This is a genomic window from Photorhabdus sp. RM96S, from assembly GCF_042879335.1.
Taxonomy (GTDB): domain Bacteria; phylum Pseudomonadota; class Gammaproteobacteria; order Enterobacterales; family Enterobacteriaceae; genus Photorhabdus; species Photorhabdus kayaii.
This window is the reverse complement of the sequence record NZ_JBHFKT010000014.1, coordinates 57,672-115,342: the sequence shown is the minus strand read 5'-3', so window position 1 is coordinate 115,342 and position 57,671 is coordinate 57,672. Positions and strand designations below refer to the sequence as shown.

The following is a 57,671-nucleotide window of genomic DNA, read 5'->3' as shown; positions in this document are numbered from 1 at the left end:
GGGTTATTTTTCAACCAAGCCTCTGTCTTACGGCTTTTATGGATAATGTAGTTATCCCATATCAACGTGATACTTTTGGCTCTTCGATAATGCTGTTTCAGCTTTTCCAGCATCGCAATAAACAACTCAGTGTTCTTCTTACTGCCTGAAACATAAAGCACTTTATCTATTCCGGCATGAAGCGCTCCCGTCAGATAATGCTTACAGTTGTTTCCGGGCGTGACCACTTTTTTCTGCTGCCCTTTAAGTGTCCAATCTGCGCCAATTTTCGGCTTGAGATCGATATCGCCTTCGGTAAACCAATTCACCCCTCGCCCAATAGAAGAACGCTCCGCCCCGGTAATATCACGGGTTTCTATAACCATTTTTCCTTTATGAAGCAGTAAGATAGCAATAAGTCTCCGTGCGTAACCTTTATCTGATATGCGTTGGATTTCTTTTTGCATTCTGCGTCTTTCGTCGCGGGGTATCGGAGCTATGATAGACATGACTCAGTCCTGTTAGTGATTTGTGATGTTTAGCCATCGATCAGATCACTAAATTTGGACTGAGTTCATTGATCTACTATTCAGAACAGTTAATTAGGTGTTTAGTTCTAGCTTCCAATAAGAGAGTTTATGCCCGCAAATTACGCTTGGATGGTAGGCCACTTGTTTTGGTGGTATACTCAAATAGGCATTACGGTCATTCGCTGGCTGTATAGTGTAAAGGCCATTATGATGTTCGCTAACTGTAAATTTCAGGGTATTACCATCAGGACTATCCACAGTCAAGGCATCATAAATACGGCCATCTACTACTATCTTTTCATAACCGTTTGCCAACCTAAAAAATTGCCCACGGATTAACGCGTCTAGTGCCCCTATCTGAGCTCCGTCAAACCGGTGTGATATAGCCCATACCACATGAATATTATTTCTCTCCTGAGATACTTCATCAAGACTAAACCCTCTAACTATACGATTTGAACTAGACTCTCGAACTCCGAGATATAAACCTGTTTCTTCGTTAATTAACCTGTAATACATAACATACTCCTTTTTAGATATTTATAAGATAAAATTCACATATCGTTATATATAGTGTGTTTAAGAAAAATCAAGAAACCATCGAATTTTTTACTTGTCATACACAATATAAGATTTATTTTATTTTTATACAAAATATAAACTTCATCAGAGCCATGTCAACAAATTACTAATTATTTCATTAGAGCTTATGTTCGGAGAACATAAATAAAGTGTGGAGTAAATCATCCAAATGATTCCTATTAAAGTTTGTACATAGTGTATGCATTTAAAGTTAATACAAAGCAATTTACATTTAAATATGTCTCTTCACAACCCCATATTTATACAAAACAAATAACTATTAATCCGAGAGCCAAATTAACTATGCTACCACAATATGTTAATATAGCGTCTTTTTTTATATGTGATTTTTATAATTTACGAACATAAAATCCAATATGATTCGTAATCTAAAATTCTAAAACTGGAGTCGCATTTTCAACAAGTGAGGACAACATGATTGATATTCAAAATGGCATTCTACCGAGATGCCTCTCTTTAAAGAAAGTGGCGCTTTCTGCCTCCAAACGTAGCATAGAAGCCGACAAACAACCCTATGTCACGGATTTCTGGCGTAAAGGGTACGCGCAAAGGCAGGAGCAAACGTTTTGGTGCTGGATCGCTGTGGCTGCAAGTATAGGCAGTTATTATGCGCGGAAACCGTATCGTTACCTACAAGAGCCGATTTATTCTGGTGCCCGACAGCTTAACCCTGGATCTTGTGTAGCTCCCTACAACCATTTTCCAGGTGGTGATAATTGCAATAAGGAGGGAATGCCAAACACGTCCTTGGAGGTGATAGGGGCGCTTAAGGAAGAAATAAAAGGAAGAGCTGATTTTAACCGTTGTGCACAAGAACTAGCTAATAATAGTCCATTTGTCGTTGCCGTTATTTTCTCAAAGAAAATTCCCGCCTTGGGTGATACTGGGGGTCATGCAGTAGTGATATCAGGCGGATTCGATCTGGTGCCACAATCATCGACAAATCCATATCCAGTTTGGGAGGTTTGCAATCCGTGGGACAATACGAAAACGCTCGAGAATGCCCATATATTCCCGTTATATTACTATGGAGATTCAGAAGCTGACTGGAGGCAAACCTGCTTTACTAAACAACCAACAAAACAACCAACAATACATGAGGCACGTAAATGACTATTTCCTTTGTGAACGATCCAAGCGGAGCGGACAGTGTTATCGTTTCTTTTTTGCAAGGTATTATAGATGGAGGCTCGCTTAGCGAAGCTGACAAAAACAATAAAATAAATACCAACGACGTCTCATCGTCGAACCCGATTAAAATGTACTATGTCGATCACAATGAATTTGAAAAAACGAAATCTTTGACCAAAGCTGCCCACGCTACAGGTTGGAGGTATCTATTGTTGTCAGGCAGCTCTGCCGTGTCCGACCTCCATTTGAACATGCACGATGCAAATCTCATCGTCTCTTCGATGACCCTTGATGGCCCGATACCCATCTCGACAGTTGAGGCACTCCTTGCAGCGGAAATGGATAGTAGGGTTCAACAGCAAGGCTATGAAGTGCGGCAACTTAATTTACCTTGGTGTCATTTCGTGGCTCTATGGTTGCACAACCCAATTCACGACATTATCATCCCGCTTAAGCCAACATTAATCCGGGATATCGCGATCCACAAATTGTATGAGGTGGAAGAGATCTCAAACAAAATTATAGCGCAAATAGGTTGACTCTAAGATGCTAAACTATAATGCCCAGTTAAAAAAATGGGCATCTTTTAGTTTTTGGTCGGCGGAAAATAGGTGCAACCTTGATGTTGAACTCATTAGCTAATGGTTTCTGCATAAAATCACCCAAAGAATGTACTTCATGAGTTTAAAGTAGCTCACTCTGCAAAAAACGTGATTTGACATCAATACAGTAGTAATTCTGCCAGGTGTACACAGCTTTAATTCTGCGCGTAAACAGCTCCATGAAAGACTCCTTTCTTTACATTTTTACATAGTATTCACCCTGATAAAATTAGCCAAGATATTTTTTACACACGCAAAAAAAGTAAAACCCCCGCAGGCACTGTCTCTTGATCATATTTCATAGATCAAGAGACAGGCTCATCGGAGGGTGTCGCAAAAGGCCAGCATTAAAAATAAACCCACAGAGATTTATTGCCTGTTATTGGGACTGACAACCCATGGCAGGCTAAAAATAAGCCATAATATCAGAGCAACTGCCCTTGATAAGTTATACGCTATGGCGTACAAGGTAAATTCCACTTTGACTCCGGTTTGTCCATCCGTAAACACAGTTTATCTCGCGCGTCATCTTCCGGGTAACGTTTAATTTTTCTGCCCTTTTTCGCCTGAGTACACTTTTCTTTTTCCCGGCAATCGGCACAATTTGCTCCGGTATGGACCCGATGCTCACGGCTTTTTTCGGACGGTCTTACTGTACTGACATGAAGATGGCGTCAGGGAATGTCTCGGCCTATGTTAAGGCCAGCGATATTGCCATGCTTTATACGGTAACCGATCTCAACGGACTCAACCGTATTTCTCGTGCAGTATTGTCTAATGCTGCAAATATGATGGCGGGCTCTGTCAATTATTTTATGCCATTGGCTGATATTCATAAACCCGCTTTAGGGTTGACGATGTTTGGTATGACGACTCCGTGCATTAATCAGCTCACTGCCGCGTTAAATACTCAATACGATTGCCTGGCTTTTCATGCTACCGGCAATGGTGGAACAAGCATGGAGAAATTGGCTAAAGACGGCGAATTGGTTTGTGTTTTGGATATTACATTAACAGAAATTGCTGATCTATTATTTGGGGGTGTTTTGGGTTGCCCTGACACACGCTTAGACGTCATTGCAAAAAAAAGCATTCCGTGGATTGGCAGTGCTGGCGCTTTGGACATGGTTAACTTTGGTGCAAAGGACACGGTTCCAGAACGCTACAGCAATAGGCTATTTGTCGAGCATAATTCTCAGGTGACATTAATGCGAACCACACCCGAAGAAAACTATCAGCTTGGTATCTGGATAGGGAACAAACTTAATAAGTGTAATGGACCTATTCGATTTATTATTCCGGAAGGCGGATTCTCTACTCTAGATTGCCCTGAACAACCTTTTTATTTACCTGCATCAACACAGGCTTTCTGTCATGGACTAAAAAAAACAATAAAACAAACAGAATTGCGAAAAGTTATAAAAACACCTTTTCACATCAATTCACCACAATTTTGTGCTCTGGTAATACAGCAATTCAAGGAAATTACAGAACACCAAGGAATTTCTCATGAAGAAAAAATATAATCAGATTATTGAAGCTATAAAACAAAAAGTCGAACGTAACGAAACTATTATTGGAGCGGGTGCAGGCACGGGGCTTTCAGCGCGTTGCGAGGAAGCAGGCGGGGCAGACCTCATTATCGTATATAATTCTGGACGCTTCAGAATGGCTGGCAGAGGATCATTGGCCGGATTAATGCCATACGGTAATGCAAATGAAATTGTCAGAGAAATGGGTAATGAAATATTGCCGATAGTTAAGGAAACACCTGTATTAGCGGGTGTCTGCGGTACTGATCCATTCTGTAATTTATCTCTTTTCCTGGATGAATTGAAGGCACAAGGTTTTGCTGGTATTCAAAACTTCCCAACAGTAGGGCTTATTGATGGAAAGTTCAGAAAAAATCTGGAAGAAACAGGCATGGGTTATGCATTGGAGGTAGAGCTAATCCGCCTGGCGCATGAAAAAGGAATGATTACCACTCCTTATGTTTTCAATGCAAAAGAGGCTGAAGCTATGGCACAAGCAGGTGCTGATATCATCGTCGTACATCTGGGGCTAACCACTGGAGGTGATATTAGTGCTAATACATCATATGATCTGGAATCTTGTATACCAATCATTAATGCTTGTGCTTCGGCAGCTAAAACTATTCGAAATGACATTATTACTTTGTGTCACGGTGGCCCAATTTCGGAACCGGAAGATGTCGCCTATATTTTGGCTCATTGTCCCAATTGTCATGGGTTCTATGGTGCTAGTTCAATGGAGCGTTTGCCAACAGAACAAGCCATCAAACACACTATCCAGAAATTTAAAGAAATTAATCGGGGTTAGCGAGAATTATACTTAATCTATATGGAAATTTAGTACTATTTTTTTGCGGGTCTCCCTCATTGCGAGTACGAGTGTCTCTGGCGATGTGATCTTCATAATTATCCCTATAACGGATATACCCTATGGATTTCAAGATGCATCGCGACGGCAAGGGAGTGAATCCCCGGGAGCATAGATAACGATGTGACCGGGGTGAGCGAGTGCAGCCAACAAAGAGGCAACTTGAAAGATGACGGGTATAAATACAAAATATCCCCTGAAAGGGATGGCAAACCTGACCCACGTTACTGCAGGTCAGGCACATCACTGTGATTTTCCTTTATAGAAAGGAGAACCATCACAACTCACGCTTTGGACAATCAATCACGTCGAAATTTTTGCTGTAACAAACGTAAAATTCATCACGATTGATCTGAATGGTTTTTCCCTTCAATGATGGGTTATTTTTCTGGAGGAACTTAATTAACTGTTTATTAGATGGACGATCATTAGGCAATACCAATCCATCAAACAGTTCTTGCTGTTTACTGAAAAATTGATCTGGCGTTGTAAACGCACAAACACCATGTTTTTCCCACTCAGCTTGTAACAAATCTGCCCCCGGAGAAGCGCATAGATAAGGTTTAATCACCTGATAATCCAGTGGTGACAAATCCCCTTTGCAAAGACGTGGATGTTTTCTGACATCAGACCAATCACGGCACTGTGCCATTGATTTACTATCACAGGTTTGCGCCCACAAGCCGTGAATTACCCAACTAAATTTGTTTTCGGAGAAACATTGCAATTCAAACTTTTCATATTCACGCTGCGCTTCAGCAAGTTTGTTACTATTTTTCAGGCGCTCAATATTCTTTGCTTTGCTCTTACAAAATGCTGGAGAATAACTAATAGCCAGTTTGAAGTAATCTGTCGATGCGGTTGCGTTCTGACCATAACGGTCACCTTTAGCAACATAATCATAATCTTTCGGCGGAGTAGCAGGTAAGATACAAGACACCCCCTCTTCCAATGTTGATAGAGACTCCAACGAGTCAGTCACTTCTGGTTGCTTCACACAGCCCACAATCAGTAAAACGAATATTGCTGATAATAAATTAAAAAAACGCATCTTAATTCCTTTATGGGAAATTATTTCCCTATTGATGGTAAACAAACAAAAACCTGCCAAAATTAAGGCAGGCGACTATTAAAATTATTTTTTTCAGTCAGATCAATTTGATACACAGCAAAACCGATCTCATCATTTTCCAAATATTTCACAGGATATTGAGAAAATGTTTTGATGAATCTCGCCGCTTTCTCACTTGGAGACGTTTCGAAACGAATATCCAATTTCTTGTCAGTTTTGATTGGCATAATCGACCAATTATTCTCTGCTTTGGTCGCTACTATCCCTTTCTGTTTAGACATTTTGGCAATGTAAGCAGCCAAAATAGCGCGGTTCTCATCCGGTGAAGCGAATGCAATGTAATCTTCGCCTGTGCCGGCAAATTTACCACCATAGGCGCGGTAGTTATTGGTAGCAATGAGAAATTTAGCGTGAGGATCGATCGGTTTACCTTGGTAAGTCAGCTCTTTGATACGATTCGCCCCTTGATTGATGAGCTGGCAATCAACGTCGTATTTAGCGGGCTGAGTCAGATCAATCTTATAATTTACGCCACTTATCATGTCGAAGTTATAAGTACGGAAGCCGCTCCAATTCAACAGATACTGCGGCTGAATTGAATTTGGATCAATCTGGTTATACATGCCGGCCGAACACTCCAACCATTCAATCACATCAGCACCAGTGACCTTCACAACAGCCAATGTATTGGAATAGAGATACAAATCTGCTACGTTACGAAAGGTTAAATCACCTTTTTCAACTTCAACAAACTCTGAGGGTGCATTTTTACGCCCGCCAACTTTGAATGGTGCCGCAGCGGCCAGAACAGGAATATCTGCTAAATCGGGATCACCTTGAATAAAACGCCGCGTGTAATCAGTTTGTGCATCATTCACAATCTGCACTGTCGGGTCACTTTGAATCAAAGCCAAATAGCTATACATATTGGCAGACGCTTTGCCAATCAATTTACCGACAAAACCCCGCGTTCCCTGATGAGCTTGCCCGATAATTTTTGCCAACTCACTATCACGCTCAACCAGTGCCTTTTTATTCACTTTGTCATAAATCGGGCGCGCTTCCGCTTTTGCTTCCGTCACTTTCCATGCCCCGCCCCCGTTGTCGATAACCATATCAACAACACCTAAATGATCACCCCATTGGCCGGGCATAACAGCCGGAATACCGTTAACCGTACCTTTAGCAACATCAACGCCTTTAATGTTTGCAAATTCTTTACTTGGAAACACACCGTGTGAGTGACCAAACATAATCGCATCAATACCTTTAACTTCACTCAAGTAATAAACCGAGTTCTCAGCCATTGCCTTATAAGGCTCCTTGGAAAAGCCGGAGTGAGGAATAGCAATAATCAAATCTGCCCCCGCTTTTTTCATTTGAGGAACAAATTTTTTCGCGGTTTCAGTGACATCGTTAACGACAACTTTCCCATCCAGATTGACCTTATCCCAGATAGCAATCTGGGGCGGTACAAAACCGATATAGCCAATCTTGATGGTATGATTTTTACCCTCCCGGTCTTTTACCGGCGTATCAACAATAATATAGGGAGTGAAATAGTTCTTACCGGTTTTCGCATCCATGATGTTGGCATTGATATAAGGGAACTTCGCACCGGCAATGGCTTTTTTCAGATAATCCAAACCAAAGTTAAACTCGTGGTTACCAAAGTTACCCACGGTATAACCCATGGTATTCATTAACTGATGTGCTGGATGAGATTCCCCTTTTTTAAGACCTTTTGCAGCCACGTAATCAGCCAGTGGGCTACCTTGAATCAAATCACCGTTATCGACCAGAATGGAGTTAGAGGCTTCTGCTTTGGCTGCTTTAATTAAACTCGCTGTGCGTATCAAACCAAATTGTTCTGTAGGTTTATCCTTAAAGTAATCAAAATCAATCAGGTTACTGTGAACATCAGATGTTTCCATTACCCGCAAATCAACTGTTTCAGCATGGACATTACATGCGACCAATAAGGTTAATGTGGAGACTTTCAACACATTGTTAACCATTTCACACCTCTTTTTTAGGTAGTTCAGGAGGACTCAAAATCAGCTCTCCTTTAACTGTCAACTTACAAGTACAGATGAGCGTCGATTTCCACAATCATCTGTTTTTTATTTTCATAAGCTGGGTTGTCGCTGTGCGCATCATCATATGCCGTTTCAACGAACAAACTCAGGCTATTGTACTTAGAAATTGCAAAACGTTTATCTCAACCAACAAGATAAATCTGTTTTTTTATAGCTAGGGTACCTGCATTTTTATCACGCAAAGAGTCACTCGCAGACATACCACTTTGCCAAGATCTCACTCCTCCTATAACACTAACACCGTAAAATCTGTCTTCTAGACACCTTTAACACGGTTTAATTTAAGTTAAGTAAGAATAAAATATCTACAATGCTTGTATTTAATTATTAGCTTTATTTCTGGACAAAAATCTCTCTATTCCATTGAGCCGGTAAAATATTCAGGCTAATAAATACCGCTCATAATATTACCGTATAAAACAAACTTGTTAACAAATTGTAAATATTTTCAAGCAATCAATTATCATCCATATTATGGTTTCCTTATATAAACTTTTATGGTTTTTAATGACAAAATAATCGTTAATTTAGGTTATAATGATGAACACTTTTAATTAAAAATGAGTGATTCTATTAAAATTTCAATTTTTTGATATAACCCTCAACCAAACAATCTATTGTAACCATATAATAAATAAACACAAAAATCATTTTCGTGATAAAATGCACAATTACATCGTTAAAACAAAAAAATAATTAAAATTATTTGTGATAATAATCACATCATCAGGTAACTTTATCTTGTTAATTTTATTAATTACATTATTTATAAAAAAATAATTTAAACATTAAAAATTTAATAATTAATTCAAATATAAATTAATTTTAATTATGAAATAAGAAAACATCAAAAGTCATAAAAAACAACGTTATTAATTTTATATAAAACCAATCTATAAAATTAATTAAAATTATTTCTTACAAAATATATAGATATATTTAACATATTATAAAAAATAAAAAACATTTATTTTTAAAATAAAGAAAAAATAATAAATTAATTTAAAAACAAAATATAAAAATTAATTATCATATTGATTTAAAAGAAAAATAACCTAATGACTATTTTTAAAGTTATTATTTATCAATAACTTTGACACTGCTAGAATTACTATAAACGACTTTTCTGATCAGCATGACACATTCACCCATCGCCCCCACTATCTCACTCAATTCAGCAATGAAGAGAAAATAAAAAAATTTATGCTCCCCTCTTGACCAGAAACAATAATTACATTAATTTTATTTAACATTATAAAGAATATCATTGAACCTTATCATTTCAGCACTCACTTAGAGCCGAAAGAATTTAGAATAAGTTTATAGCAATAATTGATTATAGTAATAGTTAATTAGCTAGAACTCGCGTTAACTATTCATTAATTTTAAAGAGATTTTAAGGTTAATCGCTGACATCAAAACAAAAAACATAAAATAATATAACATTTTAAAGCATTTTTTCTCATCAGGATTACTGAGGATTTCCTGACAAGTTAATAACACCTCTACTGTCTTTATTCATCACCATTAACCCTAAGATAATCAAAACATTATGATGGAGGTAACTACAAATGAAATGGTATGTCAAGGAAGCCCTCGAAATTAATCAGGCTATACCATACGAGGAATCAATCAATATCGAAGCGGGTTTTGGACCAACAGGGCTTCCACACATAGGAACCCTTTGTGAAATCCTCCGAGCCAATCTCATCAAAACCGAATTGGAGAAAGCAGGCAGAACAGTTAATTTTTATCTCATTTCAGATGATTTGGACCCTTTCAGAAAAGTGCCTTTGAATATTCCAAATGCTGAACAATTAACGCCTTATCTAGGCCAACCGATAAGCAAGGTGCCGGACCCTTTCGGAAATTTCCCGTCATTCTCTGAAATGGCGGAATATCAACTCATGAAGCTCGCCACAGAATACGAAATAGAGTGTCAGCTAGTCAGAAACTCTTTAGCCTATCAAAATGGCGATTACAATGACGAAATCAAACTATTCCTACAAAATTTTTTGGTGCTAAACCAAATATGCAAGGAATCTACCGGATCTTTAAGACAAAGAACCTACAGCATGATCATGCCCATTTCTGAAAGAACTGGCGCCGTACTGGAACATATTATAGTAACCGACGTGAACCCTGCATCAGGAGAAATAACCTATTACATACCTGGCGATGAAGTCATTAATAAACCCGGTTATGAATATGGCGTAGAAATTCGAGAATTCTATAAAAATGAAATATTGGATCAAGAGCAAACTATTTCAGTACTAAACGGTAAATCTAAACTTCAGTGGAAAGCAGACTGGGGTATGCGCCTCCTTGCCAGAAACATTCATTTTGAAATGCATGGTGAAGATTTGCTGGCTTCTGCCGATGTTGCTCGCCAGATCGCGGGAGCATTAGACAAGCCAATTCCACGTTTTTACAAATATGGGCTTTTCCTTGATGATTCAGGTAAAAAAATATCGAAATCGAAAGGAAATAGTTTCTCTTTAGATGATATTCGCCATCTGCTTACACGAGACGCAATTCGCACTTACCTCTCAAAAGAGCCACAGAGATCGTCTAAATTTTATGTCGCGCTGGCACCACATCTAAATGATCAAGCTAATATTTCGCAAAAAGATGGAAAAAGACTATCTTTTTCAAAGATAGCAAGAATATTACACGCGTCAAAACCAGCAAATAAACTCGCGGCTGAAAACTTTCTGAATCGCTATAAAAGACCGGGAGAATCCATTTCAGATCAGGAATTTGAAATAAGTTATCATTATTATATCAGGACATGTAAAAATGAAAATCAAGGGTTACAAAACATTAAAGAAGAAAAGTATTTCTCAGCCATTGCCAATTCAATAAGTTCAGGAGAAATATCCACTAAAGATCAACTTTTCCAGCATATAATCAGTACATATAAAGACCATTTTTCAGATGATAAATCATCCCAAATATGGCCTATGCTCTACCGAGGGTTATTTGGTGATACCAAAGGCCCACGAATTAAAACATGGTTAGATTTAAATTGCATGCAGCATGTTTTAACCCATTTTAGCAGCCCATATAAAAACTCATACCAAAAAAATGAGGAAAATATCGTTAACAACGAAATTAACAAATCTCAAAAAGAGAGATTAATAAACAATAGCATCGAGGAGAACAAAACATATATGACTAAGTTATACAGTAAAATTAATTTCAGCGAAATCAGGAAAAAATGTGATGAACTTTCCTCCGCTTTACAGAAGAATAGTGAGGCGTTAGTTAAAGCACTCTCTGGCTATCAATGTAAAAACGTCACCGAAGATGAAATTCTCCGTTCAATAGATGTCTTGAATAATATTGAGAACAACAGAGAATATTTCAAAAAGAAAATTTATGGTGTGACATCATTCCTCCCGCTTAACCAACCCATTTACGCTTCTGTATGTTTTGGTTTTATCCCTTCACTTATGGCAGAAAATGTGTGCATACGCCCCCCGACAGCAATGCATACACATTACAAAAAATTTGAGGCGGTTATTAATTTATCCGAATTTTCTCCAACATTATCTATTTCTTATGAAGATAAAGAGTTATTTTTAAGTCAACGCGTAAAAATAACGGATGCAGTAATCTTTACGGGAACACCAGAGAATGCGCTCAAAGTACGTAAACATTTCAGAAAAAACACCTTATTTATTCTTAATGGTGCCGGTCATAACCCACTTATTATCTCAAAAGATGCAGACATTAATCTGGCTGTTGAAAGTGCAAAACGAGTTGTTCTTTACAATCAAGGGCAGGATTGTGCTGGTCCAAACGCCATATTAGTACACAATGATATATACGATTTATTCAAGCAACGATTAATCTCTGATTTGAAGAATATTGAAGATAGAGTTGGCCCTTATAGTGACTATAAAAATATTGTCGGTCCCAATAGCGATATTGATCACAGTATAAAAATTGCTTCAGTATTTAAAGTAAATAGACTCTATTGCACCTATGGAGGAGAGGTTAATCCCATCAATGGCATGATAAAACCAACGGTTTTCGAGAAAGAATTATCATTAGGTGGCAATTATAAAGAATTTTTTGCCCCTGTGTTCTTCTTACAAAGATATTATCAGGATCAAGATTTAATCCATTATTTTTCTGATCCTTTGTATTCTGCTAATGCTATGTATATATCTCTGTTTGGTACCAGTGACTATATCTATCATCAACTCAGCGAACACCTTCACTTACCAGATAGTATTCTGAATAATACTGACTTACATCTGGAAGAACACGGTTATCTTCCCTATGGTGGTCAAGGGCCGGCTGCTTCATGCCTTTGGTATGAAGGTAATAGGATTAACGGCAGTACGTTGCCACAACGTGATATATACCATTATTTAATTGAACCCTTTGATACCCTTCCCATGCCAAAGAGTGAAAAGCACCACTGCGTTCAAGCGGGAATTTAAGCTACTCCGGTAAGTCCTGACTTCAACGGATGACCTGACAGCGCCGTACTTTCATAAGTAAGTAAGCACGGCGTGTCTCCGCGTTTAAATATACCCGTTATCTTTCAAGTTGCCTCTTTGTTGGCCGCACTCGCTCACCCCAGTCACATAGTTACCTATGCTCCCGGGGATTCACTCCCTTGCCGTCGCGATGCATCTTGAAATCCATAGGGTATATAATAAAGTCATCAATCAGGATAATTGATACAAGATACTAGGGCTTATCCCTGTGATTCGCTATCATGCAACCTTATGTTGGTCATGCTCACCGATTCATTGAGCAAAAATATGGGGTAATTTTATGTTGTGGTTCAAAAATTTAATGATTTACCGTTTAAACCGGGAAATTTCACTTTCTGCGGATGAACTGGAAAAACAATTGAGTCCGTTAGCATTCACCCCATGTGGCAGTCAAGATATGGCGAAAACAGGTTGGGTGCCACCAATGGGTTCACACAGTGACGCCTTTACCCATGTCGCGAATAACCAAATTCTGATTTGCGCCCGTAAAGAAGAAAAGATGTTGCCTTCACCGGTTATCAAGCAGGCACTACAAGCAAAAATTGAAAAACTGGAAGGAGAACAGCATCGCAAACTTAAAAAAACAGAGAAAGACTCTCTGAAAGATGAAATATTACATACCTTGCTACCACGGGCATTTAGCCGATTCAGCCAAACTTATATTTGGATCGATATCGCCAATAATCTAATTATTGTTGACGCGGCCAGTGCTAAACGGGCCGAAGATAATTTGGCATTATTGAGAAAAAGCTTGGGTTCTTTACCTGTTGTTCCTCTGACATTTAAAGACCCGATAGAATTAACCCTGACAGAATGGGTACGTTCCGGTGATTTACCGACAGGTTTTGCTTTAATGGATGAAGCTGAATTAAAAGCTATTCTGGAAGAGGGTGGCGTGATCCGTTGTAAAAAACAAGATTTAGTTTCTGACGAAATCGCCACCCATATAGAAGCAGGCAAATGTGTCACCAAATTGGCGCTCGATTGGGAAGAGCGTATTCAGTTTATGCTGTCAGATGATGGTACTTTCAAGCGCATAAAATTCAGTGATACTCTGCGTGAACAAAATGATGACATTGATCGGGAAGATGTTGCCCAACGGTTTGATGCTGACTTTATTCTGATGACCGGTGAATTAAGTGCATTGATTAACAGCACCATTGAAGCACTAGGCGGCGAAGCAGAAAAATAACCTCAACCTTTAATGCTATTTGCCGCTTTGAACTATTTTTCAGAGCGGCATTCTTATGTCTTTCTCAACCTTATACTTTAATCAACAACAGTGGAGTGCAGATATGATATTTGATATCCCATTAGCCGAAAACTGGCAGATAATAGAGCCTGAAAATCGCGGCTGGTCTAAAGATCAGAAATACCATGTTGTTGATAAACAAGGTAAGCATTTGTTATTACGCTTGGCAGATATCAGCCAAGAAGATAAGAAAAAACAAGAATTCTTCTGGACACAACAACTATTTAGACAAAATATTCCCATGTCTGAACCCATTAATTTTGGCATTTGCAACAACGACCAGAGTGTTTATTCTTTGCTAAATTGGATCGAAGGACAGGATACTACTCATTGGCTGGAACAACATAATGAACAATTACAATATGAAGCAGGTTTACAAGCAGGAAAACATTTAAAAAAAATACATCAATTAACAATCCCATCTCAAACCATTTCTCCCCGCCAGGAAGCAGAAAACATTTATCAGGAAAAACTGGCCCGGTATGAACAATGTGGGATCAAGATCCCTCATGAAGCAGACTTTACTGATTTCATAAAGGATAATTTCTCTCTGCTTAATAATATATCCCCTGTGTTCCTACATGGTGATTATCATGTCGGGAATATGATAATCGATAATAAACATAAACTGTGGGTTATTGATTTCAATCGTTATCGTTTTGGCGATCCGGCCAAAGACTTTAGTCAGATGATGATATTTAGCCGATTACATAGCACGGCATTTGTTCATGGACAAATGGATAGTTATTTTGCAGGCCAACCAAGCCAAGAGTTTTTAAAAAGAATCGCTTTTCATACCGCCTATAACGCTTTCTTTAGTTTACTTTGGGCACAATCATTTGGAGAAAAAACAATTCAAAATTGCCTTAACCGTATTAATATGATCTGGCACGATTATCAAGGATTTAAACGCAGTATGCCAAGCTGGTATAAGCCTTAAAACTAAATTGATGACTGAATCGGAACAACATCTGCATTCATTAATTATAAATCATTAGATTCGGTCATCATCAAACTATTCCAATTATATACCCTATGGATTTCAAGATGCATTGCGACGGCAAGGGAGCGAATCCCCGAGAGCATAGCAAAAAACTATGTGACCGGGGTGAACGAGTGCAGCCAACAAAAAGGTAACCGGGTATAATAACGTTAAAGCTAGTCACGGTAATCCAATTAGGTATTCAATGAATTCAGCTAAAAAAGGCTATCAGCCGCCTTTCTCGATTACAGCTAAAATGATCCAATTAGTTGCTGAAATCAGTGAAAATATCGGGCGGTTAAGCACAGAACAGGAACAAATAACCGCTTTGCGATTGAGACGTATCAATCGGATACGCACAATTCACGGTTCACTGGCAATTGAAGGTAACTTACTTGATGCAAGCCAAATCACAGCCATTATTGAAGGAAAGCGAGTTATTGCACCGATCAGTGAAATACAAGAAGCGCGTAACGCTATCTTGGCTTATGAAAAGCTTAACCATTGGCATTTCACATCAGAGCAAAACTTACTGGAAGCCCATTATGTTCTGATGAAGGGATTGCTAGATAATGCCGGCAGTTATCGACACAGCGGCGTCGGTGTAATGGATGGAGAAAAAGTCATTCACATGGCTCCACAGGCAAACCGGATTCCAAAGCTGATGGGTGATCTTTTTCACTGGTTAGGCTCTACTGATATTCATCCACTTATTGCCAGTTGCATTTTCCATTATGAATTTGAATTCATTCATCCATTTGCCGATGGAAACGGCAGAATAGGCCGGTTATGGCAGACATTGATTTTAAGCCACTGGAATCCATTATTTGAATTTATTCCCGTTGAAAGTCTGGTTTATGAACATCAAGCTCATTACTATCAGGCAATTAATCTCAGTAGCCAACTTGTTGATTGTGCACCGTTTATTGAGTTTATGCTGCACATGATCCGTGATGCAATTCTGACATCTACCCATCAGGCTACCCATCAGGCTACCCATCAGGCTACCCAACAAGTTAAACAACTAATTATGGTATTGAAAGGGGAAATGAACCGTGGGCAACTGCAATCAGCACTTGGATTAAAAGATCGTAATTCATTCCGTCTGCGCTATTTGCAACCCGCTTTGGCAGCAGGATTAATTGAAATGAGCCATCCAGAAAAACCGAGCAGTCCATTACAGCGCTATCGTTTGACAGAAAAAGGGGTAAATTTAAAAGCTCACCACAAATAGTGAAAAGTAACCAATTCCTACCTTATCGGTGGCTTCGATGTGAAAACCTGCATAAATAAAATTGAGCTATAATATCTACTAAAATATCAATGTATTAACAAAATAATTCAACCACACCAGCGAAACACTAACTCCCTTCACTATTTTGGCAAACTCATTAAGTGGACATGAACACCATAACTATAGTGCTTTAATGTCCACTTGAAATCCATAGGGTATAAATTAATGATGAATTAGCTCTAACGAATACAACGTTACCGTTGAAGGTTTAGCGCCTTTATCTACCAACGTCAATTTATTATTATCTATAGACACATTAATCTGGTTAGTCACCTCTGGTGGCGTTATTTTTTCCAGCGATCCACCTTGCTGAATACGATACGCTTTAACTTTAAATTTCTTGCAACCTATATGATCAATCACCACTGTAACGCCTTGGTCACTATGAGTATAATCGCGAGTTTTAGGTCTTAAAAGAGAATCTAGTGGAAGTTGTTGTACCGGATCTTTTTGCACTACCGCATTATTAGATTGGATGGTTGTCGGATCAACACCGCCAAACCATCTATTCTTACTACAGGTATCCGTTAATTGATCTAATGTTCGGCTAGCATCCAAATAGTATTGTCGATATAAATCCGCAGGAACGGGGGCTACACTACCATCAGAAAAACTCTTATCTACTTTATAATTTGCTGCAAGAATATTAATTTTATTACCTGATTTATTTTCAGCCGCTAAAACCGTTAAGCCGGTTGAAAAATCCTTTTGACCACTTAATATATAAGGTGTTTTTAATATTTTAGCAAAAAGACCAAAAGATTGAGCTGAATAGGTACAGAAATTTCTGACGCTTGGGTTTTTAGGACTAGGTTGATCATTAAACAAACCAAAAGATAAACCATCCCCACGATAATAATGAGCCAGGTCAACTTTGGTATATTGCATATAAATCAATGAGGAGGCGATATATGCTGCGTTTTTAGGACTCTGCACTTTGGTAAATGTATTTCTCGACCCAAAAGGACTAGAGTTCCACTCAGTACAAATACTCTCTGTCTTAGTAAAGCCATAAGTATGCAAACTTTTCTGAATCGTATTACCCATATCAATAATGTTTTGTGGGTCTCCAGTATCAACGTATCCATGCCAGGAAAAGAAATCTAACGGTACATTATTATCCCGACAATATCGGAAAAATCCATCAATATAATATCCTCCTGCATGATTACTAAACGAAATACCTGCACCACCAACTTTAGCATCAGGATCAACCGCCTTAATTACTCTCACTATTTTTTCATATAATTGATAATACTTTTGTGGATCATCCGTATTCCAGAAAAACAGCAAATCAGGCTCATTCCAAATCTCCCAATAGCTTATTTTTCTCGGCAACCCAATGCCGGCATAGTTTACACCATAACGATTCACCAAAGCTTTAACTAATGCTGCATAAATATCAAAATCCTCTGGTATTTCATAACCGCCATCAAGTGAACGACCAATACGAAACAGAAGTTGTCGCTGAATATTATCTGGGTTCAGATCTGCTTGATTATTCAGAACATCACGCAGATAAGCATCCGTCATTTCATAATTGGCATCTTTTAATGCAAGATTCACATCATGATTTCTCATTCCGATAGCCGCATTAGGAAAAATACTTCTGACATTTGCAATATCAGCAACAAGCTTTTTAGCCGCGGGTTTCTTCTCCTCCGGCACATTGATAATCATTTGATCTTGATTATTTTTCCTATCCACCTGGAAATAATTATCCATATCCCCAATACCAAAGCCGTCATGCAGCCGGACATGTGTCACTCCCATCTGATTAAATTGATTATCTAAATCAGGGAAACCTGGCGCTATCGATTTAGGAAGACCATTGACGCCATTAACCGCTTTAAGACGTGAGTTATACCCTGCTGATAAATCTCGATGATTTTTATTAAATGAAAAAACTTTAGTCATAATACCCTCTATATTAATTAAGATATTGTGTCCCTATAAACAAAAATAATATCAAAGAATAAATACATTTATCTGATAACTCAATAACAATAAATGAATGGAAGACCTAAATAATAGTTAAATATCACTTTCAACTACACCTTAAAACTCTCAGCTATTACTTTGAATTTATTGAATTAAACAAACAATGACATTAACACAATTATTTACAAAAATAAAATTGACTCTGTGACTTATTTAACCGAAAAATCATTAAAAGAGAAAAAGATATATTAATCAACCAAGAGTGATGATAATAACAATGATAAAATAGCACACAATAAAACCATACAGAAAGTAGATTATATTTAAAAATATCGTACAAAAGATCATTGACCCATATTAAAAACATATTTCCAACTTTAACAAGTCACCATAAAATATAAAAACAATATAATTCAATTAATTACTATCAAAATGGCTCTTTTCAGAGCCTATCAGATTAAAATAATTCTATTTTTCATTGATTAATTGATCGGGGGAGATAATTTACTATAATATTTCTATTGCATATAAAGTCAATTATCATCTAGCTCTAATGAATATAATGTTACCGTTGCAGGCTTCGCTCCCTTATCCACTAGCGTTAATTTATTATTAGCTATAGACACATTAATCTGGTTAGTCACTTCCGGTGGTGTCATTTTTGCTAGCGATCCACCTTCTTGAATACGGAATGCTTTGACTTTAAATTTTTTATAACCTATATGATTAATTACCACGGTAACACCTTGGTCGCTATCAGCATAATCACGATTTTTAGCTCTCAACATATTATTATCCGGAAATGGCTTAACAGGTTCATGTTGTACTACCGCGTTATCAACGTGAACGGTTGTCGGATCAACGCCACCAAACCATTTATTCTTACTCCAAGTATCCGTTAATTGATTCAGTGTTCGGCTGGTATCCAAATAGTATTGTTGATATAAATAATCAGGGGCTGCATTACCATCGGCAAGACTCTTATCGACTTTATAATTTGCGGCAAGGATATTTATTTTATTTCCTTCGGTATTCTCGGCTGCCAAAACAGTTAAGCCTGTAGAAAAATCCTTATTACCACGTAAAATACAAGGTGTTTCGAACATTTTGCCAAACAGGTAAAAAGATTGAGCTGAATAGGTACAGAAGTTTTTAACACTTGGATTTTTAGGATTGGGCTGGTTGTTAAACAAACCAAAAGATGAGCCATCTCCTCGATAATAATAAGCTCTATCGACTTTTATATATTGCATATAAATAAACGTGGAAGCGATATATGCCGCATTTTTAATACCTTGCACTTTTGTATATGTATTTTTTGTCCCAATAGGACAAGAATTCCATTCAGTACAAAAACTTTCTGTACCGGTAAAACCATAAGTATGCAAACCTTTTTGAACCTTATTCCCCACATCAATAATGTTTTGTGGGTCTCCAGTTTCAACGTACCCATGCCAGGAAAAGAAATCTAATGGTACGTTATTATCTCTGCAATACCGTAAAAAACCATCAAGATAATCTTCTTGTGCTCTATCAACAAACCCAATACCAGCACCACCGACTTTAGCATCAGGGTCAACAGCTTTAATTATTCTTGCAATTTTGGCATATAATTCATAATATTTTTCAGGATCATTACTATTCCAGAAAAAAATTAAATCAGGTTCATTCCAAACCTGCCAATAGGTTATTTTCCTTGGCAAACCGATTCTGGCATAGTTTAATGCGTAGCGATTCACCAACGTGCTGACTAATATTGCATAAATATCAAAATCTTCTGGCATTTCATAACCACCGTCACCGGTACGTCCAATACGAAACATGATTTGTCGATGAATATTATCCGGGTTTAGCTCAGCTTGATTGTTCATAATATCGCGCAGATAAGCATCAGTCATTTTATAATTAGCCTCCTTTAATGCAAGACTAATATCATTATTTCTCATCCCGGCAGCCGCATTGGGAAAAAGGCTTCTGATATTTGCAATATCAGTAAGCAATTTTTTAGCCGCAGGTTTATTTTCTTCTGGGACATTGACAATAATTTGATTGCGATCATTGACTCTATCCACTTGGAAATAATTATCCATATCCCCAATACCAAAACCATCATGAAGCCGAATATGGGTAATTCCCATCTGATTAAATTGATCATCTAAATCAGGGAAGCCAGGGACCAAAGATTTAGGAACACCATTGACACCATTAACCTCTTTAAGCAATGAGTGGTGCCCTGCCAATAAATCTCGACGATTTTTATTGAATGAAAAAATTTTAGTCATAATAAACCTCTATATTCATTAATAATGATATTGCTATAAACAAAGTGATATAAAAGAATAAGTATATCTTTCTGACAACTCAACAATAATAAATGAATCGAATACTTAAATAACAATTAAATATCAATTTTAATCATATCTTAAAATTAATTTACATTAGTTTTAATTTATTTTAGTAATCAATAATCACATAGATATAATTATTTTTACAATAATCGATCCTATGATTTATTTAACAAAATCAGCACAAAATAACATATACTTCAATAAGGAATTGATATTAATAACGAAGGTAAAAAAACATAAAATAAAATCATATAGTAAGTAAATCATATTAAATAATATCGCATAAAATCATTAATATATATCAGGCTAATTCGCTTAAATAATCTCGGCAAGCCTCTTTTGCAATAACGACATAAATACGGTTAATTTTGCTGGCGGGTGAGCAAGCGCCCGCAGTAAATAAATATCTTCTTTACGTCCATCTGGATCATCAAATAGAGGAATAAGTTTTTCAGAACGAATATCTGCTGATACCGCCCAATTAGGCAGAAGCGCTATTCCAAATCCACTCACTGCGGCCATTCTCAATGTTTCAAAGTCATCACTGCGAAAGATCCTGTTATCATCGTTGAAGTTAATAACACTGCGATAGCGTGACCAGCAAATACCTGCGGGGTCATGATGTTTATCAAGCAAATAGTGCTCACCCAGTTCAGTAAGTATTGTCGGTGTTCCATGCCTTTGAATATAGCCTGGGCTGGCACAAATAATCCAAGTTTGTGTGGCGATACGTTTGGAATAAAGTGTGCTGTCCTTTAACTCACCAATACGAATAACTATATCGAGACGATCCCTGACCGGATCAGTCAAACGTTCTGTTTGATCAAGTTCAACCCGAATTTTAGGATATCGAGTGAATAGTTCTGCTAGCATCGGAATAATATGTTGACGCCCAAACGTTGGCAGGCAAGCTACACGTAATGCCCCTTGCGGTTCGCCATTCAACGCCGCTAACTCAGCCTGAACATCAACAAGATCATTGATAATACCTTGCGCCCTTGAAAACAAAATCTCCCCTGCGTCAGTCAGCGATAAACCGCGGGTAGAGCGAAAGAATAGTTTTGTCTCTAACACCTGTTCAAGGTTGTCTATCTGACGTGTGATAGAGGATGCAGCCATACCTTGCAAACGAGCAACGGCAGAAAAACTCTGTGAGCGGACAACATGAATGAATGTTGTTAGCATATCGGTACGTAATAAATCTTTCATCGCAATTTTTACCTATACATTTCATATATTATAAATAATACGCAACATCTGGTAGCGCTATCATTTTTGCATTCTATGCAAAACAATTTCGTTCGCTCTCTTTATTCCCACGCTCTCAAGATAATGCCAAAATCATTTCATCATAATTCCGGCCAAATGCTGAGAGTTCCCATGTCAAATACAGCAATAAAACCAAATCCTATTTCTTCCGTTTCTCTTATCTTATTATCCGCTGCTTGTGGTTTTGCTGTAGCGAATATTTATTATAATCAACCATTACTGCCAATAATTGGGACAAGTTTTAACGTTAATGGTTCAATATCCGGCTGGATCGCGACACTAACGCAGATTGGCTATGCGGCGGGGCTTCTCTTTTTTGGGCCACTTGGAGATACGCTAAGCCGTCGCAAACTGATTTTCTGCCTCTTAATCGGCAATATAATCAGCCTTATCTTATGTGCCACAGCACCAAATTTTACATATCTTCTGGCAAGTAGCCTGATTGTGGGGCTAACTTCTATTTCAGCACAAATCATTATTCCCGCCGTATCCGGCTGGGTAATACCAGAAAAGCGTGGCCGAGCGGTAGGAAGTCTGATGAGTGGCCTTTTTGCCGGAGCACTGCTTGCCAGGGCATTGAGTGGTGCAGTCGGAGAGCATTTCGGCTGGCGTGAAATGTTTATATTGGCCGCTTTAATCGATATATGCCTATTTTTTCTGGTCTGGTTTGTGTTGCCAGAAATAGAAACACCACACACGATGACTTACGGCCAACTTCTTATTTCACTCGGTAAATTAGTAAAACAACAACCCCTTTTGCGTGAGGCCGCATTATCCGGTTTTCTCCTGTTCGCCGCTTTTAATACGCTATGGGGCTCGCTGGCCTTATTACTTTCCCAACCACCTTACGGATGGGGGAGTGATATTACAGGTCTTTTTGGTTTGACGGGCATTGTAGGAATGCTAGCTTCACCCATAATAGGTTCGTTGACAGATCGCTTCGGTGGAAAGGCCATTGTTGCCGCAGGCGCTTTATTAGTAACACTAGCCTTGTGCCTAATTAGCGGCACGAGCCACAGTATTCTATTTTTATTCGTTGGTATTATTCTGTTAGATCTTGGCAGCAGAGCGGGTTTAGTGGCAAATCAAATACGGTTATATACATTATTACCTGATGCCCGTAGTCGGCTTAATACCATATTTATGACCTGCTATTTCGCCGGTGGCGCAATAGGTTCCTCTTTGGGAGCTGTCGCAGCATGGCATTTTTCTTGGTATGGCGTCGCTTTCAGCGGCGGAGGATGCGCATTATTAGCCGCGCTGTGGGTTCTGTTTAATCCAAAGAGCCACAAGCAAATATGATTTTACACACTGTGCCCAAGCTATCTTTTGCGATAGATTGCCACCAGCCAGAAGATAACTGGTATCACGGTATTAACCAGTAGAAACACCCCCTACCGAAATAGCCATAGCCTTAAAGAGGCTTGAGGAGTTGAATGATGAGCATTAAAGGTGTCCCATATTCCGACGTTAAAGCTGAACTGCTTGCTGATCCAGAAGTTCACACCCTTTATATGGCTGAGAAAAAAGAAGAGGAGTTGAAGGAGCTTCTTCTTAACATGCGTAATCAGGCAGGATTAAACAGCACCCAGGTTGCCGAACGAATGGGGATCACTCAACCGCGCTTTCCAGCGCGGTTCTTCAATGGAAGAATCAGTGACAATTAATCTGATGAAACCGCTTCCATCCCTACCAAGCCCACTTTCAGATAGCCCGATTTACGCAAAGAATCCATCACACTCATTAGTGTTTCATAATCCACGGTTTTATCAGCCTGAAAGAAAATGGTTGTCTCTTTATTGGATTGGGTCGTCTGATCCAATACCGTCGCCAAAGTATCATAATCGACCTGTTGATCTCCGACATAAAGCTGGCGATCAGCTTTAACCGTCAAGAATACCGGTTTTTCTGGACGCGGCTGCGGTTTTGCCGATGAAGCAGGTAAATCCACTTTAATATCAACGGTTGCCAGTGGTGCTGCTACCATGAAGATAATCAACAACACCAACATCACGTCAATAAATGGTGTGACGTTGATTTCATGCAATTCGCCACTATCATCCAGATCTTCATTAAGACGTATTGCCATAAATCACCTTGTCTTGCTATTTGCTAAATCCAGATCACGGCCAAGCAGTAATATTGACTGTGCCGCCATGTCACCAACCCGACCCCGGTAAGCAACGATCACACGGGCGAAGATGTTATAAATCACAACGGCAGGGATCGCTGCGACCAAACCAAGTGCTGTCGCTAACAAGGCCTCCGCAATACCCGGCGCCACAACCGCGAGGTTAGTTGTCTGTGAGTGGGCAATACCAATAAAGCTATTCATGATGCCCCACACCGTACCAAACAGACCAACGAAAGGAGAAATCGCCCCAATGGTTGCCAGATAGCCATTACCACGCCCCATATGACGGCTGATAGCCGCAACGGAACGTTCCAAACGGAAAGCGGCACGCTCTTTCGTGCTATTCAAATCAGTGCTCTCAGAAGATAATTGACGTTCTGCCTGTACTTCACTCAGCAACAAGCGGCTGATACTGTGTTTGCTGAAACCTTCGGCAATTTCCGTAGCCTGATCAAGGCTATTCACGTCCGTTAAAGCGAATTGCTCTTTACGTAAACGACGGCCAGCCGCTATCAGTTCAGTACCTTTTGAGAAGAACAGAGCCCAAGTAATAACAGAAGCAATCACCAAGCCAATCATCACAGTCTTAACCACAACATCAGCGTTCTGATACATCCCCCAAATAGACAGATCAGTAGCAAAGCCACTGGAAAGGCTGGCTTCATCAGCAGGAACTTTAGGTGCAATCTCATCCGTTGCAACCGGCGTCACTTGGGTGCCTTCCGTCGCAGATGCCGTTTGCAGCGCAATCTGATTTGCAGGTGGTGCAGTTGCATCCGTCACCGCCGGGGGGGATGCCGGAATAGCCCCTGCAATCTGTACGGTTTTCGCCGTGTTATTGGTCTCTGTTGCAGATGCTGGTGCTGTATCAGCCAATGCCGAACCTGCCAGCCCGAGCGCTAATATTATTGAAGCAGTCAAATTTCGCATCAGTTGGCCTTTACTCCCTTTGCTATAAACCTTGTTATTTAGCAGTGAATTACTTTTCGTCATCTCACTAACCTTATTTATACTGAGTCTTTGCTCATCTTCACCAGATTGAATGAACATGCAGGCTGATAATATCAAACCTTAAGTGATTTGATAGTAATTATCATTATTGTTTAATAAAAAAGTATTACCCCTTCACAAAATAAAGTTAAACACCCCCTACTCACAGGTAATGAGATGAATTTTCGTCAAGTTGTTCTAATCCCTTTGTACAAAAAGGTCTAAATCTTTTAACGTGTTAACTCTATTTTTTTACACCATTTCAAAAATTGAAGTGTTCTAAGGTAGCAACGGATCATGGCAGAAAAAAAACTGGAAACTTCACTGGTCAATGCTGGTAGAAGCCAAAAATTTACTCAAGGCGCAGTCAATCCCATCATTCAACGAACATCATCGGTGATCTTCGATTCTGTCGCCGCCAAAAGACATGCGACGCAAAACCGGGACAAGAGCGAACTGTTTTATGGCCGCCGTGGGACACAGACTCATTTCTCTTTTCAAACAGCAATGGCTGAACTGGAAGGTGGCGCCGGCTGTATGCTTTACCCTTCTGGTGCTGCCGCGATTAGTCATACCATTCTCGCTTTTGCCGCCGCCGGTGATCATATTCTATTAACCGGTTCAGCTTATGACCCGACGCAAAGTTTCTGTGACAAAATATTGTCACGGATGAATATTACCACCGATTATTTCGATCCCATGATTGGCGAAGAAATTGCTGATCTGATTAAGCCCAATACCAAAGTGGTGTTTCTTGAATCTCCAGGCTCCATCACGATGGAAGTACAGGATATTCCCGCTATTATCCGTGCGGTACGGCGCGTCAATCCAGATATTGTCATCATGCTCGATAATACTTGGGCAGCAGGTGTGCTGTTTAAAGCGCTAGAATTCGGCATCGATATTTCGATTCAATCAGGCACCAAATATATTATTGGTCATTCAGACGCAATGTTAGGTATTGCTGTGGCTAATGAACGCTGTTGTGTACAACTGCGAGAGAGTTCCTATTTGATGGGACAAATGGCAGATGCCGATACAGTTTATATGGCCAGTCGTGGATTACGGACTTTAGCTATTCGCCTGAAACAGCATGAAAAAAGCAGTATTGAAATCGCACGCTGGCTGCAACAGCGAACCGAAGTCGCCGCAGTCTATCATCCGGCTCTGCCTTCCTGCCCCGGCCACAAGAATTTCATCCGTGATTTCAGTGGCAGTAATGGCTTGTTCTCTTTTCAATTGAAAGAGAAATTAACCCCGCAGCAATTTACCGATTATCTGGATAATTTTCACCATTTTAAAATGGCATTCTCATGGGGCGGTTTTGAATCCCTGATCCTAGGTTATCAACCAGAAGAGATAAAAATGATGCGCCAGTACGGTGCGCCACAAAGAACGGGCACCCTGTTCCGCCTGCATGTCGGGCTGGAAAATGTTCAAGATTTGATTGATGATCTCACAGAGGGATTTAGTCGAATTTCGGTTGATTAATTTTATTGTTATTCAATGTAATAAACTGAAAAACTTAACGCTTGGAAGTCAACATGAAACAATAATATAGATATTGCCAGTACAATGCATTTGCATTACACTTCGTTGAACAGATTCTCAAATCAGCATAACGAGGTAGAAATATGCACGCATTACCAAGTGTTGAGTTCGAGGTTGGTGCAGAATCCAAACTTACCCGTCGCAGCCAGACAACCATCCCAACATCTGTTCGTAAAGCGCTTAAGCTAAAACCAGGTCATGACAGTATCGCATATAAGATTTTATCTTCCGGTGATGTACTTATCAGTCGTAAAAATAGTGAAGAAGAAAAAGATCTTGTCATGGAATCATTTCTGAACTTTCTGGCAAAAGACATTCAGAAATATCCTGAACAAGTACAACAATTAGATGAACAACTCATTAACCGGGCGAAGTCACTTATCGCTGGAATAGACATAGATCTGAACAACCCATTATCTGCTGACGATGAGTAAAGAACTATGTATGATCGAGTGTGTGTAATAAACGGATGGGCTCTTTTTGCTCATCCATGCTTTATAGAACAATTAAAACAAGCAATAGATAAGGTAGTACAACTTCAGCAAAAATATCCAAATGACTACTTGAAAAAAAATGATACAAAACGCCTGGCTGCAATCATAAAACTCGTTACTGAAATTATTCCCAATGACCCAGCTAATATAGCCTTTCGTTTAGGTGACACATTGGGTGGAAAAAGAAAACACTGGTTCAGAGCAAAATTTTTCCAACAATATCGCCTTTTTTTCCGTTTCCACGCCGAAAGTAAAATTATTATCTTTGGCTGGGTAAATGACGAGAGAACAAAAAGAGCATATGGTGATAAGCATGACGCTTACAAAGTATTTGGTGAAATGCTTAACGTTGGACATCCACCGGACGATTGGAATTCTCTTTTAAAAGAGTCTATTGATTCACCACATTTAACTGAATTTATTAATGATGAGGATATTCTGGATGTGGTTCGTGAGCGTACCAAAAATCCAGCAAAGCAGATCAGAATTAATCTAGATGAAATTTAACATCGATTTTGATGAGCGAGCCTTAAAATGTACTTTGAAAAGGTTGCGATGAATCGCTCCTTTTCTATTTTTTTAACTTTTATTTGATGGTTATGTGCCCCAATTGATTCATTAGTATCAGCCATTAATTTTCCCTTATAAGGGATAAAGCCAAGCCATGCCAAAGCTTTTACTGTAAACTGACTTTATATATACAGATGAAATAAATTTATTTTATATACCCTATGGATTTCAAGATGCATCGCGACGGCAAGGGAGCGAATCCCTGGGAGCATAGATCACGATGTGACCAGAGTGAGTGAGTGCAGCCAACAAAGAGGCAACTTGAAAGATAACGGGTATAACAGTTACAGGATAAGCAATGGAAGTACTAAACGAAATCATGCAGGCATTATGGCAGCATGACTTTTCTAAACTTGCCAACCCCGATGTTCTCTGGATTATTTATGGCATTCTATTCGTGACACTGGTTCTGGAAAATGGCTTATTACCTGCCGCTTTTCTGCCTGGTGATACTCTGTTAATCCTTACCGGTGCATTAGTTGCCAAGGGAGTCATGAGTTTTATCCCAACCGTTTTTATATTAACAGCGGCGGCAAGTATCGGTTGCTGGCTCGGCTATCTTCAAGGGTTATGGCTTGGTGATACCAAACGGGTTAAAGATTGGCTGGCACAACTTCCTATTCAGTATCGCCAACGAGCTAACGAGCTGTTTTTCAAACATGGTTTGGCCGCGTTACTGATTGGCCGTTTTTTGGCTTTTGTCCGCACTCTGTTACCAACATTGGCTGGTATATCCGGTCTTAACAGTAAACGCTTTCAAGTTTTTAACTGGTTGAGTGGCTTGCTATGGGTTGTCATCGTGGTCGGTTTTGGTTATCTCCTCAATCAGATCCCGTTTATTAAAAATCACCAAGATTTGGTGATGAATATTTTGATAATTTTACCCATAGTGCTGTTGTTAAGTGGTTTAAGCGCCTCTCTGTTAATGTACTGGCGCCACAAGAAAATATCGGCGATAAAACGTAAATAAAAGTCATCATGGTTTACAAACAGCAGCAGGGTTTTTATCCTTAACTTAATGTACCAATATTATATATACCCTATGGATTTCAAGATGCATCGCGACGGCAAGGGAGCGAATCCCCGGGAGCATAGGTAACTATGTGACCGGGGTGAGGGAGCGCAGCCAACAAAGAGGCAACTTGAAAGATAACGGGTATAGGCTAAGGGCTCAGCACTAAGTGATATTGTTGGTATCGATGCGCCACCAAACCGGTTAATTCATGTGTTTGGCCATGGACTGATCACAATACATGGCTTAGATCACGCCAATTGTATTACTTCCTTCAATTACGCTTAATATCAACTTAATATCAATCGCCATAATTTTAACTGATATTTTAAGTCTATCTTTTTATAGGAGTTAGTAATGGATAATCAACCTATTATCAGACTTGCTGATGGGAATCACATGCCACAATTGGGGCTTGGATCATGGGCCGCCGATGACCAGCAGATAGCAGAAACAATCCATGCTGCACTGGATATCGGTTATCGGGCAATTGATACCGCCGCTATCTACAACAATGAGACAGGCGTAGGCAACGCGTTACAAGAAACAGATATCCCCCGTGAAGATATCTTTGTTACAACTAAATTGTGGAATGACAAACACCTTGATGCCCGTGCTGCCTTGGCAGAAAGTCTGGAAAAGTTGCAACTGGATTATGTTGACCTTTACCTCATTCACTGGCCTGCACCACCGCAAGATCAATACGTCGGTGCCTGGCAACAATTGATTGAATTACAGAAAGAGGGGCTTATTCGCAGTATCGGTGTTTCTAACTTCCAACCTGAACATATCCAGCGACTGATAAATGAAACCGGCGTTCATCCCGTCATTAATCAGATTGAGTTGCACCCGCTGTTACAACAACGTCAGCTTCATGCCTGGCATGCCACACATAATATCGTTACCGAATCCTGGAGCCCGCTGGCACAAGGTGGTGAAAACGTATTTGATAATCAACTGGTTCAACATCTGTCACAAAAGTATGGCAAAACACCCGCGCAGGTTGTTATCCGCTGGCACATTGATAACGGCATGATTGTGATCCCAAAATCAACCACGTTATCGAGAATTAAAGAGAACTTTGATGTGTTCGACTTCAAACTAGAAAAAGAAGATTTGACCGCGATGACTACGCTAGATATAGGTAAACGTCTGGGACCAACCCCTGAAATATTCGTTGATTTCAGTGAATTCATTCAGCTTCTTGAGCAAAATAATGCTAATAATCAGTGCTGAAAAACGGCTGATAAAATTGATAGGGTGATAGTGGGCAAAACAGAATTAAAACGTGCGCGGCATCAATGCCGCGCCCCAATTTTGCTGAGCTATTTTCATGGTTCTACCGATTATCACTCATCTGGTTTTTTCCATTATTGATTGGCCGGTATAGTCACTAACTGCCCAACAGAGCCGTGATCGGCCATTTCCAGAATCTGACTGTAATAGAGGAATGGGAAGTGTTCATAAGAGGGCTGGTTCATATAAACCAGCAACTCCACCCGCCCATCAACCCAAACTGTATCCTTCCAACCATAATCTTGCGGTTGAGGGGCCTCACCGTTGTGATTAATCACCTTAAACTGCACACCTTCAATATGGAATGGTTGTGGAGCAGAGGCATTTACGATCCAACGCTCCCACGTTCCTTGCTGGCTAGTAATATCCACCCGATTCATATCCCATAACGCACCGTTTATTCCAGGCGTATTATCATCAAGATAAATTTCCCGGTTACGGATTGCATTGGAAACTGGTGTAACATCATCAACCAGACGAGATGGGAGATTATCTGTCACCAGAGATAATAAACCGGTTGCTTTAATGGTCAGAACAGTGCTGGAAATCAACACGGTAGAGGATTCAAACAACCCACGTAACTTATCAAGTACCCCGGCTGATTCACCTGCGGTAACAACAACTTCATCCTCTTTGGACATATCAATTAATACCTCACGCCGTTCTCCTGGCGCAAGGGAGAGTTGCTGAACGGCTATCGGAGCAGGTAACAGCCCCAAATCAGTGCCTATCATATAGAAAGGACGGCCATCACCAATCTGTAACTGATATCGGCGGGCATTGGATGCATTGAGTAAACGTAAACGGATCCAGCCACGAGATACCTCAATAAAAGGATTCTGTACGCCATTAACTAACAGAGTATTACCGATAAATCCACTATCAGAGGCCGGCTGATACTCAGGAACTCCAAAGTTATCCAACCGTTTATCTTGAAGAATAACCGGGAAATCATTAACACCATAGTGTTTCGGCAACGGCAAATGGCGGCTGATTTCATCTTCTACCAACCACATACCAGCCAAACCTTTATAAACATGTGGTGCCATCCGATTAGGTGTATTGGCATGATACCAGCAAGTTGCCGCCTGCTGACGAATAGGCAACACTGGCGACCAGCCAGACCCCGGAGAAATCTGACGGGCAACCCCACCGGTCAACGTACCCGGTAATTGTAATCCGCTGACAGTCATCGAAACCGGCTCCGCTAACCGATTACTGTATATCAGTTTGACATCATCGTTTTTATGAACCCGTACAGTCGGACCAAGGTATTGACCATTAATTCCCCATACACTGGTTTTATATTGTCCATCAAAAGTCCAATGCGCTTTTTGTAAAGTCAGAAATAACGGCTGCCCACCACGGGATTCCAATAAAGGAGGAACCGGCAAAGCAGTCTGCTGATTTTTGCTGGCTCGAACCAATAGAGGAGCGGCTCCGATACACATCGCCAAGCCTGATACCTGAATAAATTGGCGCCGACTAAATGACATATTTTCTCCGCGACAAACCTAATTAAATTCCGGGTCTATATGTCTCAAAAATAGTTGAGACACTGCAATCATTCACCCCGGAAGCGAATAACTCATTATTGAAGTTATTAAAGCTTATTATCCTTTTGATTGCGCTTAACAAAAACATTATTTATCAAGCGCTCATCATAACGCGAATATGGAGGGAATTAAACTATCTGAATGCATTACACGAATCTCTCTCGGTCAGCGTCAGTACATGTCATTTCAAACTAATAATAAATTGTGGTCATAGACAACGAACAAAAATCCTCACATATACTAAATATGTGAGGATTAAAGTACGCTTAAAAGCTATCGCCTTTGTCAGGCCCGCATTTTATTATAGAGTGGCCTCAAATAACCGATTATGAGTACTTACCCTATTTCTCCATTGCAGCCAATTCTTCATCCAATGCATCTATTTTAGCTTTCATCACCTTATGACAATATTCTGCCAACTCACGCACCTGCTCTTTGGTATAGCCAGAAGTATCAATGGGAGGCAACATTTCAACAATGACGGAACCATTATTCCAACGATTCAGCTTAATACGTCCATTAGTGATGGAAGAAACGCAGACCGGGACAATCGGCACTCCCGCAGAGATCGCAGCATGAAAAGCGCCAGTTTTAAACGGCAATAAACCACGACCACGACTACGTGTCCCTTCCGGAAACATCCAAACAGAAAGACGACGATTTTTAATCTGCTCCACAACTTGGGTAATCGTGCCATGTGCTTTGGCGCGGTTAGCACGATCAATCAGAATATTGCCAGCCAACCAATAAAGCTGACCAAAAAATGGGATCAGCACCAACGTTTTTTTACCGACTGTCACTGTGCCCGGCTGAACCGCATTGGACATAGTTATCATGTCATAGTTGTTTTGGTGGTTGCCAATGTAGATACTCGGACCATAATGCCTGGCTTCAGCAGGAATACGTTCAATAATTTTGACGCCAAATATTTTTGACAACCGACCAAACATATTACCAAACACCATAACATGGTCAGGGTGACGTGGTCTGAATAAACAGTAAATAGCGCCAGAGACACACACTACAATCGAAAACAGAATAACAATAATGCCGCGAATAATTGCTAACATAGCCGCCTCTTATAATCCCATTATTTAATTACGTTAGTAGCAGAAGGTGGGGTCTCAACCTGAACCCGTTCAATACGCTGCAACCCACGAGGCAGAGGTGTTCCCTTACGACCACGTTCTGCACGGAATTTCTGAAGATCTTCAGGACGCAGCGTCAATTTACGCTTTCCAAAGTAAAGTGTAATAGACGATTGTGGCGGTAGTATCAATAACCAACTCAACAGGTCATTTTCTGCGGCTGACTGAACAGAAATTATCTTATTCCCTTTCCCTTTAGAAAGTTGCGGCAAATCTGCAACCGGGAACATTAACATCCGGCCTGCGCTGGTAATTGCCAATAGCATATCATCCTGCGGGTTATTTATTTCCAGCGGCGTCATGACGCGAGCATTTTCCGGCAATGTAATCAGTGCCTTACCTGCTCGATTTTTAGCAACCAAATCACTAAAAGTACAGATAAAGCCATAACCAGCATCAGAGACCATCAGAAACTTCTGCTCATCCGGCGCCATCAGTACATGCTCTACCGTTGCCCCCGCGGGTAAAGTCAATTTACCCGTTAGTGGTTCCCCCTGCCCTCTGGCAGAAGGTAAATCCCGCGAATCAAGCGAGTAACTGCGACCTGTTGTATCAATAAAAACAACCGGCTGATTGCTCTTACCACGAGCCGCACCACGGAAACTATCACCTGCTTTGTAATTCAGCCCAGCCGGATCGATATCGTGGCCTTTCGCACTACGAACCCAACCCATCTCGGACAATACGATTGTCACCGGCTCAGAAGGTGTGATGTCATGCTCACTCATCGCTTTGGCTTCATCACGTTCTCTCATTGGAGAGCGACGCTCATCACCATAAGTGGCCGCATCAGCCATGATCTCTTTCTTCAACAGCGTATTCAGTTTGCGCTCAGAACCCAAAATCGCCTGTAACTTATCGCGCTCTTTTGCCAGCTCATTCTGTTCGCCACGGATTTTTACCTCTTCCAGTTTCGCTAAGTGGCGTAATTTCAGCTCAAGAATGGCTTCCGTTTGCGTCTCACTTAAACCAAAACGTGACATTAATACCGGTTTTGGCTCATCTTCACTACGGATAATGTGAATGACTTCATCAATATTGAGAAATGCGATCAGTAAGCCTTCCAGCACATGCAGGCGCTTAAGGACTTTTTCCAAACGATGGTTCAGACGCTTACGAACTGTTTCCCGGCGGAATACCAACCATTCAGAGAGGATCTCAACCAGCCCTTTCACGGTCGGACGATTATCCAATCCGATCATATTCAGGTTGACACGATAACTCTTTTCCAAATCTGTAGTGGCAAACAGATGATTCATCACCTGCTCCAAATCAACCCGGTTTGTACGAGGGACAATAACCAGACGAGTTGGATTTTCATGATCAGATTCATCTCGTAAGTCATCAACCATAGGCAGCTTTTTAGCCCGCATTTGGTTAGCGATCTGTTCCAACACTTTGGCACCAGAAACCTGATGCGGCAGCGCAGTGATTACGACATTGCCATCTTCTTTTGACCAAACAGCTCGCATCCGTACCGAACCACGGCCATTTTTATAAATCTTACGGATATCTTCGTGAGAAGTGATGATCTCCGCTTCAGTCGGATAATCAGGACCTTTAACGTGTTCCATCAGATCATCAAGGGAACTCTGCGGCTTATCCAGCAGCGTGATTAGTGCATTCGCCACTTCACGCGCGTTATGGGGCGGAATATCTGTCGCCATCCCCACCGCAATACCGGTGGTGCCATTCAACAAAATATTTGGCAAACGCGCCGGTAGCATTTTCGGTTCCTGCAACGTACCGTCAAAGTTTGGCACCCAATCAACTGTGCCGTGCCCTAACTCAGTCAACAGTAACTCGGCATATTTGGACAGGCGAGACTCGGTATAACGCATTGCGGCGAAAGATTTGGGATCATCCGGCGCGCCCCAGTTCCCTTGCCCATCCACTAAAGGATAGCGGTAAGAAAATGGCTGCGCCATTAACACCATAGCTTCATAACAGGCGCCATCACCATGTGGATGGTATTTACCCAGTACATCACCCACGGTACGAGCGGATTTCTTAAATTTGGCGGTATTGTTCAACCCCAGTTCTGACATGGCATAAACAATACGGCGCTGAACCGGTTTTAAACCGTCACCGATAAAAGGCAACGCCCTATCCATGATGACGTACATGGAGTAGTTCAGGTAGGCGTTTTCAGTAAATGAGTGGAGCGGCTGACGCTCCACGCCATCATGAGTTATCTCACTCATTCGCTAATTTCCTCAGAATCTTTTTTGACTATCCCTGTGGGTGTTACACTTCAATGTCTACCGTATCGCCCTTCTCTTGCAGCCAGTTACGGCGATCTTCGGAACGCTTCTTCGCCAGAAGCATATCCATTATAGAGAAGGTTTCCTGGTAGTTTTCATCATCGATAGTCAACTGCACCAGACGACGGGTATTCGGGTCTAACGTTGTTTCACGCAGTTGCATGGGATTCATCTCACCCAATCCTTTAAAGCGCTGTACGTTAGGCTTACCCCGTTTGCGGCTTAGACGATCCAACACCGCACTTTTTTCCTCTTCATCCAGTGCGTAATACACTTCTTTACCTAGATCAATACGATATAGAGGCGGCATTGCCATATAAACATGGCCGTTCTTAACCAATGTTGGGAAATGGCGGACAAACAGGGCACACAATAGCGTCGCAATATGCAAACCATCTGAGTCTGCGTCTGCCAGAATACAGATTTTGCCATAACGTAACTGACTGAGATCGTGGCTATCCGGGTCGATACCAATCGCGACAGAGATATCATGGACTTCCTGTGATGCCAGCACTTCGTCTGAAGAAACTTCCCAAGTATTCAGAATCTTCCCTTTCAGCGGCATAATGGCTTGATATTCACGGTCACGCGCCTGTTTTGCCGATCCCCCCGCAGAATCTCCTTCTACCAGAAACAGTTCGGTAAAATTGAGATCCTGTGATGTGCAGTCAGCCAGTTTTCCCGGTAATGCCGGGCCACTGGTCAGTTTTTTACGCACAACCTTTTTCGCTGCACGCATTCTACGTTGTGCACTAGCGATCGCCAGTTCAGCCAACTGCTCTGCTTCCTGAACGTTCTGGTTTAACCATAAGCTGAAAGCATCTTTGACAACACCAGAAACAAAAGCGGCCGATTGGCGCGAAGAGAGGCGTTCTTTCGTCTGACCCGCAAATTGCGGGTCCTGCATTTTTACCGACAGAACATAAGCACAGCGATCCCAAATATCATCAGCAGAAAGCTTCACACCACGCGGCAGAATATTGCGGAATTCGCAAAATTCACGCATCGCATCCAGTAATCCCTGACGCAACCCGTTTACATGTGTTCCCCCCTGCATCGTCGGGATGAGGTTGACATAACTTTCAGTCAGTAGCTCTCCCCCTTCCGGCAACCAGAGTAACGCCCAGTCAACCGCTTCGGTTGCACCACTGAAAGTACCGACAAAAGGCGCTGCCGGCAATGTTGTCAGGCCATTAACCGCAGCCATTAAATAGTCGGTTAGACCATCGGCATAACACCATTTCTGTTCGGTATCGTTGATCTTATCTTTAAAAACAATTTTCACTCCCGGACATAAAACGGCTTTCGCTTTCAGCAAATGGGCCAAGCGGGAAACGGAGAAACGAGGGCTATCAAAGAAACTTTCATCAGGCCAAAAGTGAACACTGGTACCGGTGTTGCGTTTACCACAACTTCCGATTACTGTCAGTTCCTGCACTTTATCGCCATTCTCAAAAGCAATCTGATAAATCTGACTGTCGCGGCGAACAGTGACTTCAATCCGCTTGGACAAAGCGTTAACCACCGAGATCCCCACACCGTGGAGACCGCCAGAAAACTGATAGTTTTTATTCGAAAATTTACCACCGGCATGTAAGCGGCTCAGGATCAACTCAACCGCTGAAACGCCTTCTTCTGGATGAATATCAACCGGCATGCCGCGGCCATCATCAATGACCTCCAGTGACTGATCGCTATGAAGGATCACTTCAATATGTTTAGCGTGACCGGCCAAAGCTTCATCCACGCTGTTATCGATCACTTCCTGTGCCAAATGGTTCGGACGCGTTGTATCAGTGTACATTCCCGGACGACGGCGAACCGGTTCCAGACCACTGAGAACTTCAATGGCATCTGCGTTGTAACTAGATTGAGTCATGTTGTAATTCTGTTGGTTGCTTCTTGATTAAAGGGCTAATCAGTTTTGTATACTGTTGATAATACCAGTCGTTCAAACATTTTTGGCAAGTTTTTTCTCGCCATCACTAGAAAGCCCAAGAAAGTTGATGATTTGTGGGAAATAGTGTTCAAATCCGATAAAAGAATGATTACCACCAGATTCAATAGTTTGCTTACATAATACCAGATAAGCAACCGCTTGGCGGTAATCCAGCACCTCATCTCCGGTTTGTTGCAATAACCAGATAAGATCCGGTGACTCCAATGGTTCAATCCGCATGCTTTTGAGATCATGAATATGGCGCGATTCCAACGTATATCGTTGGTTAGTATAGGGGTTAATATTTTCCCCAAGATAATCCCGCAGTAATTCAAACGGACGCACGGCTGGATTGACGACCACAGCGGGCAAGCTGAAACATTGTGAAAGCCATATCGCCAAATAACCACCGAGAGAAGAACCAACGATACCCAAATCATCCCCGGCATGCTCCATCACCAGATTTTCTAGCAACTCAGCCGCTTCTTCAGGATAAGGGGGTAACTGAGGCACCAGCATGTCAATTTCAGGATGATGCTGATACAGCCACGCTTTTAAGGCATTGGCTTTTGCAGACTGCGGAGAACTATTAAAACCGTGCAAATAGAGTAACGTTGACATCAGACCGTGCCCCTCAATTGTGCATAAATACCACCGGCCACTATGCTCCTGTGCGACATGCCACAGATGGTGAGGCTTGGCAAATCCAATAAGCAGAGAGTAACACAGCAATACAAGGAGACAAACACAACCTAATATCCATCCGAATCTAAATCAGGGCAGAACTCATTACTTGCCAATCTATAGACCTGGGTTGTCAGACCAAATTCGCCATTATCGGCAACAGACAATTCGAGATAACGCCATCCCGGAGCAACAGTATCAAGCATAAAATTGGTACAATGTGGTTTGAATTGCAAACATGTTGATGGTGTCGCCATCATACGGATGCCATTCCAATCCAGATCCATCTCTTGATGTATATGCCCACAAAGCATCGCCTTAACCCGTGAATAACTTTGCAGATACTGGGCCAGAATATGTGAATTACGCAAACTATGCTGATCCAGCCAAGTACAACCTGAAGGTAATGGATGATGATGAAGCAAGATCACCGCGTAACGTTCAGGGTACCTATCCAGGCACTTTTTCATCCATTCAAGCTGATATTCCGACAACTCCCCGTGGGGCACGCCCTGCACCTGACTATCAAGCATCAAAAGTTGCCAGTGCTTACCGACTAAAATCTGTTTCGACGGAGAAACGCCAGCCGCCGCCAAAGCATCCACCATCGCAGGCTGGTAATCATGATTGCCGGGCAACCAGACACAAGGTGCCGGTAAACGAGCAATGCCATCAGCAAAATGTCGATAAGCTTCCAACGACTGATCCTGCACCAAATCACCTGTCGCTACGATTAAACCAATATCAGCATTTTGTTTAAGGATGGCATCCAGCACCGCTTGGTAACTGCGATAAGTATTGATACCCAATAAAGTATCTTCTTTGCTGGCAAAAAGATGCGTATCTGTTATTTGCAATATTTTGGCTGTGGTTCCCTCTACCACAGGCAGTTCAAACTGGCTTTCCAAATGGTTTCCTTGTCCTATAAGTCATCGACGAGCATCATAACTCGTTTTAACGCAAGAGATCTGCTGACTGGCACACACTTCCCTTTTCTCGGTTAAAAATTAGGAATCATCTGAATTCCATTCTTTTTTTAACTTTTCATGGTGTAATGCCAGCCATTGTATCGCAATAACTGAAGCAGCATTATCAATAATTCCCTCTTCCATCCAACGATAAGCTTGTTCACGACTGACGACATGCACCCGAATATCTTCATGTTCACCAGATAATCCATGAATACCGGTAGCTGTCGTCGCATCCACTTCCCCCACCATCACAGAGATACGTTCCGTTGTTCCTCCGGGACTGGAGAGATAACTCAACACGGGTTTGCAACGTTTAACTTCGATTCCTGCCTCTTCCATCGTTTCGCGGCGCACCACCTGTTCCACATCTTCGCCCTCTTCAATCATACCGGCAACAATTTCCAGTAACCACGGCGTTGCTTTCGTCTCTATTGCCGGAATACGTATCTGCTCTATCAATACAACCTCATCACGATGTGGATCATAAGGCAACAATGCACCGGCATGGCCCCGCTCAAAAACTTCACGGCTAACCTCTTCACTCCAACCACCGGCAAACAGACGATGACGGAAACGGTAATTTGTCAGCTTAAAGAATCCATTGTACAAACTTTTTTTCGCGATAATTTCTATATCCTGCTGATCCAACATGACTGGCATTAACGGCTTCTTATGCATAAAATTCTCCTAAATAGTTCCTTACTTGCTAGCCACTAAGATGATATTAATCAAGCAGAGTTAAAAAATTCACTCTTTGATGGTGTAAAGTTAAGCTAAATTAAGGCAATATGGCACAAACGGCTACCTTTCGCTGATAGCATACTCTGCTAGAATCAGTAACATTTCGTTTTTCACCAAGGCAACGTAAGAGTCTATCCCAATAAGCGTAATTGGTGCAGGTCGTTTTTGTAAATGAACAGTGAACTCAGACTGTGCGCAGCACCTGAAGCATTCACTCTTTATCACAAAACATGGCAAATAAAATAGCCTAATGGGATAGACAACGAGTAAAATAGCTGTGCAATCAAGGAATTACAATGAAGAAACTGCTCTCCATTTTTATCGCTATGAGCCTGACGGGATTGAGTTCAATGGGTCAGGCTGAAGATCTTTTGCAAGTTTATAAGCAAGCAAAAGAGAGTAACCCTGAACTACGTAAATCAATAGCTGAACGTAATAAAGCTTTTGAAAAAATTAATGAATCCCGTAGCCCATTATTACCTCAGTTGGAATTAAATACTGGATACTCCTATAACAGTGGTTACCGCGATCAACGTGACACAGAAAGCAATATATTGAATGCAAAGCTTGGTTTGACTCAAACCATTTTTGATATGTCTAAATGGCGCCTATTGAACTTAGAAGAAAAAACGGCAGGTATTGCTGATGTTACCTATCAAAGCAGTGAACAAAAACTGATCTTGGATAGTGCAACAGCTTATTTCAAAGTATTGCGTACCATTGATACACTCTCCTACATTGAAGCTCAGAAAGCGGCCATTTACCGCCAGTTGGATCAAACGACTCAACGTTTTAATGTCGGTCTGGTTGCAATTACTGATGTCCAGAACGCTCGTGCTAACTACGATGACGTACTCGCTCAGGAAGTTGCCCGCCGTAATGATCTGGACAATGCACTGGAAGCTCTGCGTCAAGTAACCGGTATTTATTACCCTCGGCTAGCCTCGCTGAATATTGATCATTTCAAAACACAAAAACCAGAAGCAGTGGATATTCTGCTAAAAAAGGCAGAGAAACGTAATTTAGGTCTACTATCTGCCCGTTTAGGTCAGGATCTGGCTCGTGAACAAATCAAAGCGGCTCAAACAGGGCATATGCCAACTATCAATTTAGGCGCTTCTACCAATGTTTCAAACAGCCAGAATCATGCACCAGGCAGATCAAACAACTATAGCGGTGAAAACAGCGTTGGCCTGACGCTTAGTCTGCCAATTTATAGCGGCGGTGCCACCAGTTCCCGCGTTGAACAGGCACAATATGGTTTTGTCAGCGCCAGCGAACAATTAGAGAGCACCTACCGCAATGTTGTACAGACTGTCCGTTCTTCCTTTAACAACATCTCTGCTTCCATCAGCAGTATCGACGCCTATAAACAGCTTGTTGTTTCTGCGCAAAGCTCACTCGACGCAATGGAAGCGGGTTATCAAGTTGGTACACGCACCATTGTTGATGTACTGAATGCCACTACCAAGTTGTACGATGCCAAACAAAAGCTATCCAATGCTCGCTATGATTATCTGATTAATCAGCTAAATATTCAGCATGCACTGGGTACGCTAAATGAGAAGGATTTAGTTGCTCTGAATAATTCTCTAGGTAAACAGCTCTCAACTTCCGCTAACAGCATTGTTCAAGAAACAGCAGCACCAGCAACATCTGCTCGTAACTGATTCAGTTCTTCACTTTCACTAATTAACGGCCCGCCATAAAGCGGGCTGTTTTATTTCTTACCAACTGAATTTAGGCGCCGAAAAAAAAGCCGCTATTTTTCTTAAAAAAAATATATAAATTAAAAAAATCCTTCAAATGGATTCCAACTCTGACTATTTACCTTCTCTTTCAAATAGTAGGCATAGTTAGCAGTAGTACCCCATATTGCTGAAAATGCAAATTTAATCCCCATTCCGACAGCAGGAGAAATATCAATACTCAGAGCATCTTCAATAACTCCCAATATAATCATTACTACAACAGCGATTCCAAATAAAGTCAGGTTCTTCCGCCATAAACCTAAAACAAAAAAGTAAATAAAACCAAAGAAGAAAGCGATAAAATTCATATTTAACAAGATACGACGCATAAAGGGTTCTGCTTTCATAGCAGCTTTGTACTCAGGCGCTTTAGGAGCACCATTGCGTTCAAAGAATGCAAAACGCGTCTGCCATCTTTCTGAATAATGACTCTTTTCCATACGACTTAATTTCCTTAATTAAAATAAAAAAAATACAACACCAATAATATAATAACGATCCGTTATTAATTTAAGATTATATTCCTAACATCACCCATTGGAATTATTACCGAGAATAATGCAATTAGTAGATTCACTTACATAATAATCTTACTCGTTTAATTACCCTTAAATTACCATAAGTTACAGGGGCAGGATTAGTATCATAAAATATCAATAACAGCACCCATTTTTTAAATTCACATATCTATTTCACAACATTAAAACCAGATTAAACAAAAATACCAGACAATCAATATCCCGCCGCCTTTTCAGCCAGGCAAAAAATTAGGCTGGCAATCCTAAGAGCCTATCTCAATAGGCGTAATTGTTGCAGGCAGTTTGAACACGGACAGCGCGGAAAAACCGGAGCGTACACGTAGTACGTGAGGATTTTGAGCACTGCCCAGGTTCGCTCTTTATGGCAAAGAAGGGCAAATAAAATAGCCCTATTGAGATAGGCAGTAAGTTTTATGCTTTAATTTTGTTCATATTTCCCCTATCCTTAAAGCTATTTCATAAAGAATCATAGACATCTATACCCTATGGATTTCAAGATGCATCGCGACGGCAAGGGAGTGAATCCCCGGGAGCATAGGTAACTATGTGACCGGGGTGAGCGAGTGCAGCCAACAAAGAGGCAACTTGAAAGATAACGGGTATAAAATCTGGGTATACGACGATGACAATAAAACGGACCAAAGATATTAACCACGACACATTCCGTAAGGCTTGGCGTAACTATCGCCTTGCACCTGTGGCGATAGCTGTCAGTGCGGTTTTCATGTTATCTGCCTGTGAAAAGAGTGATGAAACTGTCTCTCTTTACATGAATGCAGATGAATGTTCTCAAGCCAATCCATCACAAAGCGCGCAGTGTACGACTGCTTACAACAATGCGTTGAAAGAAGCGGAAAAAACCGCGCCTAAATATGCCACCAAAGAAGACTGCATTGCTGAATTTGGCGAAGCGCAATGTACTCAGGCCCCGGCACAAGCTGGCCTTGGCGCCACTGCTTCCAATACCGCCACCAATGGCGAAGCACAGGCACAGCAGCAGCAAAGCGGTAGCTTCTGGATGCCGCTGATGGCAGGTTATATGATGGGGCGTCTAATGGGGGGCGGTTCAGCGCCATCACAACCTCTGTTTAGCTCCAAATCCGCCACCAGCCCGGCAAATGGTCAATTCGTTGATGCGTCGGGTAAAAGCTATGGCCAGGCAACCGCAGGTGGTCGTTCCATGACAGTGCCTAAAACGGCTATGGCACCAAAACCAGCAACAACCACAACCATTACCCGTGGCGGCTTCGGTGACTCTGTTGCAAAACAGTCAGCCATGCAACGCAGCAGCGCCTCTTCCGGCTCCACATCTCGTTCAATGGGAGGCTAACCACGGATGAAACGTATTGCTATTACTGAACGCCCGGACTGGCGTGAAAAAGCGATAGAATATGGCTTTAATTTTCACACCATGCATGGTGAACCATACTGGTGTGAAGAGGCTTATTACCAGTTTTCTCTTGCTCAAATTGAAGAAATCGAAGCTACCACCGCAGAACTACACCAAATGTGTTTGCAGGTAGTCGAGAAAGTTGTCGATAGTGAAGAATTACTGACTAAATTTCAGATCCCAAAACATTGTTGGGATTTTGTTCGTAGCTCTTGGATTACCAGCCAGCCATCACTCTATTCCCGTTTGGATTTGGTTTACGATGGTAAAAGCCCGGCAAAATTGTTGGAAAATAATGCTGATACACCAACTTCGCTGTATGAGTCCGCTTTTTTCCAATGGATCTGGTTAGAAGATCAGATGAACGCCGGGTTACTGCCAGCACATGCCGATCAATTCAACAGCATGCAAGAGCAATTGATTGAACGCTTTGCTCAGTTGCGTGATGAACATGGCTTTGGCTTACTGCACATGGCCTGCTGTCAGGATACCGAAGAAGATCGCGGTACTGTTCAATACTTACAAGATTGTGCGCTGGAAGCCGGTGTTCCAACCGAGTTCTTATTTATTGAAGATATCGGTTTGGGAGAGAAAGGACAATTTACAGATCTAAAAGACCAAGTGATCAGCAATCTGTTCAAACTCTACCCTTGGGAATTGATGTTCCGTGAAATTTTCGCGACCAAATTGGAAGATGCTGGCGTTCGTTGGTTAGAGCCCGCTTGGAAAAGTATTATCTCCAACAAAGCATTGCTACCGATGTTGTGGAAGATGTTTCCAAATCATCCAAACCTGCTACCCGCTTATTTTGCCGATGATAATTATCCGGCAATGGATAGCTATGTTATTAAGCCGCTGTTCTCACGGGAAGGGGCTAATATCCGTATTATTGAAAAGGGCAAGGAAATTGCCAGTGTTGATGGCCCTTACGGTAAAGAAGGTATGATCGTTCAGCAATTTCATACACTACCAAAATTCGGTGACAATTATACGCTAATTGGTAGCTGGCTGGTAAATGATCAGCCTTGCGGTATTGGTTTGCGGGAAGACAGTGAACTCATAACTCAGGATTTATCTCGCTTCTATCCACATATTATTTTGGATTAATTCCCAATAGGGAGGAATGAGGAACAGAGTTAAATACCCCAAACTCCTCCCTTAAACATCCAGTGAAGAAACTTTGTACCCTTATAAATTTATAATAAAGGTAAATACTATGGCGAACACAATATATTTAACTATCACAGGCAAAAAACAAGGGCTTATATCCAGTGGTTGTTCTACCTATGATTCCATAGGTAATATACCCGTCATCTTTCAAGTTGCCTCTTTGTTGGCTGCGCTCGCTCACCCCGGTCACATAGTTACCTATGCTCCCAGGGATTCGTTCCCTTGCCGTCGCGATGCATCTTGAAATCCATAGGGTATAAATATCAAACAGGTCATGAAAATGAAATTTATGTTTATTCATTCGACCATGATATTAGTAGAGAACAAAATGTTAATCACACACCTATCTCAATTACTAAACCTATAGACAAATCATCTCCGCTATTAGGCATAGCAATATCAGAAAATGAATCTATACCCGTCATCTTTCAAGTTGCCTCTTTGTTGGCTGCACTCGCTCACCCCGGTCACATAGTTATCTATGCTCCCGGGGATTCACTCCCTTGCCGCCGCGATGCATCTCGAAATCCATAGGGTATATAACACAAAGATAATTGAACCAATGAAATTTTTGGTGATGAAACATCAATGCATTTTCACACAAATCCCTGTATCACCGGTAAGCTATCAAGCCTTAAAAAATAAAGAATCTGACCGTTATTGATGCTATAGTGTTCAATAACTATTATTGGTTTTTATTGGGAGCTCTTATGTCCATATCAGCAAAACAGACGATTACCGCACAGATACCTATCAAACTAGCTACAGCTATAAACGATTTAGCCAAAGAGTTAGACCGCTCAAAATCGTGGATCATTAAAGAGGCTCTTACCTCAATGATTGAGGAACGTGAACATCGCCACCAAATGATTTTGGCTGGCCTCGCGGATGTCGATACAGGTCGTATTGTGAATCATTCAGATGTTATTAATTTTGCATTCAAGCTGAAAACATCATAATCAGAACGTTCAATTTAACCAACCTGCACAGACAACATACTTAGCGAACCAGACTCAATACCATCTACAGGAATGGAAACCGTTTCTTTTCTATCCCACGTTCCCATGATATACAGCAACGGTAAAAAGTGTTCAGGAGATGGGTTCGATAATAGGCCATCTTCTCTGTCCAGTGCATGAATCAAAGGATAAGGTTGCTCATAACTGGTAAGGTTATCACGCACATAACGGTTAAATGTTTCTGCCCAAGGATACGGGTCAGCATCAGGTTCCTGCCGTTTCATGGTACTAAGATTGTGTACCACATTACCACTCCCCAGGATTAAAACACCTTCATCTCGTAAAACAGCCAGCTTTTTCCCTAATTCATAGTGATACGTCGCTGGCTTGGCATCATCTATACTCAGTTGAATCACTGGAATATTGGCCTGAGGATACATCTTAATCAGAATGCCCCAAGTCCCGTGATCCAATCCCCACTGATGATGATCGGCATAAACTTCCACAGGTTCCAGCATCTCTTGCACTAAAGCGGCCAATTCAGGCGAGCCCTTAGCCGGATACTGAATTTCATACAATTCCTGTGGAAAACCACGAAAATCATGAATAGTCCTCGGTTGACTCATGGCGGTTACTGCTGTGCCATTGGTATACCAATGAGCAGAAATCGCCAGAATCGCTCTGGGTACAGGCAGTCTTTCACCAAGTTCACGCCACACATTGATATAGCGATTTTCTCCCAGTACATTCATTGGACTGCCATGACCAATAAACAGTGCCGGCATTCTGGAAATATTCATAATGACCTCTCACGCCAAATATAGGTAATTTTAATACTTGCAGACAGGTTACGCCTTTCAGATAAGCAAAACAGTGGGCTAACGGTGATGGAGTTTTTCAAAAAAACTGAAAAGTCACAGCTTGCGTAAACTGTGACTTTAGAGAACGTGTAGGTTATAACTGATATTTCATCCAGTTATTAAACAATTAGGTTTCAGCTTGCTTTCTGCTCTATTGCCTGGCGATAAATCACCAGATCCTCAATAGTGACTACCGGCATATTATGTAGTTTCGCAAATTGCACTACCTCCGGGGTACGCGCCATTGAACCGTCATTATTGGTTAATTCGCACAATACACCTACGGGTTTAAAACCGGCCAAACTGACTAAATCAATTGTTGCCTCAGTATGCCCTTGACGAACCAACACGCCACCAGGTTGAGCGCGCAGTGGAAAAACATGTCCCGGACGGTTCAAATCACTGGGTTTGGCATTATCTGCAATCGCTGCACGAATGGTCGTGATGCGGTCAGCCGCAGAAACCCCCGTCGTCACCCCTTGAGCGGCCTCAATGGTTACAGTGAATGCAGTCTGGAACGAACTAGAGTTATTTTCTACCATCATGGGCAATTGTAATTGCTGGCGGCGCTCTTCTGTCAGACATAAGCAGACAATACCACTGCCATGACGGATAGTCAGTGCCATTTGCTCTACAGTCATTGTTTCGGCCGCAAAGATAATATCACCTTCATTTTCACGATCTTCATTATCCAGCACCATCACCCCTCTTCCATCACGCAAAGCGTTAATGGCGTGTTCAACACGTTCTGATGATGTGCCATATTCAGAAAGTAGCGTCTGATTCATGGTAAAGAAACCTCATTAAAATTTATGGATTACCAGAATCAGGGCGGTCTTGAGGAGTTCTCGCTATGACATAATATTTCGTAACACAATATTAAATGCCATAGCCGGAACAACAGACGAGCACAGAGCCCGACAGATGCCGTTATTCTCTCCCATCCGGACTATCACCGTCGGCTCCAGAATTACACTGGATCTGCTGACCTCCGTTTTATCATAAAAGATAACCACAAACGGAGCGCTCGCGGGCTTCATCATGCCACCAAAAAGATAGACTGATGTTTACCGCCGGTGGGGACTTTCACCCCGCCCTGAGATAAACCAGTGAACTATAACGCTAATATTTGTCGGCGGCAATCGACAAAATCAAATGTGAAACCTAGCTCACAATGGTTTGTGGTTTTACTATCTGGTATTACACTATTCAGGAATTATTTATGTCATAAAAAGGATGCATCATGCTCGATCCAAAAAAAATTGAACAAATTGCCCGCCAGATCCAAGATTCTTTGCCAAAGGGGGTTAAAGAGTTTGGTGGTGATGTAGAGAAAAAATTACGGATGATTTTGCAATCCCAACTTGGCAAGCTTGACTTAGTGAATCGTGAAGAATTTGATATCCAAACTCAGGTTCTGTTACGTACTCGTGAAAAATTGACCGCGATGGAGCAGCGTTTAAATGAACTAGAAGCGAAGTTTGAAAATAAGTATGTTCCATCTGCTGATAACACGGCAAAAGAAGAATAATTATTACCTTTTATTACCTTACATAAAAATAACCGCGATAATGAGCAGATATCATATCTGCTCATCACCACACCCACACTTAATTAGAAATTAAATGCTGTTCTTTGCCGTAATGCTCAGAACGTGGGCCATAAAGCAAACTACGACTACCACCGGCTGTCAGTAAGCGGTTACTTGTAATGCCGGCAATTTCATGACCTCTATCCATAATGGTATTAGCTATCTGTGAAACTACGGCAGATACCAACATGCCAACAAGACTATTAGAACTATTTTGATCTTCAGTCGATGAAGCAGTTGTCCAACCATGCCACAGTTGCTTGCCACTACGCAAATCCACCAACCTTGCTGAAGCCGTTACACGAGTATCGCTATTAATAATCTGATATTGAGTACCATATTCTTCAATATCCAAATAGAGCGCTGAATCTGCACCAAAAATATCATGCAATTTTTTGTAACTGATATTCTGAACATCCTGTGCCGCTGTCACACCATTTTGCTGAAATGTCTCTTCCACAACAGCAACCGGAAAAACGTAATAGCCGGATTCTGCCAATGGATATGTCACATGAGAAATCAGGCTGTGCCCTGCTTTAACTTCCAGAGATTTGTTTACCGCGGGCAGAACCAGAATGGATTTGGGTTTGCTTTCTCTAAATGCAGTGTAATCATAAGGGACAGATTTACTACATCCTGTCAGCACAAATGCCGCTAATAAACTTAATGCGACGAGAATACGGTTCATTGCATAGTTCCTTTATTTTTACTTAATAAAAAGTCCATAAATGGCGCTGACTCAGGAAATAATTTTTTCTCTATTTCAAACTGATGGAATGCTTCTGAAACACGACCTGTTTTGCTATAAAGCAGACCCATCTGTGCATGCAGCCCAGGCGGTACAGGTTTATCTTTCGCTTTCGCTCTTTCAATTACCTGCTGCAAAGCCTGTAACTGCTCTTCAAGCCCTATCTTATCCTGCTGATAATATTGATAAATTGTAGGTTGGTATTTATCCCACTCATAAATTGTTTTTGGCTGCGTGACGCAACCCGCTAAGGTCATAGCTGCCAGCAATAAGCCCGCTTTTTTCATTAACATCATGAATATATATCCCTATGTTTCTTAATTAGATGGCTTCCATGCACCGGTTTCAATACTTTCAACCAGACGGTTTACTGCTTCACGAATAGCCAAATCCAATACCTTACCATTCAGTGTGGAATCATAGCTGGCAGTGCCACCAAAGCCGATAATTTCACGGTTGGATAATTTATACTCCCCAGCCCCTGCTACAGAGAAAACCACTTCGGAAGTTTCTACATTCACCACATTCAGCATGACTTTAGAATAAGCCACCTGCGATTTACCACGCCCTAACAGCCCCCATAACTGATGATCACCCACTTCCTTGCGGCCAAATTCAGTTACATCACCGGTAATAACGTAAGCAGCACCTTTCAACTTCTGCGATTTACCTTGTAGACCCGCTTCTGCTTTCAGTTCCGCCATATTAGTACGTTCCAGCACCGTAAAGCGTCCAGTCTGCTGTAAGTGCGAGACTAAAATCGTTTTAGATTGGTTACCAAGACGATCAATTCCGTCGGAGAAAATGCCATTTTGATAGCTGGAACGGTTTTCAAACTTACCGATCGCAATTGGACTACGAACACCTTGATATACCGTATTATAAGAATTAACTTTTTGTACCTGGACGGTATTAGAAGATTCAGTTGTACACCCTGCTAATATTGCCGAAGCTAAACAAATTGAAGATAAAATCAACTTACCTTGCATAAGAACTGATTCCTGCGTAAAAAATTTATCCGTTTTATCTACTAACCTTAAGATATAAAAGTTATATACCCGTCATCTTTCAAATTGCCTCTTTGTTGGCGGCACTCGCTCACCCCGGTCACATAGTTACCTATGCTCCCGGGGATTCACTCCCTTGCCGTCTCGATGCATCTTGAAATCCATTGGGTTATAGATAAGATATTTTATTAAAAAATCATTTACATCAGAAATCATTATGAATAAGCCAGCGTTATGTGACCAGCATTTTATGCCACAAAGATAAAAAACTATCTGTTACATCACACTTCTTCTGATTAATCCCTTATCATCCAGAGAATAAAATTATACTAAATCAAATTATAATTAAAATATTTTAATGATAATCATATCGTTAATTAAATTACTCGCACACGATATTACAAATATCTATATTATTTATGATGAAATACCACTCAACCAAGCACAAATTAAATAAAAAATAGCCGGGAAGATTTCATATCCTGCCCGACTTTCATTCTAATAATATAATCAAATAAATAATCTACAGCATTCAATGCAGTAATATCTTCTAGCTGTTTTCAATAACAAACTAAAGCATTATTTACTGATTTTTAATCGCCTTGATGATATTGGTTGTTGAAATGCCATCTTCAAAGTTCAGCACTTTGACTTCTCCGCCCGCAGCCCAAACTTCTTCACTGCCAGCAATTTCTTCCGATTTATAATCGCCCCCTTTTACCAATACATCCGGCAAAACATCCGTAATCAATCGCTGTGGTGTATCCTCTTCAAACGGCACAACCCAATCCACCGCGCCCAGAGCAGATAACACAATCATGCGTTGTTCTAGTGGATTAACAGGACGACTCTCACCTTTCAGCCGTTTAGTCGATGCATCACTGTTAACAGCAACAATTAACCGATCACCCAATCTACGAGCATTCTCCAGATATGAGACATGACCTGCATGCAGAATATCAAAGCAGCCATTAGTCATTACGATCCTTTCACCACGTTGACGAGCATCAGCAACAGCCTGTTTAAGCTGAAATTCAGTCATCACACCAAAACCCGTTTCAGCACGACCACGGATAGCATTCTCCAGTTCAATCGGCGAAACAGTCGACGTTCCCAGTTTGCCAACGACAACTCCCGCAGCTGCATTCGCCAGAAAACAAGCTTCATTCAGTGGCTTTCCAGCCGCAATCGCCGTTGCTAACACACCAATAACCGTATCGCCGGCACCCGTGACATCAAACACTTCCTGCGCCTGCGTAGGCAAATGTAATGGCGGTTGATCAACACTCAGCAAACTCATTCCCTGTTCAGAACGGGTGATCAGTAATGCCTGAAGATCCAAATCCTTAACTAGCCGAGTACCCTTCTCAACCAACTCATTGTCATCCTTGCAGTGGCCCACGACCGCTTCAAATTCAGACAGATTTGGCGTTAACAAAGTTGCACCACGATAACGCTCAAAATCATTACCTTTCGGATCGATTAATACCGGAACTTTGGCCGCGTTTGCCAGTTTGATCATTTCCTGAACTTGACTCAGTGCACCTTTAGCGTAGTCAGATAGAACCAATGCTCCAATATGGGGCAACGCCTGTTCAATGCGTTCAAACATTGGCTGCGCATCGATGTTATCGAAACCTTCTTCAAAATCTAAGCGAATTAACTGCTGATTACGGGAAAGTACCCTCAGTTTAGTCACTGTCGGATGGGTTGGGACAGAAACAAAGTCACAGCGCACCTTGACGCTGCTTAGTTTCTCACTCAGCGCATGTGCTGCGTCATCAATCCCAGTCAAACCAATTAAATGCGAATTTGCTCCAAGAGCCGCAATATTCATAGCAACGTTAGCTGCGCCTCCCGGACGCTCCTCAATGGTATTGACTTTTACAACAGGCACCGGCGCTTCCGGTGAAATCCGGCTGGTCGGCCCATACCAGTAGCGATCTAACATAACATCACCGACGACTAAAACTCCTGCACAGTGAAAATCCGGGAGTGTTATTTTCATCCCTTGCTCCAAATATTAGATATTAAATTGGTGCCAAATATTATCATACGACCGTAAAATCCCTACACCAAACCAGTAAAACCCGTTATTGTTCACCCAACCACTGTTGCCAACTACGACGTACCCGTTCCTGTTGTTCACGGAAACAATGGGTTGATACCCGACTGGAAAGCGTCTGTAACGCCAGATGATGTAATTCATCACGCATAGAAACGTAAGCCTGCGTTAATGCGGCAGCCTCATCTTCATCCATAATTTCATAAGCCGCCATTAATTGAAAAATCCGTACATTATCCGACCAACTCACCAAACGCGCATTTTCAGTAGCATAACGAAGCACCAAATATTGAGCGATAAATTCGATATCGGTGATCCCTCCTGGATCAGCTTTAATATCAAATTGATCTGAATGGTGACTGCCTAAATGTTTATGCATCTTTTCCCGCATTTCCCTTACTTGCTGACGTAACAAAGCAGGTTCTCGTCGCGTACATAATGTCTGATGGCGTATCCGCTCAAAATCCCGATGCAAGTTTTCATCACCAAATACCATACGGGCACGTACCAACGCCTGATGTTCCCAAGTCCACGCTTGATTCTGCTGATAATCAGCAAACGCACCGATGGTACTGACTAACATGCCTGATTCGCCTGAAGGACGCAGGCGGACATCCACGTCATACAACACACCAGAGGAGGTTCGAGCACTGAACAAGTGCATAATTCGTTGAGCAAGACGCAAATAAAATTGCCGAGCATCAATCGATCGATCGCCATCAGTCATCACATCCACCGGGCAATCAAGCAGGAAAACTAAATCAAGATCAGAACTGTAGCCCAACTCCCAACCACCCAATTTGCCATAACCAATCACAGCAAATCCCAGACCTTGCCGCTGACTCAAATGTGATGGAACACCATAACGTTTTGCCATTTGTCCCCACGCCTGTTGAACGACTGCTTCAATAATCGCTTCTGCCAAATAAGTGAGATGATCACTGACTTTCATCACCGGCAATACACCAGTGATATCCTCCGCCGCAATCCTCAGTAATTGAGCCTGCTTAAACTGGCGGAGAGCTTCTAGTTGTTGCTCTTCATCATCTTCTGGTATCCGCAACAAATATTGCCGCAATTCATCTTTATAGGCATTTAATGGCAAAGGCTCATACAGAAACTGTGGATCAAGCAGTTCATCCAGCAACAATGGATGGCAGGCAAGCTGAGTCGCAATCATCGGTGAAGCAGCACACAGCCGGATAACATGTGTCAGTACAGCTTCCGATTCAAGTATCAGTTCCAGGTAAGTTGTACGGCTGACAATACTTAACAACAGAGGGATAACCCGATCTAGCACTATATTGACATCTTGATTGGCATCTTGCCGCAAACAGACTTTTGCCAATAAACGTGGCATCAGATGGTCGAGCACATCACGCCCACGAGGGCCAATGGTTCTTTTGCCCACATCATGGCGGAACACAGAAATAATATGCAATATCTGCTGTGCAATCTCTTCATCCAAGTGCGGAGCTAGTATGATTAACTCTTCTTTTTCGAGCTCTTCCAGCCACAGACTTTTAAATGGTACATGACTAGGTTCCTCTTCACTATTATCACTGTCATCGCCAATCAATTGCGTAAAAATAGCCCGAACAGCACCCATCTTGCTGTTCAATTCAATTATCAGAGCGTCCCAACTTTCAAATCCCATGCCCCATGTCAGTCGTGAACGATTCAGCTCATCTTCTGGCAGAGTTTGAGTTTGTTGATCATTAATTGACTGTAAAAGATTTTCTAACCGCCGCAAAAAAAGGTAACCGTCAGAAAGTTGTTTCACCTGCAATGATTGTAAAAGTGTCAACTGCGCTATTATTTGCAAAGTTGGTAACAACGCCTGAGATTGCAAACACAGTTCACGTCCACCACGAATCAGTTGGAACACCTGGGCGATAAATTCAATTTCACGAATACCACCAGCCCCCAGTTTGATATTGTCTTTCAAGCCACGGCGACGCACTTCCCGTTCAATCATGCCTTTCATATTTCTCAGGGATTGAATCACACTGAAATCAATGTAACGGCGAAAGATAAATGGTCTCAACATCCGGCGTAGCTCTTCACCATACGCTTGGTTGCCCGAACCCATAATCCGTGCTTTCACCATCGCATAACGTTCCCAATCACGCCCTTGCTCTTGATAGTAATCTTCCAGTGCAACAAAACTAAACACCAATGGGCCACTATCACCGAACGGGCGCAAGCGCATATCTACCCGATACACAAAACCATCCACAGTTTGCTGATCGAGCACTTTGATAAGACGCTGCCCCAAGCGGGTAAAAAACTGGGTGTTATCCATTTCACGCCGGCCACCTTGGGTAATACCGTTTTCAGGATAGACAAAAATCAGATCAATATCAGAAGAGAAGTTCAACTCACCACCGCCCAGTTTTCCCATACCGAGAATCAACAGCGGTTGTGGTTCGCCTCGCTCATTACAAGGCGTTCCCCAATCCTGACAACAACGCTGATACAACCAATCACGGGCAGCAATAATCAACGTTTCAGCCAACATACTAAGCTGTTGCAGTGTCTCCTGAGTCGTCATGCTATGTAGCGCTTGCGACCAGGCTATTCTGACCAGAATCTTGTTACGGAACTGGCGTAAAACCCGCATGAGGGCATTTTCATCCTCTACTGATGCGAGTAATTGTTGCAGCCATTCAGCATATTGATGCCACTCCTGCGCTTCAGGTGGATGTTGGCGGATCTCAGCTAACCATTCAGGATGAGTTTGCAGGTTTTCAACAACAAAATCGCTCAGGGATAATATGGCCTGCTCATGAGCAGCAACAGGCTCAACGTTCAAAGTTAGTTGATGAAAATGTTCAGTCACACGCTGTAACTGGGCCAGAAGCGGAGTTGGAAGTGGCAACATAGAGAATTCCTGTTATTTAAACGGAGAGATTTATTAACCACATAGATTTATTAACCACATAGTCAGTGCCAACTTACATTGCAAATAGAGCGAGCTATAACATAGCGTTTCAGCGTCTGTTTCCGTATCCAATAATTTCTGGTTGATAGCAACTAATTGGTTATCTAACTGTTCCGGCTCACTAGAATATTCGATCGTCTGCTGAATCAAAGTCAGTACTTGCTTTAAGCCATCTCGACCGTCTGATAAACCGGCCAGCCAACATTCCTCTTGCTCCTGCCAATGGGCTAATATTGACGTAAGTACCGAAGGCAATGACTGCTGCATATCAATTTCCACCTGAGTTGAAGGCCAAACTGCTTTTGGTTTTCCCTGAGCTAATTGATAACCACGGGCCGCTTTGCTTCTATTTCCTTGCCGCAAGCCATTTGATTTTGCCAACTCAACCGCCAATGCTAATACATCGGCTATGATTCCTTGCTTTAACTCCAGTTCAAATTCACAGATTGGCTCCTTGCGATTGGCTGCAATAATTTCTCCCTGATCAAGCACCACTTCAATCTCACTTTGTCCATAAGTCACCACCCACTTTTCACGCATAAAGTCAGTACTGAATAACGCATTCAAACGGGATTGCAATGCTTCCACATCACAGTTGTCAGGCCAGATGTGCGGTGGAAACAGAGTCAATGCCAGTTCCGGCTTTGCCAACGGCACATTATATTCCGGTCGCTGATGCAAACCGCCAACCACCTTACCCGCTGTTTTAACCGTCATCTCATATTGATCATCAAAACCACGTATCCGCAACCCCATATCAAGACCACGCAGTTGATTATCCGACGTTTCAAAATAGATATTGGTCAACTTTTTGGGAGAAAAATAGTAATGCGGAAATAACAATAATTGCTGGCGAATTGTAGGAATAACTTGTGGTTTGGCGATAAGTTTTAATTCAATTTCTACACTCATATCTACACCGTTGATGACAATCTTTGCTCTCATCTTACCTTGATTTCGCTTTTTGCTACGATGAGTAAGAAAAAAATTAAAATTTCCCTTTTCTGCAAGTTATGATAGTCATTAACAAGAAATGCTTCGTTCAACAGATAACAAGCCCCGTATTCAACCAATTAGAAGAATGTCATTTTGGTTTACTGATTGCTCTAGCAAACTTAACTCTTTACTATCAAATTTTAAACTCACCATAGATAAAAAACGGTTGAAATCACAATGCGAAAACTACATTTACTTCTCACGGCATTAATAAGCCTCAGCTTTTCGCTCACTACCCACGCGGAAGGAAAGCGCTATGTATCTGATGAGTTATCTACCTACACACACGCCGGGCCGGGTAACCAGTATCGTATTGCCGGTACACTGAATGCCGGTGATGAAGTCACATTGATAAGCATCAATCGGGATAGTAATTACGCTCAAGTTAAAGATGATAAAGGCCGCCTTGTCTGGCTACCTGTTAACCAACTCAGTAATCAACCAAGCTTACGCACCCGCCTCCCAGAATTGGAACAGGAAGTGAAAACATTGACGGAGAAGTTAGCCAATATAGACAATAGCTGGAATCAGCGCACTGCCGACATGCAACTAAAGGCGGCCAATAGTAGTAGCATTGTTGCAGAACTGAAAAAAGAGAATGAGAGGTTAAAAAACAAACTGACGGTAGCAGAAAAAAAGCTTGATGCTGCAAATCTACAGGTTGATGACAAACAACGTAATATCATTCTGCAATGGTTTATGTATGGCGGTGGTGTTGCAGGCGCTGGTTTAATCTTTGGGCTATTACTGCCACATATGATCCCTCGCCGTAAGCGTAATGACCGTTGGATGAGTTGATAAGGAACATGTTAGGTGAGAATCTATCTGGTTGGCGGCGCAGTACGTGACCGATTGCTAAATTTTCCTGTAAAAGAGCGGGATTGGGTCGTTGTGGGTGGAACATCAGAAACGCTGTTATCCCTAGGATATCAGCAAGTTGGCAAAGATTTTCCGGTGTTCCTGCATCCCCAAACCCATGAAGAGTATGCCTTAGCACGCACTGAGAGAAAATCCGGCCTGGGATATACGGGTTTTACTTGTTATGCAGCGCCGGATGTCACACTGGAAGACGATTTGCAGCGTCGTGATCTGACAGTTAATGCGATCGCTCAAACACCCGCTGGTGAACTGGTCGATCCTTATCATGGTGTTGATGATTTGAACAATCGTATTCTACGCCATGTTTCTGATGCTTTCTCTGAAGATCCATTAAGGGTATTACGAGTAGCTCGTTTTGCCGCTCGTTTCGCCCATTTAGGGTTTACCATCGCTCCCGAAACACAAGCATTAATGTCAAATATGGCAACCAACGGCGAGTTATCAGTACTCACACCAGAACGTGTCTGGAAAGAGACCGAGAAAGCCCTTGCTAGCCCTTCCCCTCAGGTCTTTTTTCAGGTTTTACGTGATTGTGGTGCATTGGAGGTGTTGTTTCCTGAAATTGATAATTTGTTTGGTGTTCCCGCACCAGAGAAGTGGCATCCTGAGATTGATACCGGTATTCATACGTTAATGGTGCTGAAAGTAGCGACTGAATTAACAAATGAAGTCGATAGTCGTTTTGCTTCTCTATGCCATGATCTTGGTAAAGGGCTGACACCACCAGAACAGTGGCCTCACCATTATGGACATGGGCCAGCAGGTGTTAAGTTAGTTGACCAATTATGCCAACGTCTGCGTGTTCCTAATTCTGTTCGTGATTTGGCAAAACTAGCTGCTCAGTATCATGATTTAGTGCATACCGTCGCTCAATTGCGGCCGAAAACATTACTTAAGTTGTTTGATGCTGTTGATGCATGGCGTAAACCTCAGCGAATAGAGCAATTAGTTATCATCAGTGAAGCCGATGCGCGGGGTCGTATCGGTTTTGAAGATACCCCCTATCCACAAGGTGATTATCTGCGACAGGCATTCAAAGTTGCCAGCCAAGTTCAGGTGAAAAATATTGTAGACAGTGGATTACGTGGCGCTGACATTGGTCATGAGTTACGACGTCAGCGTCAGCACGCATTGGCGGAATGGAAGCAACAAGACAATACAGTTCAAGACAATACAGTTACCTGAAACATCCCCTGATATCAAACACTAGGCAATATTTGAGTTAAATTGATATCAGGGGGAACCATTCACTACATAAATACCCAGTACACAGCGGCTGCCACAATAAAGCGGTAGATAGCAAATGGGATAAAAGATATACGCTTAATCAATGCCAGAAAAGTTTTAATGGCGACTAACGCGACAACAAATGCAGTAACAAAACCAACAACAAACATTGGGATATC

48 protein-coding genes, 3 pseudogenes and 1 riboswitch (2 of these 52 cut by a window edge) are annotated in these 57,671 nt (G+C 41.5%); of the genes and pseudogenes, 24 read left to right on the top strand and 27 right to left on the bottom strand.

Translation table 11 applies throughout. The features are described 5' to 3' along the window. Both ACGF49_RS10745 and ACGF49_RS10740 read right to left on the bottom strand, forming a co-directional pair. Positions 1-488: pseudogene (locus tag ACGF49_RS10745) on the bottom strand (IS630 family transposase); it reaches 195 nt to the left of the window's first position. A gap of 93 nt (positions 489-581) precedes the next feature. Then, positions 582-1,028: a hypothetical protein gene (locus ACGF49_RS10740; protein ID WP_146748094.1), complete on the bottom strand. Its 447-nt coding sequence runs from the start codon at positions 1,026-1,028 to the stop codon at positions 582-584. A 498-nt stretch (positions 1,029-1,526) separates the two neighbouring features. Here ACGF49_RS10740 and ACGF49_RS10735 point away from each other — a divergent pair, with 498 nt between their 5' ends. Both ACGF49_RS10735 and ACGF49_RS10730 read left to right on the top strand, forming a co-directional pair. After that, positions 1,527-2,225 (top strand): C39 family peptidase, encoded by a 699-nt coding sequence (locus ACGF49_RS10735; RefSeq protein ID WP_228902892.1) that lies wholly within the window; start codon positions 1,527-1,529, stop codon positions 2,223-2,225. Continuing rightward, complete coding sequence (locus tag ACGF49_RS10730; RefSeq protein ID WP_021325903.1) at positions 2,222-2,782, top strand: hypothetical protein; 561 nt, start codon at positions 2,222-2,224, stop codon at positions 2,780-2,782. The genes ACGF49_RS10735 and ACGF49_RS10730 overlap by 4 nt, the downstream gene beginning before the upstream one ends. A gap of 518 nt (positions 2,783-3,300) precedes the next feature. Here the strand turns inward: ACGF49_RS10730 and ACGF49_RS10725 are convergent. Beyond that, positions 3,301-3,486 (bottom strand): annotated as a pseudogene (locus tag ACGF49_RS10725) (hypothetical protein); the annotation flags it as partial. Between the two features lie 27 nt (positions 3,487-3,513). Between ACGF49_RS10725 and ACGF49_RS10720 the strand changes: the two are divergent. The 3 genes from ACGF49_RS10720 to ACGF49_RS10710 all read left to right on the top strand — a co-directional run bounded on the left by ACGF49_RS10720 (position 3,514) and on the right by ACGF49_RS10710 (position 5,497). Then, on the top strand, positions 3,514-4,371 hold the full coding sequence (locus ACGF49_RS10720; protein WP_262978197.1) for a Tm-1-like ATP-binding domain-containing protein: 858 nt from the start codon (positions 3,514-3,516) through the stop codon (positions 4,369-4,371). Beyond that, the gene (locus ACGF49_RS10715) at positions 4,355-5,185 is read left to right on the top strand and encodes a phosphoenolpyruvate hydrolase family protein (RefSeq protein WP_113042343.1); all 831 of its coding nucleotides are present in this window, start codon (positions 4,355-4,357) and stop codon (positions 5,183-5,185) included. Before ACGF49_RS10720 ends, ACGF49_RS10715 begins: the two co-directional genes overlap by 17 nt. Before the next feature lie 183 nt (positions 5,186-5,368). Further along, on the top strand, positions 5,369-5,497 hold the full coding sequence (locus tag ACGF49_RS10710; RefSeq protein ID WP_262405147.1) for a hypothetical protein: 129 nt from the start codon (positions 5,369-5,371) through the stop codon (positions 5,495-5,497). A gap of 25 nt (positions 5,498-5,522) precedes the next feature. Here the strand turns inward: ACGF49_RS10710 and ACGF49_RS10705 are convergent, their stop codons facing one another. Further along, on the bottom strand, positions 5,523-6,296 hold the full coding sequence (locus tag ACGF49_RS10705; protein WP_113042345.1) for a ribonuclease: 774 nt from the start codon (positions 6,294-6,296) through the stop codon (positions 5,523-5,525). Positions 6,297-6,358: 62 nt separating this feature from the next. Then, the gene (locus ACGF49_RS10700; RefSeq protein WP_387490873.1) at positions 6,359-8,335 is read right to left on the bottom strand and encodes a bifunctional 2',3'-cyclic-nucleotide 2'-phosphodiesterase/3'-nucleotidase; all 1,977 of its coding nucleotides are present in this window, start codon (positions 8,333-8,335) and stop codon (positions 6,359-6,361) included. A gap of 1,652 nt (positions 8,336-9,987) precedes the next feature. Between ACGF49_RS10700 and ACGF49_RS10695 the strand changes: the two genes are divergently transcribed. The 4 genes from ACGF49_RS10695 to ACGF49_RS10680 all read left to right on the top strand — a co-directional run bounded on the left by ACGF49_RS10695 (position 9,988) and on the right by ACGF49_RS10680 (position 16,398). Continuing rightward, the gene (locus ACGF49_RS10695) at positions 9,988-12,870 is read left to right on the top strand and encodes an aldehyde dehydrogenase family protein (protein WP_113042349.1); all 2,883 of its coding nucleotides are present in this window, start codon (positions 9,988-9,990) and stop codon (positions 12,868-12,870) included. A 340-nt stretch (positions 12,871-13,210) separates the two neighbouring features. After that, complete coding sequence (gene rdgC, locus ACGF49_RS10690) at positions 13,211-14,122, top strand: recombination-associated protein RdgC (RefSeq protein ID WP_113042351.1); 912 nt, start codon at positions 13,211-13,213, stop codon at positions 14,120-14,122. Positions 14,123-14,225: 103 nt separating this feature from the next. Further along, on the top strand, positions 14,226-15,122 hold the full coding sequence (locus tag ACGF49_RS10685) for an aminoglycoside phosphotransferase family protein (RefSeq protein WP_271866646.1): 897 nt from the start codon (positions 14,226-14,228) through the stop codon (positions 15,120-15,122). A 247-nt stretch (positions 15,123-15,369) separates the two neighbouring features. Then, on the top strand, positions 15,370-16,398 hold the full coding sequence (locus ACGF49_RS10680; RefSeq protein ID WP_387490868.1) for a Fic family protein: 1,029 nt from the start codon (positions 15,370-15,372) through the stop codon (positions 16,396-16,398). A gap of 222 nt (positions 16,399-16,620) precedes the next feature. On the opposite strand, the gene ACGF49_RS10675 is transcribed toward ACGF49_RS10680, so the two are convergent. The 3 genes from ACGF49_RS10675 to ACGF49_RS10665 all read right to left on the bottom strand — a co-directional run bounded on the left by ACGF49_RS10675 (position 16,621) and on the right by ACGF49_RS10665 (position 21,956). Next, positions 16,621-18,375, bottom strand: coding sequence for a glycoside hydrolase family 39 (locus ACGF49_RS10675; protein WP_271859190.1), 1,755 nt, complete (start codon positions 18,373-18,375; stop codon positions 16,621-16,623). A gap of 557 nt (positions 18,376-18,932) precedes the next feature. Continuing rightward, entirely contained in the window at positions 18,933-20,681 is a 1,749-nt protein-coding gene (locus tag ACGF49_RS10670) for a glycoside hydrolase family 39 (RefSeq protein WP_113042357.1), read from the bottom strand. Between the two features lie 381 nt (positions 20,682-21,062). Beyond that, complete coding sequence (locus ACGF49_RS10665) at positions 21,063-21,956, bottom strand: LysR family transcriptional regulator (RefSeq protein WP_262978206.1); 894 nt, start codon at positions 21,954-21,956, stop codon at positions 21,063-21,065. A gap of 171 nt (positions 21,957-22,127) precedes the next feature. Between ACGF49_RS10665 and ACGF49_RS10660 the strand changes: the two genes are divergently transcribed. Both ACGF49_RS10660 and ACGF49_RS10655 read left to right on the top strand, forming a co-directional pair. Then, on the top strand, positions 22,128-23,318 hold the full coding sequence (locus tag ACGF49_RS10660) for an MFS transporter (protein WP_228901907.1): 1,191 nt from the start codon (positions 22,128-22,130) through the stop codon (positions 23,316-23,318). 137 nt (positions 23,319-23,455) lie between these two features. Then, entirely contained in the window at positions 23,456-23,683 is a 228-nt protein-coding gene (locus tag ACGF49_RS10655) for a hypothetical protein (protein WP_228901905.1), read from the top strand. On the opposite strand, the gene exbD is transcribed toward ACGF49_RS10655, so the two are convergent. Together exbD and exbB are read right to left on the bottom strand one after the other, a co-directional pair. Next, positions 23,680-24,105 carry a TonB system transport protein ExbD gene (exbD, locus tag ACGF49_RS10650; protein ID WP_113042367.1) on the bottom strand — a complete coding sequence of 142 codons (426 nt, stop codon included), beginning with the start codon at positions 24,103-24,105 and terminating at the stop codon, positions 23,680-23,682. The genes ACGF49_RS10655 and exbD overlap by 4 nt on opposite strands. Positions 24,106-24,108: 3 nt before the next feature. Next, positions 24,109-25,080 (bottom strand): tonB-system energizer ExbB, encoded by a 972-nt coding sequence (exbB, locus tag ACGF49_RS10645; protein ID WP_113042471.1) that lies wholly within the window; start codon positions 25,078-25,080, stop codon positions 24,109-24,111. 357 nt (positions 25,081-25,437) lie between these two features. Here exbB and metC point away from each other — a divergent pair, with 357 nt between their 5' ends. From metC to dkgA, 5 genes are all read left to right on the top strand, one after another. Continuing rightward, a complete protein-coding gene (metC, locus tag ACGF49_RS10640) occupies positions 25,438-26,631 on the top strand; it encodes a cystathionine beta-lyase (RefSeq protein WP_113042369.1) in 1,194 nt (397 codons plus the stop codon). Between the two features lie 143 nt (positions 26,632-26,774). Then, positions 26,775-27,125, top strand: coding sequence for a type II toxin-antitoxin system PrlF family antitoxin (locus ACGF49_RS10635; RefSeq protein ID WP_112878296.1), 351 nt, complete (start codon positions 26,775-26,777; stop codon positions 27,123-27,125). Positions 27,126-27,131: 6 nt separating this feature from the next. Then, entirely contained in the window at positions 27,132-27,692 is a 561-nt protein-coding gene (locus tag ACGF49_RS10630) for a type II toxin-antitoxin system YhaV family toxin (RefSeq protein ID WP_228901901.1), read from the top strand. A gap of 361 nt (positions 27,693-28,053) precedes the next feature. Next, positions 28,054-28,725 (top strand): DedA family protein, encoded by a 672-nt coding sequence (locus ACGF49_RS10625; RefSeq protein WP_113042371.1) that lies wholly within the window; start codon positions 28,054-28,056, stop codon positions 28,723-28,725. A gap of 399 nt (positions 28,726-29,124) precedes the next feature. Then, the gene (gene dkgA, locus ACGF49_RS10620) at positions 29,125-30,003 is read left to right on the top strand and encodes a 2,5-didehydrogluconate reductase DkgA (protein WP_262978207.1); all 879 of its coding nucleotides are present in this window, start codon (positions 29,125-29,127) and stop codon (positions 30,001-30,003) included. A 134-nt stretch (positions 30,004-30,137) separates the two neighbouring features. On the opposite strand, the gene ftsP is transcribed toward dkgA, so the two are convergent. The 7 genes from ftsP to nudF all read right to left on the bottom strand — a co-directional run bounded on the left by ftsP (position 30,138) and on the right by nudF (position 39,303). Further along, positions 30,138-31,559 (bottom strand): cell division protein FtsP, encoded by a 1,422-nt coding sequence (ftsP, locus tag ACGF49_RS10615; protein ID WP_113042375.1) that lies wholly within the window; start codon positions 31,557-31,559, stop codon positions 30,138-30,140. Between the two features lie 401 nt (positions 31,560-31,960). Then, positions 31,961-32,689, bottom strand: coding sequence for a 1-acylglycerol-3-phosphate O-acyltransferase (locus ACGF49_RS10610; RefSeq protein ID WP_113042377.1), 729 nt, complete (start codon positions 32,687-32,689; stop codon positions 31,961-31,963). A gap of 20 nt (positions 32,690-32,709) precedes the next feature. Continuing rightward, positions 32,710-34,971 (bottom strand): DNA topoisomerase IV subunit A, encoded by a 2,262-nt coding sequence (gene parC, locus ACGF49_RS10605; RefSeq protein WP_113042380.1) that lies wholly within the window; start codon positions 34,969-34,971, stop codon positions 32,710-32,712. Between the two features lie 43 nt (positions 34,972-35,014). Beyond that, positions 35,015-36,910, bottom strand: a complete 1,896-nt coding sequence (gene parE / locus ACGF49_RS10600; RefSeq protein WP_113042383.1) for a DNA topoisomerase IV subunit B — start codon at positions 36,908-36,910, stop codon at positions 35,015-35,017. Between the two features lie 72 nt (positions 36,911-36,982). Next, a complete protein-coding gene (gene yqiA, locus ACGF49_RS10595) occupies positions 36,983-37,591 on the bottom strand; it encodes an esterase YqiA (RefSeq protein WP_113042386.1) in 609 nt (202 codons plus the stop codon). A gap of 131 nt (positions 37,592-37,722) precedes the next feature. Beyond that, a complete protein-coding gene (gene cpdA / locus ACGF49_RS10590) occupies positions 37,723-38,562 on the bottom strand; it encodes a 3',5'-cyclic-AMP phosphodiesterase (RefSeq protein WP_112896167.1) in 840 nt (279 codons plus the stop codon). 99 nt (positions 38,563-38,661) lie between these two features. Further along, positions 38,662-39,303 (bottom strand): ADP-ribose diphosphatase, encoded by a 642-nt coding sequence (gene nudF, locus ACGF49_RS10585; protein WP_271866653.1) that lies wholly within the window; start codon positions 39,301-39,303, stop codon positions 38,662-38,664. Between the two features lie 359 nt (positions 39,304-39,662). Between nudF and tolC the strand changes: the two genes are divergently transcribed. Next, positions 39,663-41,036 carry an outer membrane channel protein TolC gene (tolC, locus tag ACGF49_RS10580; RefSeq protein ID WP_387490855.1) on the top strand — a complete coding sequence of 458 codons (1,374 nt, stop codon included), beginning with the start codon at positions 39,663-39,665 and terminating at the stop codon, positions 41,034-41,036. A 119-nt stretch (positions 41,037-41,155) separates the two neighbouring features. Here tolC and ACGF49_RS10575 read toward each other — a convergent pair whose 3' ends face one another. Beyond that, positions 41,156-41,557 carry a DUF2628 domain-containing protein gene (locus tag ACGF49_RS10575; protein ID WP_271866657.1) on the bottom strand — a complete coding sequence of 134 codons (402 nt, stop codon included), beginning with the start codon at positions 41,555-41,557 and terminating at the stop codon, positions 41,156-41,158. Positions 41,558-42,278: 721 nt separating this feature from the next. Between ACGF49_RS10575 and ACGF49_RS10570 the strand changes: the two genes are divergently transcribed. From ACGF49_RS10570 to ACGF49_RS10555, 4 genes and pseudogenes are all read left to right on the top strand, one after another. Next, on the top strand, positions 42,279-42,986 hold the full coding sequence (locus tag ACGF49_RS10570; RefSeq protein WP_387490852.1) for a DUF1190 family protein: 708 nt from the start codon (positions 42,279-42,281) through the stop codon (positions 42,984-42,986). Between the two features lie 6 nt (positions 42,987-42,992). Beyond that, the gene (locus ACGF49_RS10565) at positions 42,993-44,153 is read left to right on the top strand and encodes a glutathionylspermidine synthase family protein (RefSeq protein ID WP_113042395.1); all 1,161 of its coding nucleotides are present in this window, start codon (positions 42,993-42,995) and stop codon (positions 44,151-44,153) included. A 109-nt stretch (positions 44,154-44,262) separates the two neighbouring features. Continuing rightward, positions 44,263-44,642, top strand: a pseudogene (gene tssD, locus ACGF49_RS10560) (type VI secretion system tube protein TssD); the annotation flags it as partial. Between the two features lie 284 nt (positions 44,643-44,926). After that, positions 44,927-45,175: a CopG family ribbon-helix-helix protein gene (locus tag ACGF49_RS10555; RefSeq protein ID WP_113042397.1), complete on the top strand. Its 249-nt coding sequence runs from the start codon at positions 44,927-44,929 to the stop codon at positions 45,173-45,175. A 14-nt stretch (positions 45,176-45,189) separates the two neighbouring features. Here ACGF49_RS10555 and ygiD read toward each other — a convergent pair whose 3' ends face one another. Beyond that, positions 45,190-45,975: a 4,5-DOPA dioxygenase extradiol gene (gene ygiD / locus ACGF49_RS10550; RefSeq protein WP_113042399.1), complete on the bottom strand. Its 786-nt coding sequence runs from the start codon at positions 45,973-45,975 to the stop codon at positions 45,190-45,192. Between the two features lie 194 nt (positions 45,976-46,169). Next, positions 46,170-46,823, bottom strand: coding sequence for a 3,4-dihydroxy-2-butanone-4-phosphate synthase (gene ribB, locus ACGF49_RS10545; protein WP_113042401.1), 654 nt, complete (start codon positions 46,821-46,823; stop codon positions 46,170-46,172). Between the two features lie 140 nt (positions 46,824-46,963). Then, positions 46,964-47,143: riboswitch (FMN riboswitch) on the bottom strand. Between the two features lie 135 nt (positions 47,144-47,278). On the opposite strand from ribB, the gene ACGF49_RS10540 reads away from it, so the two are divergent. Further along, positions 47,279-47,566 carry an accessory factor UbiK family protein gene (locus tag ACGF49_RS10540; RefSeq protein WP_112895539.1) on the top strand — a complete coding sequence of 96 codons (288 nt, stop codon included), beginning with the start codon at positions 47,279-47,281 and terminating at the stop codon, positions 47,564-47,566. 79 nt (positions 47,567-47,645) lie between these two features. Here the strand turns inward: ACGF49_RS10540 and ACGF49_RS10535 are convergent, their stop codons facing one another. The 6 genes from ACGF49_RS10535 to ACGF49_RS10510 form a co-directional block, all read right to left on the bottom strand. Continuing rightward, positions 47,646-48,314, bottom strand: coding sequence for a DUF799 domain-containing protein (locus tag ACGF49_RS10535; protein ID WP_113042403.1), 669 nt, complete (start codon positions 48,312-48,314; stop codon positions 47,646-47,648). Beyond that, a complete protein-coding gene (locus tag ACGF49_RS10530) occupies positions 48,311-48,670 on the bottom strand; it encodes a DUF4810 domain-containing protein (RefSeq protein WP_113042405.1) in 360 nt (119 codons plus the stop codon). Before ACGF49_RS10530 ends, ACGF49_RS10535 begins: the two co-directional genes overlap by 4 nt. A 21-nt stretch (positions 48,671-48,691) precedes the next feature. Next, complete coding sequence (locus ACGF49_RS10525) at positions 48,692-49,363, bottom strand: CsgG/HfaB family protein (RefSeq protein ID WP_112878316.1); 672 nt, start codon at positions 49,361-49,363, stop codon at positions 48,692-48,694. 601 nt (positions 49,364-49,964) lie between these two features. Beyond that, positions 49,965-51,389: a bifunctional D-glycero-beta-D-manno-heptose-7-phosphate kinase/D-glycero-beta-D-manno-heptose 1-phosphate adenylyltransferase HldE gene (gene hldE / locus ACGF49_RS10520; RefSeq protein ID WP_113042407.1), complete on the bottom strand. Its 1,425-nt coding sequence runs from the start codon at positions 51,387-51,389 to the stop codon at positions 49,965-49,967. 85 nt (positions 51,390-51,474) lie between these two features. Then, a complete protein-coding gene (gene glnE / locus ACGF49_RS10515; protein ID WP_228900565.1) occupies positions 51,475-54,330 on the bottom strand; it encodes a bifunctional [glutamate--ammonia ligase]-adenylyl-L-tyrosine phosphorylase/[glutamate--ammonia-ligase] adenylyltransferase in 2,856 nt (951 codons plus the stop codon). 33 nt (positions 54,331-54,363) lie between these two features. Then, a complete protein-coding gene (locus ACGF49_RS10510; RefSeq protein WP_113042475.1) occupies positions 54,364-55,302 on the bottom strand; it encodes an inorganic triphosphatase in 939 nt (312 codons plus the stop codon). Positions 55,303-55,563: 261 nt separating this feature from the next. Between ACGF49_RS10510 and ACGF49_RS10505 the strand changes: the two genes are divergently transcribed. Next, on the top strand, positions 55,564-56,184 hold the full coding sequence (locus ACGF49_RS10505; protein WP_387490844.1) for a TIGR04211 family SH3 domain-containing protein: 621 nt from the start codon (positions 55,564-55,566) through the stop codon (positions 56,182-56,184). Between the two features lie 15 nt (positions 56,185-56,199). Further along, positions 56,200-57,450 carry a multifunctional CCA addition/repair protein gene (locus ACGF49_RS10500; RefSeq protein WP_228900564.1) on the top strand — a complete coding sequence of 417 codons (1,251 nt, stop codon included), beginning with the start codon at positions 56,200-56,202 and terminating at the stop codon, positions 57,448-57,450. A gap of 65 nt (positions 57,451-57,515) precedes the next feature. On the opposite strand, the gene bacA is transcribed toward ACGF49_RS10500, so the two are convergent. Continuing rightward, positions 57,516-57,671: the 3' portion of an undecaprenyl-diphosphate phosphatase gene (bacA, locus tag ACGF49_RS10495; protein WP_113042477.1), read on the bottom strand. 663 nt of this gene lie beyond the right edge of the window; the window shows 156 of its 819 coding nt (coding positions 664-819); its start codon lies beyond the right edge, outside the window; the stop codon is at positions 57,516-57,518.

Excerpts from the sequence above, each read along its gene's own strand:
- dkgA (WP_262978207.1), top strand. The coding sequence starts at position 29,125 with ATGGATAATCAACCTATTATCAGACTTGCTGATGGGAATCACATGCCA.
- ribB (WP_113042401.1), bottom strand. The coding sequence starts at position 46,823 with ATGAATCAGACGCTACTTTCTGAATATGGCACATCATCAGAACGTGTT.
- ACGF49_RS10660 (WP_228901907.1), top strand. The coding sequence starts at position 22,128 with ATGTCAAATACAGCAATAAAACCAAATCCTATTTCTTCCGTTTCTCTT.
- hldE (WP_113042407.1), bottom strand. The coding sequence starts at position 51,389 with ATGAAAATAACACTCCCGGATTTTCACTGTGCAGGAGTTTTAGTCGTC.
- ACGF49_RS10740 (WP_146748094.1), bottom strand. The coding sequence starts at position 1,028 with ATGTATTACAGGTTAATTAACGAAGAAACAGGTTTATATCTCGGAGTT.
- ACGF49_RS10720 (WP_262978197.1), top strand. The coding sequence starts at position 3,514 with ATGGCGTCAGGGAATGTCTCGGCCTATGTTAAGGCCAGCGATATTGCC.
- ACGF49_RS10525 (WP_112878316.1), bottom strand. The coding sequence starts at position 49,363 with ATGCAAGGTAAGTTGATTTTATCTTCAATTTGTTTAGCTTCGGCAATA.
- exbB (WP_113042471.1), bottom strand. The coding sequence starts at position 25,080 with ATGCGAAATTTGACTGCTTCAATAATATTAGCGCTCGGGCTGGCAGGT.
- ACGF49_RS10565 (WP_113042395.1), top strand. The coding sequence starts at position 42,993 with ATGAAACGTATTGCTATTACTGAACGCCCGGACTGGCGTGAAAAAGCG.
- ACGF49_RS10635 (WP_112878296.1), top strand. The coding sequence starts at position 26,775 with ATGCACGCATTACCAAGTGTTGAGTTCGAGGTTGGTGCAGAATCCAAA.
- ACGF49_RS10555 (WP_113042397.1), top strand. The coding sequence starts at position 44,927 with ATGTCCATATCAGCAAAACAGACGATTACCGCACAGATACCTATCAAA.
- ACGF49_RS10575 (WP_271866657.1), bottom strand. The coding sequence starts at position 41,557 with ATGGAAAAGAGTCATTATTCAGAAAGATGGCAGACGCGTTTTGCATTC.
- ACGF49_RS10610 (WP_113042377.1), bottom strand. The coding sequence starts at position 32,689 with ATGTTAGCAATTATTCGCGGCATTATTGTTATTCTGTTTTCGATTGTA.
- ACGF49_RS10505 (WP_387490844.1), top strand. The coding sequence starts at position 55,564 with ATGCGAAAACTACATTTACTTCTCACGGCATTAATAAGCCTCAGCTTT.
- ACGF49_RS10535 (WP_113042403.1), bottom strand. The coding sequence starts at position 48,314 with ATGAACCGTATTCTCGTCGCATTAAGTTTATTAGCGGCATTTGTGCTG.
- ACGF49_RS10625 (WP_113042371.1), top strand. The coding sequence starts at position 28,054 with ATGGAAGTACTAAACGAAATCATGCAGGCATTATGGCAGCATGACTTT.
- rdgC (WP_113042351.1), top strand. The coding sequence starts at position 13,211 with ATGTTGTGGTTCAAAAATTTAATGATTTACCGTTTAAACCGGGAAATT.
- ACGF49_RS10735 (WP_228902892.1), top strand. The coding sequence starts at position 1,527 with ATGATTGATATTCAAAATGGCATTCTACCGAGATGCCTCTCTTTAAAG.
- ACGF49_RS10695 (WP_113042349.1), top strand. The coding sequence starts at position 9,988 with ATGAAATGGTATGTCAAGGAAGCCCTCGAAATTAATCAGGCTATACCA.
- ACGF49_RS10630 (WP_228901901.1), top strand. The coding sequence starts at position 27,132 with ATGTATGATCGAGTGTGTGTAATAAACGGATGGGCTCTTTTTGCTCAT.
- exbD (WP_113042367.1), bottom strand. The coding sequence starts at position 24,105 with ATGGCAATACGTCTTAATGAAGATCTGGATGATAGTGGCGAATTGCAT.
- parE (WP_113042383.1), bottom strand. The coding sequence starts at position 36,910 with ATGACTCAATCTAGTTACAACGCAGATGCCATTGAAGTTCTCAGTGGT.
- ACGF49_RS10700 (WP_387490873.1), bottom strand. The coding sequence starts at position 8,335 with ATGGTTAACAATGTGTTGAAAGTCTCCACATTAACCTTATTGGTCGCA.
- ACGF49_RS10680 (WP_387490868.1), top strand. The coding sequence starts at position 15,370 with ATGAATTCAGCTAAAAAAGGCTATCAGCCGCCTTTCTCGATTACAGCT.
- ACGF49_RS10655 (WP_228901905.1), top strand. The coding sequence starts at position 23,456 with ATGAGCATTAAAGGTGTCCCATATTCCGACGTTAAAGCTGAACTGCTT.
- ftsP (WP_113042375.1), bottom strand. The coding sequence starts at position 31,559 with ATGTCATTTAGTCGGCGCCAATTTATTCAGGTATCAGGCTTGGCGATG.
- ACGF49_RS10675 (WP_271859190.1), bottom strand. The coding sequence starts at position 18,375 with ATGACTAAAGTTTTTTCATTTAATAAAAATCATCGAGATTTATCAGCA.
- ygiD (WP_113042399.1), bottom strand. The coding sequence starts at position 45,975 with ATGAATATTTCCAGAATGCCGGCACTGTTTATTGGTCATGGCAGTCCA.
- ACGF49_RS10670 (WP_113042357.1), bottom strand. The coding sequence starts at position 20,681 with ATGACTAAAATTTTTTCATTCAATAAAAATCGTCGAGATTTATTGGCA.
- ACGF49_RS10685 (WP_271866646.1), top strand. The coding sequence starts at position 14,226 with ATGATATTTGATATCCCATTAGCCGAAAACTGGCAGATAATAGAGCCT.
- metC (WP_113042369.1), top strand. The coding sequence starts at position 25,438 with ATGGCAGAAAAAAAACTGGAAACTTCACTGGTCAATGCTGGTAGAAGC.
- ACGF49_RS10705 (WP_113042345.1), bottom strand. The coding sequence starts at position 6,296 with ATGCGTTTTTTTAATTTATTATCAGCAATATTCGTTTTACTGATTGTG.
- parC (WP_113042380.1), bottom strand. The coding sequence starts at position 34,971 with ATGAGTGAGATAACTCATGATGGCGTGGAGCGTCAGCCGCTCCACTCA.
- ACGF49_RS10665 (WP_262978206.1), bottom strand. The coding sequence starts at position 21,956 with ATGAAAGATTTATTACGTACCGATATGCTAACAACATTCATTCATGTT.
- glnE (WP_228900565.1), bottom strand. The coding sequence starts at position 54,330 with ATGTTGCCACTTCCAACTCCGCTTCTGGCCCAGTTACAGCGTGTGACT.
- ACGF49_RS10530 (WP_113042405.1), bottom strand. The coding sequence starts at position 48,670 with ATGATGTTAATGAAAAAAGCGGGCTTATTGCTGGCAGCTATGACCTTA.
- tolC (WP_387490855.1), top strand. The coding sequence starts at position 39,663 with ATGAAGAAACTGCTCTCCATTTTTATCGCTATGAGCCTGACGGGATTG.
- ACGF49_RS10715 (WP_113042343.1), top strand. The coding sequence starts at position 4,355 with ATGAAGAAAAAATATAATCAGATTATTGAAGCTATAAAACAAAAAGTC.
- ACGF49_RS10570 (WP_387490852.1), top strand. The coding sequence starts at position 42,279 with ATGACAATAAAACGGACCAAAGATATTAACCACGACACATTCCGTAAG.
- ACGF49_RS10730 (WP_021325903.1), top strand. The coding sequence starts at position 2,222 with ATGACTATTTCCTTTGTGAACGATCCAAGCGGAGCGGACAGTGTTATC.
- ACGF49_RS10510 (WP_113042475.1), bottom strand. The coding sequence starts at position 55,302 with ATGAGTGTAGAAATTGAATTAAAACTTATCGCCAAACCACAAGTTATT.
- yqiA (WP_113042386.1), bottom strand. The coding sequence starts at position 37,591 with ATGTCAACGTTACTCTATTTGCACGGTTTTAATAGTTCTCCGCAGTCT.
- nudF (WP_271866653.1), bottom strand. The coding sequence starts at position 39,303 with ATGCATAAGAAGCCGTTAATGCCAGTCATGTTGGATCAGCAGGATATA.
- ACGF49_RS10540 (WP_112895539.1), top strand. The coding sequence starts at position 47,279 with ATGCTCGATCCAAAAAAAATTGAACAAATTGCCCGCCAGATCCAAGAT.